This window comes from Lentimicrobiaceae bacterium (assembly GCA_020636745.1).
Taxonomy (GTDB): domain Bacteria; phylum Bacteroidota; class Bacteroidia; order Bacteroidales; family Lentimicrobiaceae; genus Lentimicrobium.
Genome location: JACJXH010000009.1, coordinates 115,343 through 157,324, shown reverse-complemented (window position 1 = coordinate 157,324; position 41,982 = coordinate 115,343). Strand labels below are relative to the sequence as shown.

At 43.0% G+C, this 41,982-nt stretch carries 36 protein-coding genes (1 of these 36 running past the window's edge); 7 read left to right on the top strand and 29 right to left on the bottom strand.

From position 1 onward, the window contains the following. Positions 1-349: 349 nt before the first annotated feature. Positions 350-1,150, bottom strand: a complete 801-nt coding sequence (locus H6541_13355; protein MCB9016769.1) for a lipid II flippase Amj family protein — start codon at positions 1,148-1,150, stop codon at positions 350-352. Positions 1,151-1,552: 402 nt separating this feature from the next. Then, complete coding sequence (locus H6541_13350; GenBank protein MCB9016768.1) at positions 1,553-3,490, bottom strand: DUF5036 family protein; 1,938 nt, start codon at positions 3,488-3,490, stop codon at positions 1,553-1,555. Positions 3,491-3,909: 419 nt separating this feature from the next. Between H6541_13350 and H6541_13345 the strand changes: the two genes are divergently transcribed. Together H6541_13345 and H6541_13340 are read left to right on the top strand one after the other, a co-directional pair. Next, on the top strand, positions 3,910-4,062 hold the full coding sequence (locus H6541_13345; protein MCB9016767.1) for a hypothetical protein: 153 nt from the start codon (positions 3,910-3,912) through the stop codon (positions 4,060-4,062). A gap of 66 nt (positions 4,063-4,128) precedes the next feature. Further along, the gene (locus tag H6541_13340) at positions 4,129-5,802 is read left to right on the top strand and encodes a nucleoside kinase (GenBank protein ID MCB9016766.1); all 1,674 of its coding nucleotides are present in this window, start codon (positions 4,129-4,131) and stop codon (positions 5,800-5,802) included. Positions 5,803-5,900: 98 nt separating this feature from the next. Here the strand turns inward: H6541_13340 and H6541_13335 are convergent, their stop codons facing one another. The 11 genes from H6541_13335 to H6541_13285 all read right to left on the bottom strand — a co-directional run bounded on the left by H6541_13335 (position 5,901) and on the right by H6541_13285 (position 15,308). Then, positions 5,901-6,686: a 2-oxo acid dehydrogenase subunit E2 gene (locus tag H6541_13335; protein MCB9016765.1), complete on the bottom strand. Its 786-nt coding sequence runs from the start codon at positions 6,684-6,686 to the stop codon at positions 5,901-5,903. 73 nt (positions 6,687-6,759) lie between these two features. Continuing rightward, a complete protein-coding gene (locus H6541_13330) occupies positions 6,760-7,170 on the bottom strand; it encodes a hypothetical protein (protein ID MCB9016764.1) in 411 nt (136 codons plus the stop codon). Between the two features lie 115 nt (positions 7,171-7,285). Further along, on the bottom strand, positions 7,286-7,690 hold the full coding sequence (locus tag H6541_13325) for a PAS domain-containing protein (protein MCB9016763.1): 405 nt from the start codon (positions 7,688-7,690) through the stop codon (positions 7,286-7,288). Further along, positions 7,680-9,035 (bottom strand): response regulator, encoded by a 1,356-nt coding sequence (locus H6541_13320; GenBank protein MCB9016762.1) that lies wholly within the window; start codon positions 9,033-9,035, stop codon positions 7,680-7,682. Before H6541_13320 ends, H6541_13325 begins: the two co-directional genes overlap by 11 nt. Positions 9,036-9,041: 6 nt before the next feature. Continuing rightward, complete coding sequence (locus tag H6541_13315) at positions 9,042-9,578, bottom strand: heme NO-binding domain-containing protein (protein MCB9016761.1); 537 nt, start codon at positions 9,576-9,578, stop codon at positions 9,042-9,044. A 101-nt stretch (positions 9,579-9,679) separates the two neighbouring features. Next, complete coding sequence (locus tag H6541_13310) at positions 9,680-10,168, bottom strand: GNAT family N-acetyltransferase (GenBank protein MCB9016760.1); 489 nt, start codon at positions 10,166-10,168, stop codon at positions 9,680-9,682. Between the two features lie 57 nt (positions 10,169-10,225). Next, the gene (locus tag H6541_13305) at positions 10,226-10,813 is read right to left on the bottom strand and encodes a class I SAM-dependent methyltransferase (protein ID MCB9016759.1); all 588 of its coding nucleotides are present in this window, start codon (positions 10,811-10,813) and stop codon (positions 10,226-10,228) included. Between the two features lie 237 nt (positions 10,814-11,050). Beyond that, positions 11,051-12,355, bottom strand: coding sequence for an aminotransferase class I/II-fold pyridoxal phosphate-dependent enzyme (locus H6541_13300; protein ID MCB9016758.1), 1,305 nt, complete (start codon positions 12,353-12,355; stop codon positions 11,051-11,053). 108 nt (positions 12,356-12,463) lie between these two features. Beyond that, entirely contained in the window at positions 12,464-13,615 is a 1,152-nt protein-coding gene (alr, locus tag H6541_13295) for an alanine racemase (GenBank protein MCB9016757.1), read from the bottom strand. 4 nt (positions 13,616-13,619) lie between these two features. Then, entirely contained in the window at positions 13,620-14,765 is a 1,146-nt protein-coding gene (locus tag H6541_13290; GenBank protein MCB9016756.1) for an amidohydrolase, read from the bottom strand. A gap of 99 nt (positions 14,766-14,864) precedes the next feature. After that, positions 14,865-15,308, bottom strand: a complete 444-nt coding sequence (locus tag H6541_13285; protein ID MCB9016755.1) for a GNAT family N-acetyltransferase — start codon at positions 15,306-15,308, stop codon at positions 14,865-14,867. Between the two features lie 172 nt (positions 15,309-15,480). On the opposite strand from H6541_13285, the gene H6541_13280 reads away from it, so the two are divergent. Continuing rightward, the gene (locus H6541_13280) at positions 15,481-15,654 is read left to right on the top strand and encodes a hypothetical protein (GenBank protein MCB9016754.1); all 174 of its coding nucleotides are present in this window, start codon (positions 15,481-15,483) and stop codon (positions 15,652-15,654) included. Positions 15,655-15,830: 176 nt separating this feature from the next. Here the strand turns inward: H6541_13280 and H6541_13275 are convergent, their stop codons facing one another. The 8 genes from H6541_13275 to H6541_13240 form a co-directional block, all read right to left on the bottom strand. Next, positions 15,831-16,712 carry a DMT family transporter gene (locus tag H6541_13275; GenBank protein MCB9016753.1) on the bottom strand — a complete coding sequence of 294 codons (882 nt, stop codon included), beginning with the start codon at positions 16,710-16,712 and terminating at the stop codon, positions 15,831-15,833. A gap of 197 nt (positions 16,713-16,909) precedes the next feature. Continuing rightward, complete coding sequence (locus tag H6541_13270) at positions 16,910-17,632, bottom strand: GNAT family N-acetyltransferase (protein MCB9016752.1); 723 nt, start codon at positions 17,630-17,632, stop codon at positions 16,910-16,912. Between the two features lie 55 nt (positions 17,633-17,687). Further along, entirely contained in the window at positions 17,688-18,440 is a 753-nt protein-coding gene (locus H6541_13265) for a response regulator transcription factor (protein MCB9016751.1), read from the bottom strand. A gap of 135 nt (positions 18,441-18,575) precedes the next feature. Continuing rightward, positions 18,576-22,514: a PAS domain S-box protein gene (locus H6541_13260; protein ID MCB9016750.1), complete on the bottom strand. Its 3,939-nt coding sequence runs from the start codon at positions 22,512-22,514 to the stop codon at positions 18,576-18,578. A gap of 187 nt (positions 22,515-22,701) precedes the next feature. Then, complete coding sequence (locus H6541_13255; protein ID MCB9016749.1) at positions 22,702-23,232, bottom strand: N-acetyltransferase; 531 nt, start codon at positions 23,230-23,232, stop codon at positions 22,702-22,704. A gap of 67 nt (positions 23,233-23,299) precedes the next feature. After that, positions 23,300-24,085, bottom strand: coding sequence for a methyltransferase domain-containing protein (locus H6541_13250; GenBank protein MCB9016748.1), 786 nt, complete (start codon positions 24,083-24,085; stop codon positions 23,300-23,302). A gap of 2 nt (positions 24,086-24,087) precedes the next feature. After that, positions 24,088-24,696, bottom strand: a complete 609-nt coding sequence (locus H6541_13245) for a hypothetical protein (protein MCB9016747.1) — start codon at positions 24,694-24,696, stop codon at positions 24,088-24,090. 87 nt (positions 24,697-24,783) lie between these two features. Then, the gene (locus H6541_13240) at positions 24,784-25,443 is read right to left on the bottom strand and encodes a hypothetical protein (GenBank protein ID MCB9016746.1); all 660 of its coding nucleotides are present in this window, start codon (positions 25,441-25,443) and stop codon (positions 24,784-24,786) included. A 349-nt stretch (positions 25,444-25,792) separates the two neighbouring features. Here H6541_13240 and H6541_13235 point away from each other — a divergent pair, with 349 nt between their 5' ends. Then, the gene (locus H6541_13235) at positions 25,793-26,953 is read left to right on the top strand and encodes an MFS transporter (GenBank protein ID MCB9016745.1); all 1,161 of its coding nucleotides are present in this window, start codon (positions 25,793-25,795) and stop codon (positions 26,951-26,953) included. Positions 26,954-27,016: 63 nt separating this feature from the next. Here H6541_13235 and H6541_13230 read toward each other — a convergent pair whose 3' ends face one another. Next, entirely contained in the window at positions 27,017-29,134 is a 2,118-nt protein-coding gene (locus tag H6541_13230; GenBank protein ID MCB9016744.1) for an Ig-like domain-containing protein, read from the bottom strand. A 261-nt stretch (positions 29,135-29,395) separates the two neighbouring features. On the opposite strand from H6541_13230, the gene H6541_13225 reads away from it, so the two are divergent. From H6541_13225 to H6541_13215, 3 genes are all read left to right on the top strand, one after another. Further along, positions 29,396-31,618 (top strand): copper-translocating P-type ATPase, encoded by a 2,223-nt coding sequence (locus tag H6541_13225; GenBank protein MCB9016743.1) that lies wholly within the window; start codon positions 29,396-29,398, stop codon positions 31,616-31,618. A gap of 1 nt (position 31,619) precedes the next feature. After that, positions 31,620-32,525: a cation transporter gene (locus tag H6541_13220; protein ID MCB9016742.1), complete on the top strand. Its 906-nt coding sequence runs from the start codon at positions 31,620-31,622 to the stop codon at positions 32,523-32,525. 120 nt (positions 32,526-32,645) lie between these two features. After that, the gene (locus H6541_13215; GenBank protein ID MCB9016741.1) at positions 32,646-32,867 is read left to right on the top strand and encodes a cation transporter; all 222 of its coding nucleotides are present in this window, start codon (positions 32,646-32,648) and stop codon (positions 32,865-32,867) included. 70 nt (positions 32,868-32,937) lie between these two features. Here the strand turns inward: H6541_13215 and H6541_13210 are convergent, their stop codons facing one another. The 7 genes from H6541_13210 to ffh all read right to left on the bottom strand — a co-directional run. Further along, positions 32,938-33,513, bottom strand: coding sequence for a superoxide dismutase (locus tag H6541_13210; protein MCB9016740.1), 576 nt, complete (start codon positions 33,511-33,513; stop codon positions 32,938-32,940). Positions 33,514-33,672: 159 nt separating this feature from the next. Further along, on the bottom strand, positions 33,673-34,383 hold the full coding sequence (gene pepE / locus H6541_13205; protein ID MCB9016739.1) for a dipeptidase PepE: 711 nt from the start codon (positions 34,381-34,383) through the stop codon (positions 33,673-33,675). A gap of 88 nt (positions 34,384-34,471) precedes the next feature. After that, complete coding sequence (locus tag H6541_13200) at positions 34,472-37,123, bottom strand: hypothetical protein (protein ID MCB9016738.1); 2,652 nt, start codon at positions 37,121-37,123, stop codon at positions 34,472-34,474. Between the two features lie 176 nt (positions 37,124-37,299). Next, positions 37,300-39,216, bottom strand: coding sequence for a PD40 domain-containing protein (locus H6541_13195; protein MCB9016737.1), 1,917 nt, complete (start codon positions 39,214-39,216; stop codon positions 37,300-37,302). 77 nt (positions 39,217-39,293) lie between these two features. After that, positions 39,294-40,556, bottom strand: a complete 1,263-nt coding sequence (locus H6541_13190) for a T9SS type A sorting domain-containing protein (GenBank protein MCB9016736.1) — start codon at positions 40,554-40,556, stop codon at positions 39,294-39,296. 70 nt (positions 40,557-40,626) lie between these two features. Then, a complete protein-coding gene (gene folD / locus H6541_13185) occupies positions 40,627-41,505 on the bottom strand; it encodes a bifunctional methylenetetrahydrofolate dehydrogenase/methenyltetrahydrofolate cyclohydrolase FolD (GenBank protein ID MCB9016735.1) in 879 nt (292 codons plus the stop codon). Positions 41,506-41,524: 19 nt separating this feature from the next. Beyond that, a protein-coding gene (gene ffh, locus H6541_13180; GenBank protein ID MCB9016734.1) for a signal recognition particle protein crosses the window boundary here: on the bottom strand, positions 41,525-41,982 show its 3' portion. Its footprint extends 898 nt past the window's final position; the window shows 458 of its 1,356 coding nt (coding positions 899-1,356); the start codon falls outside the window, past its right edge; its stop codon occupies positions 41,525-41,527.

The following is a 41,982-nucleotide window of genomic DNA, read 5'->3' as shown; positions in this document are numbered from 1 at the left end:
CAGAAGAAGAGATTTCTTCATAAAAATCAGGTTTATACAGAACAAACAAAACTGGCTGAAGAATAAAGGAGGAATAAAACACCTTAAATATTTTCAATGTAAAAATAAGAAAAGAATGATTCAGATGGCAACAAAGCATATCGAATTAAAATAAATAAAAACTAAAATTTAATACACCTCACAGGCAACTATATTCCTGTTTTTCTGACATTTATTTACCCTTCCAATCACAACCTGTTTATAACAACCATTCCATCCGGCACGACTGAATTACACCTGATAATTTCCATGCCGGCCATGCCGCTAACAAACGCAAGCAGGTTTGCGGATGCTTGAGGGTGAATGATGCTCAAATCGAGCCTGCAATCAACGCAATAAGATGCGCCGAGGGAAGAAAAATAAGCTGTGCCAGCAGAGTACCGAGCAGCCTGGCTATAACCATATACACAATGTATTGTCTGAAAAGGCTCTCTTTGGTTTTACCCAGCACCACATCATCGGTCATGACCGATAAAAAAGGGTCGATAAAAATAAACATGAGAATGGTGGCCAGCCCATTGATGATGGCCGACAGGTTGCTGGCTGTTGTGCGATAGCCGGGGTTAAGATAACCGGCATAAAGTGCCGACAACACCCCCACCGTTATAATTGCCACAGCCACCACATTCATGATAAAAACCCTCCAGGGGAAATCTCTTTTCAGGTTTATTCCTGTCATATTTTTGGCATCAGGTATGACCAGACAATCCTTTACCGAAGTAATGCCGCTTTTCGAAAAGCCATGCATCAGCAGAGCCGGAACAGATTTATACATGCTGAATTTTTCAACAGCAATAGAAAGCAATCGCTGAAAAGTGGGAATGAATAAACCTCCTGCAATGGTGGCCACCGAACTGGCCAGAATAATTAACCTGAAATCGGCAAGGTTGGCCCCTGCGCCGGAAAGGATGTTATTTTCAATCATCTTGGCCAGCAGGGGCGCCTGAAAACCATAAGCAGTGCGCGAAATAAGCACCAGCATATTAAACAGGGCAAATGAAACAGCAATGCGCCCGGTTCTGATGCCTACAATCCGTACCGAATAAGAAAGAGTGGTAATTAAATTGATTAAAAACACCAGAATAATGACCAAAATCATTTGTATAGCCATATGCTTATATATTAAATACCGTCTGCTGATGCAATGCTCAAATTTACTATAAAATCGCAGGGTTTCATCGTAACCACAAAGAAAGGGCATTCAGCGGGTAAAGCTGATAAAAGCACAGCATTATATCGTGATTATCAGAGCTTAACATTTGACAAAAGCCTGCAGAAAAAGGGCGGAAAGAGGTTATAAAAAATATTGACTTTCATATGGGTTTCAGAGTGTTAAAACTTAAATTAACTTACAACAAAGGCCAAATACCTTCAAACATAAATGAAAATGACTGCGCCCAAAGCGGATTTAATTAGAAAAAGCAACAGGACATATTCTCTTAAAACAATGAATAAGAAAAATATCCTGTTTTGCTTTTATATCGGGAAAATCAAAACTTATGCAGTGAACATACTACCTGAAGTAAGGATAAGAAACTCCTTCATTTATACTCCAGATAGTAACAAAATTCCATCCGTTAAAAGTTGATTGACGCTTCATCCGAGCAGTAGATTCAGCATTAATTGTATTTGAGAAAAAAGATGATTCATAGCCAAAACCTGAAGCTTGACCAGAATTATCCTTATCAAAGTAGCAATTACTAATATCAGTAGAATTAACGGCAGAAAGAAATCCAATAAAGCCTCCGGCGAAAGCATTACTTGAAATATTATCACCCTGTACACTACCGGCGGAGAAGCAATTTTCAAAATTCATGCCTCCATCTGTTTCAGCAAAACCAACCAGTCCGCCTGCATTATAATAAAAAACATCGAAACATTTGCCATAAACATTTGCTAAAGAGTAGCAATCAGTAATATCATTAAAATGCGCATAGCCAACCAGTCCTCCAGAATATTTTCCAGAAATATTACCTTCCGTAAAACATTCACTCATTCTTGCATATCCTGCATAGCCAGCAAGCCCACCAGCCCTGTTTGCGCCTGAAATGTTACCTATAACATAGCTATTCGTAATTGAAACATAATCGTTAAAATTATTAAAGGCATTGGCCATAAATCCACCTGCATCTCCATTGGCAGCTGTTACTGACTTTCCCAGCGATACAATTAATCCGAGATTAAGAATACCTCCTCCATGAAAGTTGTCAAACAAAGCGGCATTGCCCTGCGTTACCTTATTAACCCAAAAATTACGAATAACAAAACCTCCACCGTCAAGTGTTCCCCAGAAATCAGAGATAGGCGTCCATCCATCAACCGCATCCTGAAGAAATAAGGATAAGTCTATATCATTCATTAATTTAAAGAACTTGCCTATTGAGGCATCTTGCGCGCTGTATTTTCTCAGGTTATCAAGCTGAAGTGGTGTTTTTATCTGGAATGGGTTCACCTGAGTACCGGTTCCACCAGCAAAATCAGGTTTTGTTTGAGTAACAGTAACTTTAACTTGTAGAGTTTCATTGTTCGAATTGGTGGCATTAAAAGTTATTGTTGCAGTCCGGTCAACCTCTGATGTATTTTCTGAAGTACTGATTGTTAAATCAGTTGTACCGGCTCCGCCATTTAATGGTGAAACTGAGCACCATGCTGCATCACTTTGCGCTGTCCATGAAGAATTGCTGGTGAGTACTAAATTTTTTGATGAAGAAGCATTGTCAAATTGCAATGAATACGAATCCAACAACAAACTTGGCTGAAGACCAGGTTGAACATAAGTATAGGTAACAGGTTCTAATCCTTGACTGGTAAGTGTAATAACAGCCTGTCGGGCATTGAGCGTATTGTTGATTTCAGGGCTTACAACAAAAGAATTTTTTGAAGTTACATTTACATGACACCAGGGAGCATCGGCGCTAACCTGCCATGAGAGTAATGGCATAACTGAAAATAATTGAGATGTTTCACTTTCACGCGTTAGCGTTATTTTTTTTGAATCACCATTAAAGGGATATTGATATTTAATATTTGCTCCAATCACGCCTTCTGATATGCTACTCAGGATGTAATCAACCACATACATCCTGATATAGGTAACACCAGTATTACCTATGGATGCACATACATAACCTTCTCCGGGATTAACGGCAACTTTATTTGCCCAACCAGTTTCCGGAATATAAGTAACATTCCCAAGCCCCTTCATTGCTCCTAATGACGCGAACAAACCACCAGTAAAATTATCATCCTGAGCAATGAAAATATCCGAGCCGGAATTCTCAACATCTATAACAGTCCCTCCGTTTGAAGAATTTCGCATGGAAAGGGAAATTGTACCTGTTGGATCTGGCACAACAGCATTAGGATTATTTGCATCATCCTCCTTTTTGCATCCAGCAGCTAAAACAAATACTGCCAGGCAGAACAGTTTAAGCAATCTCATCGTTTTCATTTGTTTGTAGTTTTAAAATAAGTGTTTCACTTTTAGTATAATAACAGCTTAAGGACACAAATAAAATAACTAATAGCACAAATCACATTGATTTATTTTCCACATCCTGGATCAGTTTACAATTATTGTATAAAACTCTGATTTAACAATCATACAATAAAATAAAGCCAGATAATGACATATATTTCAAGTAATTTGCCATTCAATACATGTTTTTTTTAATCAAAAAACCGCTCTCATTTCTAATTTAAGCAACCCTTCAGGCATTTTATCATTTTGCTGCTAATATAATAATTAATCCGTTTTTAATAATTCCCAATATTTATTTTATACTTAACTTTATTAATTGTTTAATACATTAATTATGAACAAATTCCATCCACGTTATGCACAATTTATTGCATCTATAATATACAGACATGAAAAGGTGCAATCCACAAGCTCTTGACCCTGCAATTCTTCCCAAAAACCAGCTTCATCCATCACCATACATCAACGCTTTCGCCAAAACAGGTAAAACAAAAATGCTGATAGCCGGATTATCGCGCAAAAGATCTTTACTTTGCAAATAAAACCATCCATTTCACGTTTTTTACAACCAAAGAGCAACAACGCTTATAAGTGATTAAATACAACCAATGATGCGTACCTATTCCATTTATTGTGAAAACACCGGCATAGCCAAAGACTACCCTTTTGGCACCACGCTGGCCGAAATAATTGAAGACCAGAAGATTGATTTAGGATATCCTGTACTTGGCGCCATGGTCAACCATAGCCTGAAGGAGCTAAACTACATGGTTTATAAGCCTAAAACAGTTAACTTTATTGGCTATCCGCACATCGACGGGCAGCGCATGTACCTGCGATCCTTGTCGATGGTTTTGTTTAAGGCAGCCCATGATTTGTACCCCGACCATAAATTAAAAATCCAGCATTCGGTTTCAGGGGGTGTGTATTGCGAACTGGTAAATCATGTAAATCCGGGGCCGCTCGACGAAATCGTCAGCAAACTTAAAAAGCGGATGCAGGAAATTATTGCACATGATGCTCCCTTTCTCAGAGACGAAATACGCACCGAAGAGGCACTCGAAATTTTTGAGCAGTTCAAACTCGAGGACAAATGCACGCTGATGCGCACCAGAAAACAGTTTTACAGTTCGGTATACAGGCTTGAAGATGTTGTCAATTACTTTTATGGTTATCTGGTACCTTCAACAGGTTATCTTCAGCAGTTTGGGCTTGAAAAATACCACGAAGGAATGGTATTAATCCTGCCGCGTAAAGATAATCCGGCAGAGCTCAACAGGATAATGGAAATGCCCAAATTGTTTGAAATTTTCAGGGAATTTAAGGAGTGGGTGCAGATAATTGGTGTACCTCACGTGGGACAGCTCAACCAAATGGCCTTAAACGGGCAGATAAGTGACATTATCAAAATATCGGAAGCACTTCAGGAAAAAAAAGTAGCCTGCATTGCCGATATGGTAAACCAGAGAAAAAACGAGGTGAAAGCTGTATTTATATCGGGCCCGTCATCATCAGGCAAAACCACATTTGCCAAGCGCCTGTCGGTACAACTGAGCGTGATAGGGTTTAAACCGCAGGTAATTTCCATGGACAATTATTTTCTTGACCGGGAATTAACGCCACGCGACGAAAACGGCGAATACAATTTTGAAAGCCCTGATGCGATTGATGCACAGCTGTTAAACGATAATTTAAACGACCTCTTTGCAGGAAAAGAAGTTGAAATGCCCAAGTTTGCCTTTTCGAATGGCAAGCGTTTTTATGATGGGACTAAATTAAAACTGAACGACAATGGCATTTTGCTGATTGAAGGCATTCATGCACTTAATCCTGACATTTCAAGCCACATTTCTTCAAACAGAATGATGAAGGTTTATGTTTCGGCTTTAACCCCGCTGAGCATCGATTCAAACAACAGCATCCACACCAACGACAACCGTTTGCTCCGCCGGATTGTGCGCGACAGCAAATACCGCGGTTATTCGGCACTCGACACCATGCAGCGCTGGCCAAGTGTAAGGGCAGGTGAAGAAAAGTACATATTCCCTTACCAGGAAGAGGCAGATGTGATGTTTAATACAGCGCTGGTTTTCGAACTGGGTGTGCTGCGCCGTTGGGCCGAACCATTGCTGAAAGATGTTCCGCCAATAGCCCCGGAGTATTCAGAAGCCCGCAGGCTGTTAAAGTTTCTTTCTTATTTCCTGCCCATTTCCGACAAGGAAATTCCTCCTACATCCATCCTGCGCGAATTTTTAGACGGCAGCAGTTTCGATTATTCCTGATGACAGCAAATATGGTTTTATAAACCTTTACACAAAGCGGCATTTTCGCTAAACCGGATTACAGGCCTGTACTGTGGCGCATAAGCGTGCCCTGAAAATCAGAAACCATCCCCGTTTTCGATGTGCAAGGCAAGTGCACGGATAAAACGGGCCATGGAAGCACCGTCAATCACATCGTGATCAATAAGAACTGTAAGGTTGAGCATTTCGCGTATCTCAATTTTATCATCAACCACAACCGGCTTTTTAAGCACAGTGCTGATACCAAAACACAACGGGTGCAGCGAAACCGGAATAAACCAGGCATTCACCTTGCCTATTGCCCCAACAGAGGTGATGGCCACATTGCCCATTTTGCTATAGGCCAGACGAGGATGTTGCAGCAGATATCTCCAGAAGAGACGCCTCAGAAAACCGGGAAGCAGATAATACAAACGGCCTGCCCTTTCTGTTTTTTTCTGCAGAACAATTTCGCCGGCATCCAGCTCTTTTTGCTTTGCTTCCCTTATTTGCGCCGTAATTGACGTAAGGCTCCTTTCATTCGCTTTTTCAATCATCAGCGGTATAGGTACTTTTTGACCGTTCAGCTCTTTTTCAACAATAAAAGAAACATCAACATCCTCAAAAATCATCAGTTTACGCTTTCCGGCAAGATATGCGGCTACATTCTCATGTTCTTTTACCGTTAAGCTAATCACTTTGATGAGCCAGGCCGTAAATGAAACATGGGTTGATTCTTTCCGGCAGCTTTTTAGTTTTTCGCGCCCACGGGTTACATCCAGTTCAAGCAAAGCCGATACATGATGCTTCTGTTTCCCGATGGTGCATACATCCATGGTGGCTATCCTCGTGCGGGGAAATTTGTATGTTTTAAATGCGGTCATGCTTTTCTTGCTGTTGACTGATAAAGTGCCTGCCTGTGGGCGGGCTTACCGCCAAATCAGTTGCGATAACTGATTATTTACGAGAGGCCAGTTTTCCTGCCAGAAAAGCAACAGGCAGATAAGCTCCGGCCAAATCAACAATGCTAAACCAGAGAGGTGATGGCAGCATAAGCACATTGGCTATGCCACCTGCCATAAACAGCACGCCTATAGCCAGGGCAAATTTCATTTTGTGCGAAGCAGCCACCAGAGCAGCCACCAGCGCACCGGCAAAAGTACCCATGGCATGGGCAAGAAAAGGAAACAAAAAATGCCGAGGCTGAAATAAATGCATCGACTGTTTCAAGCCTTCCATCGTTGTATTGTCAGCACCAGCAGGAAGAGGAATCAAAGAGCCACTAATCATAATAATGCCCATATTAACAACGCTACCCAGCAGGGCTCCGGCTATCACAGCCAAAATATTCCGGACTACAATTTTCATAAATACAATCTTTACAGTGTATAAAAGTGATGCCATTGGTGAATAACGGCGCCAAAAAGGCATGTTGCAAATTAAGCCGGAAACAACGAAACCAGTATAATACCGGCTAGTTAGTTCAGTCAGTCAGCGGCATATCAGACGATTTATCGGTAACAAACACAACAATCTGCTTATCTTTTAATGGGAATACAGAAATTTCGAGTAAAAAGATTCCATTTTTCAGGCCTGACTGCTGCAGCACTATTTTTTGATGAAACACAGCTTGTCCGCTATTTCTGACTTGCCTGTAGATTTTAGAAAAGCTGCAATGCCTGCAGTGCACATCATTTGCTTCGGCACCGTTGGCCTCAAAGCCACAGGCGAGGGCCAGCCCTATGTATTGCCCGGCAGCCTCAGGTCCCGCACCAAAAAGCTTACTGAAGGCAGGATTAAAATACTGTAACCGGTTTTGGCTATCCAGCATATACACCGCAACAGGCAGCTCATTCAGTATATATTCGGGCATATTATTATTTGTCATGATGTAGCCATTTTTGAAGAATCAACAAAAACTGTTCGGGGTGAAAGGGTTTGGTGGCATAATCATTCATTCCTGCCATAAAAACTTTATCGCGTGCTTCGGTAAAAGCATCGGCCGAAAGGGCTATTACCGGAATGCCGGGTTGCTTCACGCCAAAACTGCCGTTGCGGATATTTATGGTAGTGGTGTAGCCATCCATTTCGGGCATATGCAAATCCATCAGCACAATATCATACAACCCATTGGCCAGATAATCAAGCGCTTCGAGCCCATGATTCGCCACATCCACTTTTAAATTATACTTTATCAGAAAATGCAGAGCTACATACTGGTTTATTTTATTGTCTTCGACCAGCAGCACTTTTTTACCGCCGAAGTCACAATTCAACACCTCATTTTCTTTCAATAGAACAGGCCTGAAGGGTTCACCCTTTTCATAAGGCACTTCAAACCAGAAAACAGATCCTTCTCCCTCCCTGCTCTGAAGACCAACCACCCCGCCCTGAAGTTCGATCAATTGCTTGCTGATAGTGAGTCCGAGTCCTGTGCCACCATATTTTCGTGTTGTTTCAGCTTCTGATTGGGCAAACTGCTCAAAAACCTTATCGAGCTTATCTTCAGGAATACCGATACCTGTATCGCGCACTTCGCCTCTCAGCCACACCTGCGATTCAGTTTCTCTGAGAATACGCAACGACACCTCTACACTTCCGGATTCGGTAAATTTGATGGCATTGCCAATCAGGTTATTGAGCACCTGCAGAAGTCTCAGCCTGTCGCCTTTGATATAATAGCTGATGCCAGCATCTGACAGAAACTGATAGCTCAGCGACTTTGCTTTAAAACGCTGCTCAAAAGTAGCTTCCACCATATCCAGCAGCTCCCTGGCAGAGAAAGGAATAGATTCAAATGAAATCTTGCCGGCTTCAATTTTTGAAAAGTCCAGTATATCATTGATAATGCCCATCAGGTTGTCAGCCGAAGCTTTCACCTTTTGCAGCATGCCCAGCATTTTTTCATCAGTACAACTTTCGAGCATCAGATTGGTAATGCCCACAATGCCATTGAGCGGGGTGCGGATTTCATGACTCATGCTTGAAAGGAAAAGCGATTTGGCATTGGTAGCCTTCTCGGCCAGTTCTTTAGCAAGCAGCAACTCCTGCCGCGAAGCCTCAATATCACTGGTTCGCTTTTTAATGCGGATTTCAAGCTCTTCATTCAGGGTGAGCAAATGCTGATTCATCTGGTATATCTCCAGAGACTTCTGCTCAATCACCTGTTCGGCAGCTTTACGGGCTTTCCGCTCGCGCTCCAGTATTTTCTTCAGAGCATTGACTTCATCCATAAACAATCAGTTTCTGACAAGTTCAAACTTCACCGCTGAACCATCGGCTTCAAGCAAGGAAGTATGTAGCACAATATTTTCACCATAATAAGCGGCACACTCCATTATCAGTCCCTCGGCCAGTTTATAAAGCTTCCGCTTTGAGCGATACACCATAACCAAGCGGTTTCCACTCGCTGTAGTTTCAATAAGGGGAAGCTCAGCGTCATGATATAATTTTTTTACTTCAACATGAATATACCCCTCAATCCTGGCAAGAAAGTCAAAGGTATTACTTTCCTTCTCAAAGAAATGGCTGTAATTATGAACAAAATAGCGAAACAGATGACGCCCGAAGGTTTCGATCAAATCTGCCACCGGAATCCGGGTTTTCTGATGCAGAATGCCAATCAATGTGACCAGTTCGTCCACAGGATAGGTGCCAATACCGGTGTAAACGCCTTCGGAGGCAGGGTTGCCTTCTTCAATCATCTCATTGGCCATGACAAAGCCAAATTTCTGCTCCACCATTTCCATAAATTCGGTGAATATAAATCCTTTCATCTGCCTCAGTTTTAGTTAAACCAACTTACCACCATTAACACAATATTTGAAAAAGAGTTCTTCAGCGGTAAAACTGAACAATTTTCATTTTATAAGAGCCATCATTTGCTGATTTCCATCACCATCCAGATATTGCAGGAGGTGTGTATGGATTTTCCGAGAGGCTGACTTAATCTTACAAAGCCCTGCTTTTCATAAATGCTTACCGCTTTTGCAAAATGAGGCAGGCTTTCAAGGTACAACCAGTTATACCCCATTTTTTTTGCCGAATCAATACTCTGCTGCATCAGCGCCAATCCAATGCCTTTGCCACGAGCCTCTTTCGACAAATAAAACTTAACCAGTTCGGCATATCCGGCATCTAAACCGGGCGAAGGAAAAATGCCGCAGCACCCCACCGGAATTCCTTTCCATTCGGCCACCCACAGAGCAGATTGTTCTGTTTGAAAGAGGGTAAACAAATCGTCGGTGGAAGGGTCGGAAAAAACGGTGCCTTGCTGTGGTGCATCATGCTCCAGAAAAACCTGCCTGATCATGTTAGCCAGCAAGCGGTTATCTTTTTCTTCAACAGGCCTGATGATGATTTCCATCTGATTCTCAGTAGATGTAGATTGTGAGGTCATAAAATCGTTTTTGTTTGCGGGGTGCTATTTCAGAAAGTTCACCGTGTAGTTTTTCTTATTTCCATAAAACCGATAAGCGCTGAAACCAGCAGCCTCAGCCAGTGCGGTTACCTCTTCCATGGTCATTTTATCAGGATCTCCGGCCAGTTCAGAAATTGAAAGCAAGCCGCCGGGTTTGAGCATCCTGTAAAATTCAGCCATATATGCCTCCCTGTTTTCAACCTCCCCTATGACGGTAATCAGGAAAATTCTGTCGAAAATCATATCCTGGAGATGAAATTTCAAGCCATCACAAAGGTAATAATCCACATTCTTCAGCCCTTTCCTGTTAAGCCGCTTGCGGGCATAGTCGAGCATTTCCTGCTGAATATCGGCCATTACCAGTTTTCCGCGGGTTAAAAACCTGGCTATCGGACGGCTAAAATATCCGGGGCCTGAGCCAACTTCAAGCACAACACAATGGCTCTTCAGTTCAAGCCGTCGAATGAGTTCCTTGGGCGAAAGAAAAATATTGCGCAATGGAATGAGTAAAGTAAAAGCCATTTGATAAGGAAAAACGCCTTTGGCAGCAAACCTTCGGGCTATTCCGGCAGAGGTTGGTTGTTTATCCATAAAAGCAGCCAATAATCATGAATTAGTGAACGGTAATCTGAAATTTTCATCCGCACACCTGTAATTTTTAATGCCTTTTATAACTCAGCATGAACACAGGATGCATGCAGCTAATATACATTTTTCTTTTTAAAGGTTTGGCTAAAAAATACGATTGAAAACAGGAATAAACAAGCGGTTAAATGGCATTTAAAACCGGGTAAAAAAGATTTTTCAACTAAACACAGCCTCAGCCTTTCAAAGTCCGGCCAGCCAGGCATTAAGTTTACCCACTCCCTCCACAACCCTGGCACAGTAAATCTTGTTAAAATCAGGCGGGAGCGGCTCATGAAGCGGCTGCGTTCGGGAAGCTGCCAGTGCACGGGCGCCATCGAAATCCACATATGCCATGCGTGCCGTAAATTCATCGTCAGGCCTGCTAAAAGCACTGCCCGGCAACATGGCTACGCCTGTATCTTCAAGTATTTGCCTGCACATTTCAGCGGATGTAAAAATGCCTTTGTCATGCAATCTTTTTTTAAATGCATGAAAATCAGGGAACAGATAAAACCCGCCAGCAGGTGGATTTACTTTAACATTGGCTTCAAGCAACAAAGCAGCACATGCCTGTCCGACATGAGCCAGAATTTTACGTACATGCCACAGATATTCTTCAATTAAGGTACCACCTTTGAAAGCTTCAACCGCTGCATACTGAATGGGTGCACTTACCGATGTATAGGTTTCACTGGCAACCACAGCCATCTTATCGCACAACCATTGCAGCTCAGGAGGAAAACTAAAAGTACCCAACCTCCAGCCGCCGGCGCCACACCATTTTGACAATCCTGAGCTTACAATGGTCCCTTCAGGATAGAACTTTGCAATTGACGTATGTTCTCCCTTGTGGTGAAGCATGCCGTATATTTCATCTGACAAAATAAAAATATGGTGAGCGCGGGCCAGTTTGCCAATCGCTTCAAGATCCTCATCCTTAAACGAAACCCCGTCAGGATTACCCGGATAATTCAGGATCATGAGCGCGGGTTTGGTGGTGTTGTTTCGTTTTTTAAGAAATGCTTCGAACAGGGCCGGTGTCAACTGCCATTTGTCTTTATAGGAGCTGTGAATCACCGAAATCTCCTTACCCAGTATTTTGGCCTGAGGAACATAAGAAACCCAGCAGGGGCTGATGATAATGATTTCGGCATTGAATACCAGTTGCAAAAGAAACACCAGCTCTTTGGAGCCAGGCCCTATCATCACACATCCGGCCTGTGCATTGAGGCCATCCTTTCGCCTGTGAAAACCGGCAACTGTTTCGCAAAGCAGCGGAAGCCCTTTCACCGGCAGATAGTCTTTTTGCGATGCATTCAAACGCAGGGCTTCCACCACAGGTTTGGGAACAGGAAATGGCGACTGACCCAGTCCGAAACGATATATGGTTTTGCCCTGTGCCATCAGCTCCTTTGAACGAGCATTAATGGCCAGTGTGGCTGAAACACCCAGTCCGTTGAGATGGGGATTGATAAACTCACTTGTGTGGTTACTGATTGAACCCATAGCTTGCTTTTATTTAAAGTTCCTGATTCAGAAATAAATATACAAAACAAAATGGACAAAACAGAGCCGGGAATGCCATTTCAGGCAGTGCCGGTAAAAGAAACACGGTCAATCAACAATGAAGCGGGGAATAGAAGAAGGCAGCCCGGTGAGTGTTTCATAATTCACCTGCGCACTTAGCTCGCTGAATGACGCTACTGAAATTTCAAGTTCGCCCTGACGGCCTATGATAACCACTTCGTCGCCTGTTTTCACACTGCCGGCAGAAGTAATATCAATGGTCATCACATTCATATTTACAATGCCAATTACTGACACTCTCATTCCGTTTACCAACACCCTGCCCACATTGCTCAAATTGCGCGAAAACCCAAGTGCATAACCGATTGGCACCGTTGCAATCACCTTATCAGTCTGTGCCAGGTAGGTTGTGCCATACCCAATAAACTCGCCGGTTTTAATCATTTTAACATTCATAACCCTTGATTTCCACGAAAGGATGCGTTTTAAAGGCAGCGAAGGCTCCCCGTTTTTGTGAATATACTGAATGTAAGTTTCGCGTGTAGGCCAGAATCCATATTGCAAAATACCCACCCTAACCATATCCATTTGTGTTTTGGGGTAAGTAATGGCGGCAGCAGAGCAGGCGGTGTGATACCGGCGAGGTTTAATGCCTTCCTTTTCAATAAATTTGCGAAACTGATTAAACTTTTTAATCTGAGACTGAACCCTCACATAATTGGCAATACTTTCGGCTCCGGCATAATGGGTGCACATTCCCTCAACAGTCAGGCAATCAGGGTTCTTTTTGATCAAGTCGAGGGCTAATTTCAGGTTTTTAAGATCGTAGCCGGTGCGGTTCATGCCTGTTTCCACTTCGAGATGAATGCGGGCCTTTTGGTTCAGTTTACGGGCAGCTGCAATGGCTGCTTTCAGCCGGCTGTTATCAAAAACATAAAACTCAACCTGATGATGGATGGCCCATTCCAATTCAGCATCATCAATAAAGCCCATAATCATCACACCGGTTTCTGTTTTGCAAATCTGTTTAACCCTGAAGGCTTCATCGGCACTAAAAACAGAAAAATGATCGACTCCGGCCTCCTCAGCAATGGGTATATATGTCTCAATTCCGTGTCCGTAAGCATTTCCCTTCACAACACAGCTCAGCTTCACTCCTTTATTCAGAAAGGCTTTAATAAAAACAATATTCTGTTGCAAAGCTGATTTACTGATTTCAATAACAGATGGCTGGAACATAAATTCAGGCAGTTAATTTTTGGATAAGTGAGTAAAACATGCGGGTTCCGGTGATGATTATCTCATCAGGAAAATCATAATCAGGATGATGAAGCTGTGGATGTGCCTGTCCAGCACCAACACCGAACAGAGCGCCTCTGAAGTTTTGTGTAAAATGGCCAAAATCTTCTGACCAGCGAAACGGGTGTTCAATTTCATGCAAATGAAGCTGCAGCTCGCCTGCACACTGGCGAATCAGGCGCACACAGGACTTGTAATTTTTAGTAGCCGGAAATTTTTCGACCCATTCAATCTCATGTTTCAGTTGGTGCTTTGCGGCAATTTTAGATGCCAGTTTTTCAGCATAATTGGTCATACTGCGCATATCGCGGTTATTGTATGAACGAATGGTAGCCATTACTTCAGCATTGCCGGGCGTAGTGCCGAATGCCCGTTCGCCAATACGGGTATGGACAATGGTAACCAGCGAAAAATCGCGCAGGAATGGCTGATGAGGTATGGCAAGTAATTCATGAATCAGTTCAGTAACAGCGAGTGTTGGTGTAACGCCTTTTTCCGGTTCTGCCGCATGCGAGCTTTTCCCTTTCAGCCTCACAATTAAACCCTGCGAAGCAGATGCAAACTCGTTATCTTTTACCACAATATCATGCAACGGAAATCCCGGCAGATTGTGCAGCGCAAAAACATAATCGGGAATAACAGAGGCAAACCTTGTATCAGAAATAACCCTGAAAGCCCCTTCACCGGTTTCTTCGGCAGGCTGAAACAACAACACTACCTTCCCTTTTTTGATTTTAGTCTCCGCCAAGGCAGGAATCAGCCCGGCAACAATGGCCATATGCCCGTCGTGCCCGCATTTATGCGACACAAGCTGGCGGGTGGACTGGTATTCAAACAGGTTTTCCTCCTGAATGGGCAGTGCATCCATATCGCAGCGAATGAGAACAACAGGCCCGGGAACATGACTTTCAAAAATTACAGCGAGGCCGGTTCCTCCAAGATCCCGGAGTACCTTGCCGGGGCTGTACTTTTCAGCAAATGCAGCAATACGCTGAGCTGTCTCAAATTCATGCCCCGAAAGTTCAGGAAAGCGGTGTAGCTCCTGCCTGAGCTGAATTAAATCAGTTTCTATTTTTTTCCAATCCTTCATCTGATGTTCATCTTACCAAAGCAGTTATCTGCCGGCATGAAACGCCATAAAAGACAAATTGGCATCCAGCCAGAGCTAACTGAAACGATGGTCATTGAATTATTTATTGAAGCGCATTTCGGCATATTTTGAAGTAAAGCCGATGCGTTCATAAAGTTTTTTGGCCGGATTTTCGTATTCAACATGCAATTTTACATTACCATCACATTCAGCCAGCGCAAACTCCACAATCTTGCGTCCCAGCCCCTGCCCTCTTAGCTGAGCATCAACCGCCACATACACCAGAATGTGTTCAGGAATATAACCTTTCATCCCGGTATTGTTCACCACCAGGGCACCTGCCAGTTTCCCATTGTACCAGGCCGACAAAAGAAACCCTCCGGGCAAACCGTTTTTGCCAAAGGCAAAATCAATACAGTTGTTAATAGCATCTTTGGGATCGCCAAACTGCCCCAGATGGGTATAAAGAAAATCCACAAATTGTTCGCGATGGAGATCCTGATCAAAATCAGATTCTCCTGTAATTTTTTTAATAGTCAGCATTGAATTCAAATTTGGTTAATAAATTACCCTCGGAAAAAGCCTCACGCTCCTTCGGGCAGCAATATGATGCAATGAATTGTAATTCATCATAGATATTTCACCCTGATACCAGGATAAAATCAGCTCAGACAACACCCGTTACGGGATACGCCCGATAAAAGCACTACTTGCCATGAACCGGAAAGGAACAAACATTATCAACAGCGGGAACATTCAGGCTGGCGGACAGAAGAAAAAAGAATGGCTGCAGGACAATAATAAACATCCTGAACCCGCAATAATGAATGACAGGCAGAATTGTAAGGAAGCTCAACCATATCTGCCGCCAGACAATATGATATGGTGAATGATGCTTCAGGATAAGCGCCTTAACTTATAAAAGCCCAAAATGAGGAAAAGCGTGGCGCAAACCCCAATGATTTTACAAATATAGCATTTTTTTACGAAACGGCAAGGAAAGCCTCAGACAAACCGGCTGTTTCCCGCAAAAAAGCGCAAAAAATAAAAACTCAGGCTTTCAGGTTACGGTCGTTCATTTTTCTTCATCATCAGCATAACGCCTGCAATAGCCAGCATCCCACCAATAATCTGGAGGTGAGCAGGCCACCGGCCAAATATCAGCAATGCGCCCAACATCACAAACAAGCCGGTAGTACTTTGCACGATAGCTGCTCTTGAGGCTTCAATATAACGCAGGGCCGAATATTGAAAGATAGAGGTAAGAAAAGGCCCCACAAATGAGCCGGCAGCAATCAGCAAAAGGGCAGACAATGGAATAACCAACGACTGATGGTTTACCACCATAAAAACCGATGCGGTAAGAAACAGGAACAAGGCCCTGTTGATGGCCAGCACCACCGGGCTTATGGCTCGAATATGAATTTTGGCCAGTATGGTTCTGACTGCATAAAAGGAAGTAGAGATCAGCATCAGTCCCGAGGCTCCTGTAAGAAAGCTACCGGCAGCCCCCGGCTTAAGGCTGATTATAAAAGCGCCTGTCAGGGTAAGGATAGCTCCGGCAATACCTGCTTTGCCAAATCGCTCGGAAAGCAATCCCATGCCCAGCAACGACACAAACAGATACTCCATATTGCGTAAAAATGAAGGAACAGCAGGATTATCGGAAATATAGATGGCTGCATAAAACGTTGAAGTTGCCACGATTTCAATCAAACCAACAACCAACAAAATTCGAAAATCTTTGCGTGTAAAAGTGCTGATTTGAAAGCCGCCTTTGGGATGCGCCGCCATCAGGCTGTTCCAGAATAACGCAATGACAAACCAGTAAAACCCGAACTGAGGCAGGCTAACCATATGGAGAGCCGCTTTGCTGAACAGATATACCAGTGAGCCGCAAATAGTGGCAATAAATGCATACAGATAACCGCGCCTGACGCCTGACATTTGCACTGAGCTTACTGTTAAAAACAACGACACCTGAAAAAAAGTGCCTGATAATTCAGGCAAAAGTACAAACAAAGTCCGGCAAGCGGTTGAGATATAATGAAAAGGTTAATGCTCCATTAAAACACAAAGAAAGCGTCACAAGCGGGGGCATTTACATAAATCACCTTTCGCAGGCTTAATGGCCCCGACGAAGGTCACGCTTTAATAAATTTTCTGACCAGGGCCCAGGTTACAGAAGCTTTCACGGCAAAGCCCATACTTGTAAAAAGCTGCAATGATGCTTCATTGGAAGGTTCGATGTGTGCAAACACCCTTCGCCCCTTTTGCCTTACCCTGGCCGACATAGCCTCAATGAGCCGGCGGGCATAGCCCCGGTGCCGGAATGCATCCAGCACATGCAACATGCCTACCGAACCGTCGTCATGCGTCATGATCCAGGCCACCGGCATCCCCGCATTGCAAATACAAAAACCGCCGCCCGATTCAAGGCGCTTTTGCAGATAATCCATTGACAAAAACTGCTGATACTTTGAATTATCATAAACCAACGGCAAATGTTCGGACAACAGAGGAACAACAAGAGTCCCGTCACCGGCAGGTATTTCGTTTTCCTGAAAAAGCCTGTAACAATTGATAGACCAGATAAGTTGGCAATGGAGCTTCAGCCAGCTGAAAGCACTGTCATCCGACACAACCACATATTGCCTGCCGGGATGCAGCTTCAGAAAGCCAGCCAGAAAAGCCGAAGTGCTGTTGTAACTAAAATGGCACCATTCTTCATCAGACTGAAACCGGCACATCAGCATGGGCCCTTCCTGCTGCACTTCCAGCAACGGGTACTCTTCATCCATGCACAGGATGGATATATTCTGATCGCTGTTGACCAGCAACAGTCCGGTTTGCGTTTGGGATAACATGTCTGACTATTTCAACAAGTACACTTGATTCATTGGCGAAGATTGCCTGAATATCCTAGCCGAGCCAATCTTTAAAACGGGTTACCTTATCTCTGCTCACAAAAATCTCCCTGTCAGAGGCCGGCATTAATTCTATTTTTAGACGGCTTTTCGGATAAATGTGCACATTTTTTATTGAGCTGAGTTTAATTAAAAACTGCCTGTTAACCCTGAAAAAGTCGTTGGGATTCAGCTGGTCAGCAAGTTCATCGAGGCTGAAGTCAACCGGATACTGGTGATTGTCATTCACCACCATAAAAGTGATACCTTCTTCAGAATAGAACCAGCAGATATCGTCGGTTGAGTAAGTTTTAATTTTTTGGCCAACAGTAACCGAAAATCTCTCCTTATAAACAACCTTTTCGGCAGTAATCAATTTAAAGAGCTGATCCATATCAGGCAACTGCCTGACCTGCGTGAAGTCGCGAAATTTCTGAAGGCTTGCTGCCAACTCTTCCTTTACAATTGGCTTAAGCAGATAATCGATACTCCGCATTTTAAAAGCTCTGATAGCATACTCATCATAAGCCGTGGTAAAAATAACCGGTGAGTTTATCTTGACTTTCTCAAAAATGGTAAAGCTGAGATCATCCTCCAGATGAATATCCAGGAAAATAAGGTCGGGTGCCGCGTTTTCGCGAAACCATTCAATGGCCTCGCTTACCGATTCGAGACGGGCAATCACTTCAGCATCCGAAGCACATTCATTGATGAGCATTTCAAGCCGCCGTGCAGCCAGTTCTTCATCCTCAATAATGACAACTTTCATCGTTTAGGCATATTAATAAGTTTATACTATCCATTACATTCGCCTGACATACAGGCTGATGTATGCTGTTTTCAGCAAAACCAGCAGTTGAAGTGCTGAAACTTCAAAAAGCATCTGCAGCCCTTGCCCGAAAGGTCAGAGCAAAGGTATTTTAACAATAAATTTCCCATCCTGTATACCCGAAACTGCCTTACGGTCAGTAAAATAAGCATATCTACTGGCAATATTGTTCAGGCCAACTCCGGTTGACTGAACATGAGATTCGCGCATTTGCAGATTATTTTCAACCACCAGAAAATCATCCTGGCTAAACACATCCACCCTGAGTGGCATTTTTTTGGAGAAAGTGTTGTGCTTGATGGCATTTTCGATAAGCAGTTGCAGGGCCAGTGGAACAACCTTAAGCTGCAGTTTTTCCGGAGGAATATTCACCACTACCTTCATCTTTCCCGAAAATCTGATATCGAGCAAAAAAGTATACGCTTTCAAAAAATCAAGTTCAGTTTCAAGGTTAACCAAATCTTTTTCCTTGTTTTCGAGCACATAACGATAAACCATTGAAAGCCTGATGGTAAATTGCTCGGCCAGCTCGGGCTCAATTTTAATGAGCGAAGTAAGCACATTCAGGCTGTTGAATAAAAAATGAGGATTTACCTGGCTGCGAAGGGTTTCGAACTGCGATTGCAGATTTTCCTTTTGCAACCGGAGCAATTCATTTTTGCGGGTTTCAAGCTCAAGGGAGTAAGTCTGGACTTTAATTTTGGTTTCGGAATAATTCTTCTCCAGCACCGTCACATACTTTTCAAGCTCGGCTTCCAGCTTTTTTTGCTCAGTTATATCCTGCACCAGCGATGCCAGGCCAATAATCTTGCCTGAAGGATCCTTCAGAGGTGTATTATACCAGTTGCAAATCAGAGCCTGTCCGCTTTTTGAGACATTTTCATTTGTATTTCGCTGCCCGCCCGATTGCCTGAGGATATCCTCTGACAGCCGGACAATTTCCGGCTGTACATGAGGCGGAACAATGTGGCTGAAAGCATGCTTGCCAAGCACTTCCGCCCGCGAATACCCAAAAATATCTTCAGCTGCCGGATTCCAGTCAGTTACTTCCAGAAATTCGTTCCATTCGATATAGGCAAGCGGAGTTTGCCTGAAATGCAGCATCAGCCTTTCATTCATGCGACGCAACTCTTCTTCAGCATTTTTACGGTCGGTAATGTCAATCACAATTCCCCGGTTTCCGGTCACCTGTCCGTTACGAAGCACTGCCGAGCCGTAAATAAGCATGGGAAAAGTACTTCCGTCGGCCCGCAAACCAGTGTATTCATTTTCCAACTCACCATAATTCAGGCTAAGCACAGCCGAAAAATTTTGCAAAAGCCGGGTTCTTTGCTCAGGTACAACCAGTGAAGTCGCATTCAGTCCTTCGCGAATGCGCGCTTCGGTTATGCCAAACATTTCTTTACCGGTACGATTAAGAAAAGTAACCATACCCTTATTGTCAAGCTCATAAATGAGCTGTGGCAGCAAATCGGTAATTTCGCGAAATTTGGTTTCGCTCTCTCGCAAGGCTTCTTCGGCTTTTTTACGCTGGGTTACATCATGCACCATGGCAATAACAAAAGGACGGCCCTCCATTTCAAAATAGCTTGATGAAATTTCGACCATCACCACTTCACCATCCTTTCGCTTTGAATTGCGCAGCGGAACATAATGAAACCGGTTATGCTCATTCAGCACTTCAAGGGTATCATCAGGCTCATCAGCCAGCTGTCCGATGTGCATGGTAAGCAATTCATCGGTGGTGTATCCGTAAATGCGGCTTGCCGGCTGGTTAACATCAATAATGTTCCCGTTTTTCTTGTCGATAAGAAAAATAGCATCAGCAGCTGTATTGAAAATACTTCTGTAACGTTCTTCGCTTTCGCGCAGACGCTCTTCTGATTTGCGCCTGTCAGTAATGTCCATATGCGAACCGGCCATCCGATAAGCTTTACCATCGGCATCGCGCAAACAAACACCCCGGGAAAGTATCCATCGGTATGTCCCGTTCTGATGCTTAAGCCTGTATTCGGGATGATAAACTGCACTTTTCCCTTCAATAAAGTCGCGGTTAGCCTTGATAACCATATCCTTATCGGCAGGATGAATCCTTGACTCCCATTCATGAAGGCTATTTTGCATTTCATCAGGTTCATAACCCAGAATTGCTTTGTAATTGTTGGAAAAATAAACTTCATTGGTATTCAGATCCCAATCGAAAATCCCCTCGTTTACGCCTTCAACGGCCAGGGCATAGCGCTGTTCGCTTTCAATCAAAGCCTTTTCAGCCACTTTACGCTCCGTTATATCACGGATATAAGTTTGTGTAGCTTCGGCACCGTTAAAGCTGATAATTCCATCATTGAGCTCAACAGGTTTGAGGGTGCCGTTTTTATGTACCAGCACTGTTTCATAAATCTGAGGCAAGGCATCGCCCTTCTGTCTTTTGTTGTAGAAGCTTATAATTTTTTCCTTTTCATCAGGAGCAATATAACTGATAAAGGATGTATTGATCATACTTTCAACTGAATATCCCAGAATATTGGCCATCATCTGGTTCATAAACTTCACCTGCCCGTTTTGCAGAATAACGATTCCGTCGTTGGCTCTTTCAACCAAAAACCGGTATTTTTCTTCGCTTTCGCGGATAAGGTTGGCCGACTTTACCTGTTCAGTACTATCGCGCATAATAACGAAGGAAGCCGGCTTACCGTCAAGCTGAATGCTGCTGCTGTTAAACTCAAGATTTACCCTGCGGCCTGACTTTGCAATACCAATGGTAGAATACATAGAGGGCACTTTTTCGCCGACCATGCGTTTACGGTGAATTTCGGCAAGCCTGTCTTTTTCTTCATCAGCAATCAATTCAATAAAAGGCTTGCCATAAAGCTCTTCAGAGGTATACTCAGTAATGTCGCAAAACGCCTGGTTGACAAACCTAAAAACGCCCTGCTGGGTGATAAAAATACCATCGTTTGCCTGATTGATCAGAGTGCGGTATTTCTCTTCCGATTCGCGCAATGCCTGTTCAGCCTGGCGCCGCGACGAAATATTTCTTGACACGCCAAGCATTTCAACCAGTTCGCCATTTTCACCGGTTATAAGCGTTGCAGCTACTTCAACCCAAATGGTTGAGCCATTACGGCAAATCTGCTCAAGTTCGCCCAACGAAACAGATGAAACATCTTTACCACCTTTATAATCCTTCACCACTCCTTCAAGTATTTGGTGCACCTGAGCTGTGCTTGCGGATGTAAAAGACCGGGCAAATGACATACGAAGCATTTCTTCTGAAGTAAATCCCAGCAGTTTTTCAACTGAAGGGCTTACAAATGAAAACCTGAAAGTTTTCAAATCCAAAGTCCAGACAACATCCTGCATATGTTCAGTCAGAATCCGGTATCTGTCATCGCTGGTACGCGCGGCTTTTCTTGCTAAAAAAACACCGGCAGCAGCCTGATTGGCCGAAAATGCCAGGAACACCCCAATGCCAAAGAACAGGGGCAGTAAAAATATGGTACCTGCAAATCTGAGTGGCTGAAAAGAACTGCCAGACAAAAACCAGAGAATGGCCGCGTAAAGAACCATAAAAGCAAAACCGTGAATCACTTGTCGCGAGAACCTGAACGGAATAAAGGCAAACCACACAATAAGAAGCAAAACAGGAGCACTCCAGTACCAACCTGACGCTGACCCGGTAAAGTGAGCAATAAGTGCACTCGCCCCCATGGCCATATAGAAGCCCGCAACAACAAAAAATTTTAAGCGGTAATGATAGCGGGTTGTAAGGGCAAGTATAAGATTAACAATGAGTAAAGCTGAAGCAAAAATCCTGATCCGGAATAAGGTCGAAGCTACCGGATTATCATTCAGTAAATCGATAAAATGAAACAACAGAAATGAGGTAACCCCTATAGCCGTGACCAGTGTAAAAATGCTACGTATATTACTTTCGCGGTAACGGATAAATTCCTTATCCTCGTTGAAAGTACCCAGGTCGCGTAAAAATTTTAATATTGGGTTAAGAACCATAAGATGTTGTGCATAAATCTTTACACCTCAAACCTACATGAATTTAGAGAAATTCACAAGTATCCGTATAAAATTAACAATACCATTCAATATACATCTTCTGTTGAGCCGGGGTTTTTAAAATTTACACAGATGTTAATTGAACGGCTGGCATTTGATATGCCGGATTTATTCAAAAAATAAAACTTCAAAAGGCAAAAAATTCGGGTGGAAATTCAATCTTGCCACTTACGTCCTTCAGACCGCCAGCAAACAATTCAACTGCAAAAAAAACATGACCGGGCACCTCAAAAGGGGGATAGATGTGATAATGAGAAGCTGGCACAAAGCCCAGTGCCGGATAATAATTGCGGGAGCCCCAGGCCACGACTGAACCAAATTTTCCCGATTTAGCCTCATCCAGTGCTGACACCACAAGTGCGGCTCCCACTCCATTTCGCTGAAATTCAGGCAACACTGAAAATGGTGAAAGTGCAAGACTTCGAAAAACCAACCCGGCATTCCTGACAAAAACAGGGAACAGCAGCAAATGTCCTACTATTAATTTATGAAGCACGGCAACCAGTGAAAATCCACTGATAAACTGTGGGTTATGGCGCAAATCTTCAACAAGATTACCCTCGTTTGACCGACCATAGGCGGCATGAATCAGGTGAGTAATAGCGGCATAATCACCCGGTAATTCGGGTCTTATTATCAAACCTTCAGGCGTTTTCATATACGATAACTTTTCATCATCCTGAGTTAGCTGTCTATCCTTATCATTAGCATAAGCTGTATACATATCATGGGTTTAGCGGCTTTCTGAAGGTCAGACAATAAATTTTCTGGTCGAAAAAGTACCGGACTTCAATTTCTTTCATCCCCGGGGGCAATAAGTGAACAGGCACCGAGAGATCCCGGTCGGCCAGTTGATAAAGATTTCTGGAAAACGGATTTCTTTGGTAAGTATTGATTACCATAGACTCTGTTTCATCAACAATAAGCAAACGCGAGCCCGGCATAGCCACCCGTATCATTTCGTGAAGTGCTTTTTGTTTATCGTTAAAAAAGTTAATGCCACCTACATGAAACACAACATCAAAACTTTGATCACGAAAAGGAAGGTGCTCAGCTTCTGCCTGAAAAAGTTCAGCTTTGATTTTAAGGCGCTTGATAAGCTTTCTGGCCATGGTGAGCATACCGAATGAAATATCGACTCCTGTATAACCTGCTTTGCGTTCAAGGTAAACCAGATTATCTGCCGAGCCAATGCCCACTTCCAGTACACGATCTCCTGGTTTAATCTCCAGCAAGTCAAGGTATAGTTTCTTCACTTTCTTCTCCGTAGTTCCTTTAATCCAGCAATAAACGATGGAAGAAACACGGTAAAACATACTTATTTTATCATAAAACCTGGAGTATTTCAGGTTGTCGCCCGTCATCTGATTTTCAGGTAAAAAAACAGGTATGCCGCTATTGATATAATACTTATCGCCGGTTGAGGGATTAAATAAAAAACCCTTCCCCATGGTCAGGGGTTCATGCGTTACAGGATCAATCAATCCGTCAATATCAAGGGAAGGATACATGCTTAATTGTTTTGTGATGAAGCGATGCAAAAGAAATTGGTGGCACCTGCCGGCCATGTGGCAATGTGGCTGAAGCCTGAACTTCTCAGCACCCTGCTTACAAATGAAGGAGAATAAATCCTGATTTCACCTTTTCGCCTATATGATTCCAAAAGGCTGGCCAGCATTGGGCCTGCTTTGCGAAACCATTGATCAGCAATGATTAGTCTTCCGTGCGGGTAAACCATTCCTGCTATTCTCTTCACTGCATCAGCCTGAAAAGCCAGTTGATTAAAAACACCCATCAGAATTACTGCATCAAATGATTCATCAGTTCCATTCAGCTTAACCTCTGCAATCTCACTTATCTCTTTCACCTCTGTACGGCTGAGTTCCACAAGCAAAGGCAGGCCTCCCAAAGGATTGGCATTGACAAGGTTAATACTGGCTAAAAAGCCCTGACCTGCACCAGAAAGAGCATTTAGTTCCAGCACGATTTCACCGGGCCTGAATTGCGCACTGTTCATAATCTGTCGGTACAATGAGTCGTTCCGCTTTTGATGGGTTACAGTTTCAAAAGAGTAGGCACTTGCAGGAGTGCACAAGCCTGAGATTTCGGAATTTCTTAACATCTTGTTCTGTTGATTGGCGTTGTAATTTTATCTAATAAATTTAATCATAGCATGAAACGGGCCATTGATCCGCTGTTGATGTCATGGTCAGAAAATTCCGGCTTTAACATTTATAAACACCGATGCCCCATTGAGCAAATGTTCATTGCGGCGATCAATCTCAACCATACTTGTAAACCGGTAATTTACTCCTGTACCCATACGGATAAAAGGCGAAAGGTTAAATTCAAGCTCAACTCCCGGCTCAATTACAAAAAATACATCCCTGTCAAGTACATAAAAATTAGCGTTGTCATCCCAGTTATCCCAGTTGTCATTCTCTTCGGTAAACACAACTCCGCCTACGCCAAAAACAATCGGAAAGGCCAGATGCACGGGAAATCGGGGGGCAAATACCGGCTCAATAAACAATCCGCCATAACCTCCCTGTATATTGTAACCATCGGGGCTCCAATCAGGCCTGTCTTCATTTACACCATAAATCCAGTCGGTAAAGCCAGCTCCGGCGATACCCAATGAAAGGCTGTGATCAAGCCTCACTGCCAGCCTCATTTGACCAAGCAACGCATTGTTGTCATTCAAGAGGGTATTCCCCAGCCCCAATGAAACATACCCTCCGAGAGCTCCTGAATGACGACCAAAAACTGTTTGAAAATCACCGTTTTCGCCATAAGGGCTTGTTTGGGCTGAACCTGTTGCGCCCATCAGAAATAACGCAACAATCAAAGATGTAATTTTCCGCTTCATAAACACATCATTTTCTTATGCAAAAGTATCATGTAAAAAACACCGGATAAATTAATAAACGGTGAAAGGCGTTAATCAACCGATGAACAGTAAAAATAACCGGATAATAAGTCCACCCGTTTGTTTTAAAATTACAGTTATCAGCATTATTCACTCTCTTATCAAAAATTTTGCCGGAAATCATGCCACTTATTCACAATAATCACATCGGCCTGTAAGTATAATATCTAATTTTGTCTGATAAAATCATATTTCGTTGAATGGACTTCATCATTTTTCCAGTGCATGGCCACTGAATACTATCAGGTCGCTGCGGCATAGAAATTACCGGCTTTATTTCTTTGGTCAGATGATTTCACTTCCGGGTAACTGGATTCAGAATATTGCGCTTGGATGGCTGGTATATAAACTTACCGGTTCAGCTCTTTTACTGGGCATAGTAGGCTTTGCAGGGCAGATACCCTCCCTGGTTATTACCCCGCTGGCCGGAGTATTTGCCGACAGGATTGACCGCCGCAAAGTGCTGATTACCACGCAAACAATATCAATGCTTATCGCCATTGGCGTATCGCTGTTAATTTTCAGCGGAAGAATACAGGTATGGCATATCATTCTGTCGGCTGTTATGAATGGCATTTCAGTTGCCTTTGATACACCTTTCAGGCATGCTTTTCTGGTGAATATGGTTACCGACAAAAAAGATCTGCAAAACGCCATTGCATTAAACTCAACACTTTTCAATACCGCCCGATTTGCGGGTCCACCAATTGGCGGTTTGCTTATTGCATTATCAGGTGAAGGCATTTGCTTTCTTGTAAACGGGCTCAGCTACCTGGCAGTAATCGCTTCGCTGCTGGCCATGAAGGTCGAATCTGCTACCAGTCAGGGTAAACATCAGGCTATCTGGAATGATTTAATGAGCGGCTTTGGTTATGCATTCAAGGTTTTACCTATCCGGTTTCTTTTGGTAATGGTATTTACTACCAGTTTCCTGGGATTGCCATTTCAGGTATTTATGCCGGTATTTGCCCGCGAAGTACTCAACGGAGATGCGCAAACGCTCGGATATCTAATCGGAGCTATCGGAGCCGGCGCCTTAACAGGAGCCTTGTTTCTGGCCACCCGCCGATCGCTCAGCGGCATCCCTCTGATTATCTTTATTTCAGCAGGAATGTTCAGCATTGGGTTAATTCTGTTCTCCGTTTCAGTGAATCTGACCTTCTCCCTGCTCATACTGGCAGTGGCCGGTTTTGGAATGGTAGTTGAGTTCGCCTCAAGCAACACTTTATTGCAAACCATGGTAAAAGATGACATGCGAGGAAGAATTGTAGCTTTATACAGCATGTCTTTTATGGGAATTACACCTTTGGGAAGCCTCACCATGGGTTGGCTGGCTGAAATAACAAGCGTTCAGGTGACGGTTGGCATTGCTGGAGTATTATGCCTGGTTGCCACTTTATTTTTCTATCGTAAACTTCCCGTCATTAAAATGGCGGTCAGCCAGCTTTAAAATCACAAAAAAAAGCCTGGCTTCTTTTTAAAACCAGGCTTTCCCTTATTTATCAAAATTTGATTATTTCACCACAAAGGCAGCAGAGGCTGAGCCTTCTGTTCCCACAACCTTCATCAGATAAAGCCCAGAAGAAAGTGAATTTACATCCACTTTTAAATTGCCTGAGCTCAGAACATCAAATTGAACAGCTGACATCACAGCTCCATTTGAGTTATAAACCAAGACAGACTGAATCTTTCCGAGTTCGGCATTCAGCATCACATGAAGCTGATCAACTGCCGGGTTAGGATAGATAGCCACTTTTGCCTTATCGGGTGATAGGACACCAACATTGGTTTGTGTAGAAAAGTGCGAAACAGCTTCGTAGGTAGCCAACCCATTGTAATTCTCAACAGGGCTAACGGTTAAAATGTAAGCAGTACTCATCTGCAGGTTCTCAACCGGAGTAATGGTGATGGCTGTTTTTGATTCATTGACTTCTGCAGTAAACGGAACAGCCACACCTTTGCTATCAGCCTCTTCAAGGGTTACAACTGTAGCGGCATTGTCATTGGTAAGTTCTTCACCACCAATCAATCTGACAGGAGCACTGAAACCAATATTTAAGGGCTGATCAATCAGAACTTCGGTAGTATTATTGGCAGGAGTCAGACTAATAAGTGCACCGGAAAGCGTTGCATAAGCTGCCTGAAAAATTTCCTGGGTTTCATTATCCTGCAAGAAAATAGCTACCTGAAGATCTTCCATTTCTTCAACATTCGTGCCTGTCATATCAACAACATGACTAATCGCCATGGGGACACCACTTTGAAGTTCAACCGTGCTTCCATTTCCATCAGGCAGAATCCGCATCATCACATGATGAAACTCAGTTTCACCATTGGTAGCATGATTTTCAGTAGTAATACCTTCAAAAATAACCACAAATAAGCTGGCATTGGTAATATTAGTGTAAGCAACCAAACTTGCATCAAGTGCCACTTCATTACCCGAAATGGTATAATAACCTGAAATTTCGGCAAAGGCAGGATTAGCCAGAGAATTATTAAAAGCCGTATTGACGCCGGTTGAATTGGTAGAAGTATTTTTACCATCAACAAATAGCTGTGGCACGGCATTTACACCATAATAGGTTCTTCGCTGTCCGCCTTCTGCTGTATAGTATGGGTCTCCGGCACCGGGCCAGTTCATCTGATACTTAACAAGTACAATCTCGTCGCCGTGAGCAGCCACAAATGGATTGAAAACGCCATTATTGAAAGAGGCACATGGAGCACAGGTTGAACTGGTAAACTCTTCGAATAAAGGCTTTCTGGCAACTGATTGGGTAGGAATTCCAATCGATTTTGACAATGTATCATTTTCAGGTACATCATCAGCCCCGGTAATACCATTTACATCAGTAACCCAGACTTTCAGCACATAACTACCCGGTTCGCCCGAAACCTGGGTTGTACTGGTAAAATTATAAGATCCACCAAGCACAAGATTCTGTCCCACAACAGAATTTTCATGAATTTCACCATCGCCCAATTGCCATGCAAACTTAAAAGAGTTAATAACTGTAGCACCTTTATTCGTTATTTTCCCTTTTACATCTTTACTACCCAAAAAATAAGTAGGTACATTGATCTCCGCAAGCGAAGCATCAAGTTCAGCCGGAATAGTGAGGATGATATCATCAAGATACCAGCTGTTGATATTATAACTGCTCCCACTAAAGAAAATACAGAACTGAAAATCAGAGCTATTAATGGCTGCATCAGCAATGGGAACATACACAAGTTCTGCCGGGATAGAAGTAGTAACTGTTTTGGTCCAGGCATTGGTCCAAGCACCTCCGTTTACGCGGTAGGCAACTCCAATCTGATAATTGCCAGAATAATGGTCAATCATGTGCCTGAACTGTAACAGAAGCAAATCCTGACCGGTCATGTCAATTGATGATGAAATCAAACGGGTAGTTGTATTAAATTGTGGCGACCAGGACATTTTTGCTTCGGGAGAGTGTCCACCGGCGTTGGCCGTTTGTGACACGCTCCAGTTTCCTGCCTGAGCATCAATTGACCAACCTGCAGGTGGCATCTGACCATTACTAAAATCTTCATGAAGAACCTCTTGTGAAAAAGCAACCAAGGTGCAGAATACCAATCCAAATAGAAAGTAAAGTTTTTTCATAATTTTAATTTTACGCCTTCCGGCATTAAGTGAATAAATAAGTTAAACCCAAATCCAGACCATTACATGCAGAATTTAGGCAATCACAAAAAAAAACTTAGAAAAAAGTACACTTATCCCAATAACTTTTTCAAAGTTACATGAAAGTTATATTCCTTTTCAAGTATCGTTTAAAGTTTTTATTTTTTTTAGTAAAGGCGATTTTTATGACAAGCCAGTATTAAATTTAGAAATGTTCTAAATTAGCAGCCGCAAAAATCCATGATGAAACCATTTATTATTGACATAACGCTTCCGGTAAGTGGAATGAGCTGTGCGGCTTGTGCCGTAAGTGCCGAAAGCATGCTCAAAGCACAAAACGGTGTAATTTCAGCAACAGTGAATTACGCCGCCAAATCGGTAAAGCTGGAATACCAGCCAGATATAGTCGGCCTGAATGAATTGCAGCTTAGTTTAAAAAGCATAGGCTATGATTTGGTAGCAGATTCGGCTGATAAGCTCATTACCTTTGAAAAACTTGAAAAAGCCAGATTAGACCTGCTACGCCGCAAATTAACAGTGGCCGCTATTTTTTCTTTTCCTGTATTTATAATGTCGATGCTGATTCACCATCCGCCATTCTGGCTGCAATTTCTGATGCTGGGTCTTACCATTCCGGTAATTTTTTATGCAGGGCGTTCATTCTATATTACGGCCTGGAATCTGGCTTTAAAGCGCCAAACGAGCATGGATACGCTTGTTGCAATGGGCACGGGAGCTGCCTTCCTGATAAGCCTTTGCAGCACATTTTTCCCCGATTGGTTTACCCGTAACGGACTATCATCACATATTTACTACGAATCAGCTGTTGTCATTATCACTTTGATTCTGCTGGGACGTTTTCTCGAAGACCGTAGCCGGAACAAAGCTTCTGCTGCCATTAAAAGCCTGATGAACCTTCAGCCTGAGACGGTTAACCTACTGATAGACGGGAAAGAACAAACCATAGCACTTAAAAATGTTGGCCCTGATGATTTATTGCTTGTAAAACCGGGAGACACTGTACCTGTTGACGGCATCATTACGGAAGGCAGTTCATGGATAGATGAAAGCATGATGAGCGGCGAGCCTCTGCCGGTTTTTAAGCAAGCAGGAGATAAAGTACTGGCCGGAACAGGAAACCAGCAGGGAGCCATCACCGTTAAAACATTCAAAACCGGCCACGACACAGTACTTTCAAAAATAATCGGAATGGTTGAAGAAGCGCAATCATCCAAACCACCCATACAAAAACTTGTTGATCGCATTTCGGCAGTTTTTGTGCCGGTTGTTATACTCATCTCGCTGATTACTTTCTTTTTGTGGTATTTTACTGGCCCCTCACCTTCACTCACTTATGCCATAGTAACATCAATAAGTGTATTGATAATTGCCTGCCCATGTGCGCTTGGGCTGGCAACACCCACTGCGCTGATTGTGGCCATTGGCCGGGGAGCCGCCAACGGCATTCTTTACCGCGATGCTTCAGGAATTGAGATAGCAGGCAAAACAGATACACTTGTGATTGACAAAACCGGAACCCTCACAACCGGCCGGCCTGTGGTTGAAAATATGTTTATCTTGAATGATAGTCTTCCATATATACCGGTATTTGCCGGCTTGTCAAGACTTTCATCCCATCCCTTATCGCAAGCTGTTAATGCCTATTTTCAGAAAGAAGGAATGGACCCGGTTAAAGTAAATGATTTTCAGGACATTCCCGGAAAGGGAGTGAGTGGGACATACAAGAACATCAGGTTTCTGGCGGGCAGCCCTTCACTGTTAGCCATGGAAGGAATCGAAATTTCAGAAAGTGAAGCCGCTACTATAAATATGCTCGAACAAGAAGCACTTTCACTTATTATTTTTGCATCCAGCGACAAGATAATGGCCATTGCAGCTACCAGCGACCCTCTTCGCGAAAGCTCAAAAACAGCGGTAGCAGCCCTAAAAGCATTGGGAATAAATGTTATAATGCTTACCGGGGATCATGCATCGGCTGCCGCCAGGGTTGCTGCTGCAACCGGAATTTCAACATACAAATCAGGCATGACCCCGCAGGGTAAAGCTGAATTCATCCAACAATTGCAGTTATCGGGCCATAAGGTTGCCATGGCCGGCGACGGTATCAATGATACTATTGCCCTTGCTTCGGCCGATGTGGGCATTGCCATGGGAAGCGGCTCAGATGCTTCTATTGAAACAGCTGCCATTACCATCACCGGCTCAAGCCTCCATCAGATTGTTGGAGCCATTCAGCTTTCAGCCCGAACCAATAAAATCATCAAACAAAATCTTTTCTGGGCCTTTTTCTACAATTTATTAATGTTACCAATAGCCGCAGGCTTGTTGTACCCATTTATCCATGAGCTACTAAATCCAATGATAGCCAGTGCAGCTATGGCGTTGAGCTCAGTTTCGGTTGTTGCCAACAGCCTGAGGCTGCGTAAAAATCAATCATACTAACATGTCCGATCATCATCACCTGCATCACCCAACCTCCCCTTCCAGTCAGGATGCGAAAGAAAATATAGCTATTGCATTTACGCTGAATGCTGTTTTCACCATCATTGAAATTGTCGGAGGGATTCTAACCAATTCAATCGCTATTATTTCTGACGCTGTTCACGATCTGGGCGACACCATTTCGCTTGGTCTGGCCTGGTATTCTGAAAAACTGGCCCAACGAAAACCTGACAGTCGCTATACTTATGGTTATAAAAGATTTCCGGTACTTGCCGCCTTGATCAATGCTGCATTTCTGTTGGCGGCATCTGTGTTTGTACTCACCCAGGCCATCCCTATGTTATTAAAACCTTCGCAGGTTAATGAAACAGGAATGATTGTGCTGGCATTACTTGGAATCATCTTTAACGGAGCGGCAGTTTTACGACTGAAAGGCGGCCAATCATTGAACCAGAGAGTTGTAAGACTTCACCTGATGGAGGATACTCTTGGCTGGATTGCCGTTCTGGCCGGTGCATTAATCATGAAATACACCGGTTTAAAATGGATAGACGCCGCCCTTGCCATTGGCATTGCCCTGTATATTATTTTTAATGCTTTACGCAATCTGCGCGATGCCTTACGCATATTTTTACAGGCTACACCCGAAAAAGCCAACGGAAACGAAATAGCAGCCGCCATCCTTGAAATCAATGGAATTGAAGGCATTCACGATGTAAGAACCTGGACCATTGATGGAATGATTCATGTGTACACCTTGCATATAGTCACTAAGTCAGACATTAAAGCTGAACAGTTCCCTGAAATCAAACAACAGGTACGCCGGTTTCTTTCAGAAAAAGGGTTTGAATTCGTTACGATTGAAATTGACACACATGACGAACATTGCCAACTGAACAATTGTTAATCATCTGAGAGAAATCAAACTTACAGACTGTTATTGAACGCTACATCAAGCAGCCACTATTCATCAATCGGCTGTTCAAATTCACTTTACTCACCCAAAATCAACTTAAATCAGACCAAAATGAAAATAGTTACCTTTAAAACCAATCTGAAATGCAATGGGTGCATTGCCGCAGTAAAACCAGCACTTGATGCCATTGAAACCATACACCATTGGGAAGTAGACCTTACGCATGCTGATAAGCTTATGCAGGTAGAATCAGATTCGGAGGAAGACACGATAAAAATTTCAAAGGCATTCAGCGAAGCCGGCTACCAGGCGATATTGATAGACCAACAATAATAAATGCGGGGCAAAGCTTAGCAGCTAATTGCCCCGCAAAATCATACCTTTAAGGCTGGACTCCATTCACTTAGCCCAATCTTTCCTCAATAACCGACCAGTTAACAAGGTCCCAGAAAGCTTTTACATAATCAGGCCGGCGGTTCTGAAAATCAAGATAATATGCGTGTTCCCAAACATCGCATGTAAACAGCGGTTTCAATCCATCACGCATAGGATTTCCGGCATTTGAAGTGGAGGTAACAGCCAGTTTCCCATCGGCACCCAACACCAGCCATGCCCAGCCCGAACCAAATTGCTTCACTGCTGCATCCGCAAAAATCTCTTTGAATTTTTCGAAAGAACCAAACGAATCGTCGATCATCTGCAACAGTTTTCCTGAAGGCGCAGTTCCTTTTCCTCCAAGGCCTTCCCAGTAAAAAGTATGATTCCACACCTGGGCGCCGTTGTTAAATATTCCGCCTTCAGCTTCCATAATAATCTGTTCAAGCGTGCTGTTTTCGAATCGTGTGCCCGGAATAAGGTTGTTCAGGTTATTGACATATGCCTGGTGGTGTTTGCCATAATGAAAACTGATGGTATGAGCACTTATCACAGGCTCAAGTGCTTCCGGTGCATAAGGTAATGGGGGCAATTCAAATTTCATGGTTGTTTTGTTTTGGATTAATATTGTTTAAAGTTACGGCATTTTTCAGAAAAAAAACATCAACAAAAAAACATCAACAAAAAAAATCCTCCTAAAAAAAAGGAGGATTTGCTTAAAGGTAAGCAACCTTTATAATTTGCATGGTTATCAAACGGACAATCAGAACATTAAGAAGTCAACATCTGACCCCGGTTCAATTTCGCGCGGTGCAATTCCATATCTGAACACACGCATGGGATGCTTTCCAATCAGTTTTAGATGACCATCTTCATAAACGAGAGAAGTTGCCTCACGCAATCCGGCAACATACATATGCTGATTGGCTGCCAAAAACTCTTCAATACGCTGCTCGCGCGTTTCACCACCATGGCCGGTTGGATGAGCATCAAGATAATGAGGATTAATTTGAAAAGGGATAAGACCCATACAATCAAAGCTGTCAGGCTGAACAATGGGCATATCATTGGTTGTACGCAATGACGGGCAGGCTACATTTGAACCGGCACTCCACCCCATATAAGGCACTCCGGCCTTTACACGCCCTCTGATGGCCTGCATAATGCCTGTACGCTGCATTTCACGAACAAGATGAAATGTATTTCCACCACCAACGGCAATGGCTTCAGCCTGAGCAACAGCCAACACCGGATCGGTTTCATGATGGATGGAATAAAGCTGGTAACCCAACAGTTCAAATACTGCTTTTACTTTTGCTTCGTAGGCATCGTAGCTCATGGTTACCCCGGCATAAGGAATAAACAGTACACGTTTTACACCAGTATTATTCAGAAAATTTTTAATATCGTTCCGGGGCCAACCCAAATACTCTTCACCGGGATTGGTTGAATTGCTTATCAATAATAGTTTCATAAAGAAATGGTTTTAGAAAAATTCCAGCATTAGAAATTTGTTTTGCAAACATAAAAAAACAAATCAGAATAGCAATCCCGGACTGAGCTTATTTGTTCTCTACATGATATTTGTAAACTTCGGTAAACCTGCGATACCATTTATCTCCATTGGTATAAAACCTGAGCATATTTTTAAGGTTAAGCGCATCGGTTGCAGCCAAATCGCGCTGCGCCAGGCCACGGGCAATACTTTCCTGCAAATCATTGGTCACATCAGCGTTGATGCCGGTTTTGAAAAGCTGCCCCAACAATTGAAAAGCTTCATCAAATTTATTACGTGCAACATAATAGCCTGCTGCATAAGTTATGAGCGGCAGATGGCTTGATTTCATGGCCATCTCATACAAGCCAGTATTCATAAGGCCCAGGGTATCGAGGCGATAATAATTATACAGCGCGCCGGACTGTTGTATCAACTCAATGCCCTGCAAATAATCACCGTTATCGATAAACCGTCCGGCCTCTTTTACCATGGCATTCCAGCGCATTGGAAACTGATACTTTGAGGTGAGTTTATTCAATTCAACTGTATTTAATCCGCATGAAGCCTTCGAATAAATCAGTTCGCGCGCCTCTAAAACCAGATGCTCAGCCACTTCAAATTTATTCTGGGCAAAATTCTCATCAGCCCTTCTGATAAGTGAACTCAATTCACCTTTCACCCGGTTGCACAGCAACTCATCTGCGAATTCCATCAGGGCATTGTATTGTTGCCTGAGCTCCTCTCTCGCACTCAAACCCAAGGCCGTTTCAAGTTGTTTAGCCTGTGCGGCAAGCATAAGCGCATTTTCAGGTTCACCTGCCCATAGCTTCAAACGCCCATCAGAAAGAAGTGATTGAATACTGAACACACCTGAAAAATTCGCAATTGAGTCAAACAGCGCCGAATGAGACAAGTGATGTTCGATACTCAGCTCGTTTGCTTTCAACAAAAATTCAACAGCCCGCATATGATTATGCACCAATGAAAAATCAGCAGCTTGTGTCACCAGCGAGGTATAACTGAATAATGCAATACTTTTTTCGAGGCTGTCAGCAGCTACCGGATCTGCCTGATAATCTGAATATCCTGATGCAAAATCAATCGCCTCTTTTAATTTTGAGGCAGCTTCGTCAGCATTGCCCTGCCTTAAAGCTTCTTCTGATTTTCTGTATTTATGCCTGTAGATGCCATTCACAGCCAGCAGTTGACCCTTTTCAGCCTGTTTAATAATATCAGGAAGATTAAACTGATTTCCCGTTATCAAAGCCTTGTTATATACGGCAAGCGCTTCGCTATACTTTCCATCGGCCAGCAAACGGTTACCAGCTTGTATATTTTTGCCCGACAAAACACCATATAAACCAGCAAACCCTGCAGAATCAGAGGTTGACAAATTGTTGTATTTAGCCGTAAGCTGCATGGCTTCTGCCAGATATTTATCAGCCAATGAAGGCAAATTATTATCCAAGGCCTTTTGGACAATACGGATATAAGAAGCGGTAAGGCCACTTCTGGCTTGCATAAGTGTAGCGGTAAGCTGTTCTGTTCGTTCTGCAGTTGGATTAACCGCGCAAAATCTTTCGGCTGAGGTTAGCATATCTACTGCTTCTGCATACCGGGCTTCACTCATCAGGTTGTCGGCCAGCCTCAGATACTCATCCATAATTCTGCGCGATAACAACGCTAAATTTAAAGTTGGTAATCCTCTTTTTTGTGTAAAAAGTCGAATCCCCCTCATTGCTGACCACATTTGAGATACTGTGGTGCTGTTTGAGTACAGCCGATAATAAAACGGACTACTGTAATAATCAACTTTTTGTGAAAGTTTCAAGGCATCGGAGAGTGCCTTTCCATAAGCCGAAGCCATGTTAAGATACACATTCCCGGCCAGTTCATGCCCACTCCCTTCATCAATCAAAAATTTGGTTAAATCCTGAAACTGGTAATTGACAACTGAAACTTTGCCAAGCAATTTGCGGGGATCGTCACCGGGAACAATCACAGTTTGGGTTTGAGCAGCTTCACTCAATAAGTAATTACTCTTGCTGGCAAAAACATAAATACCAAAGGCCTCCTGAGGCGTATGCAAACTAACACGGGCAACCCTTATTTTCTTCTCAAGCGTATCGCACAGCGTAGCTGCCGCATCGTAATCCCTAATCGCAAATAACTCGTTTTCAATGCGCTTAAAAGATTCCTCATCAAAATGAAAACCTTTAAATTCAACTTCAACCCTGCTTCCTGCCATCCACAATGAATCAGGGAAAGAAGCCGGACTATAACCCAACATTAAATCAAAAAGCCTTACATTCTCATGCACTGAAGAGAACACTTCTCCTTTATATGGATGAATAACCGCCAGTCTGAAAGAACACAGTGCCGGAAATAACAACTTTTGAAGATCAAAATCCCTCACTTTAATATCGCCTGAGCAGAAGGAAGGAGTGAGCGAAACCGAGATATCGAGAAGGTTACCCTGCTGAAAACTTACCGAAGCGCCATAATTATAATGAAAAATAAAGGAGGTATGTTCAGGTATTTTTAAATATGCCAGCCCTAACTGCTTTAAAACCATATTGGTATAATAATCAGTCTTTCGTGCGTCTGCGTAACGCATTTCCCAGCTTGCATCATGTTGGATGCTGTAAACAGACTGACCATGAGTAACATGCAGACAAACAGTAAGCAGAAAAGCCAATAATAACCAACGACGCATAGGAGAATCTGAGCAGAATTACATTTGCAAAGTTAGCATTAAGTATGATAAGATAAAGTTCAGGGACTGTTCAATATGGAATGTTATTGATAACCAATAACGCTTTGATTATGTTACCTCATGCAACATCAACATCTCCAATGAATCAAAAGCTAAGGAATCAGAAAAAGTCAGACTTATTGAATACCAAGCACTTTAAACTCAGTGCGGCGATTGAGGGCCTTACCTTCAGGAGTTGAGTTATCAGCTACAGGTTGCATTGCGCCACACCCCTTATAACTAAGCCTTGAAACATCTATCCCTTTCTTTATCAAATAATTATACACCTCAAATGCCCTCTTTTCTGATAAATTACGATTGTATGTCTCACTGCCGGTATTGTCAGTATGGCCACTTATTTCGATGCGCAGGCCTGAATTGTGCACAAGTAACTGATAAAGACGGTTAAGCTCTGTTTCTGATACAGGCAGAAGTCTTGATGAATCGGTTTCGAAAAAGATATTTCTTAAAACAATAGATTCGCCTTCCCTCACAGGTTTCAGTAAAACATTTTTAACAATAGGATCATAAAGGCTTCCATCACTATCAGGTTCAAAATGAGCTGAATAAAACAAATAGCCAGATTTTTCGACTGAAAGTGCATACTTCTTGCCAGCCGGAATACATAACAAAAATGAGCCGTTGACCGGATCGGATTGAGATTGAACCATTACACGGCCGGTTGCGATATCAGATAACACAAAAGAAGCTGATAATAAACGGCCACTCAGGCTATCAGAAACCACACCTTTCATATAGGTTACAGGCCATGGTTTTACCTTTTCAGGAACAAGTACCCGGTAAATATCCTGTAAGCCAAATCCATTTTCTGTTTCAGAAGATACATACGCATATTTCCCCTGGTTATCCACAATAAAGGTAACTTCGTCAGCTTCGGTATTGAGTGGAAATCCAACATTTACAGGTTCAGTCCAGTGTCCTGTGTTATCAGGAGTTGTCATAAATATATCGCCTTCGCCCATTCCCGGATGACCTTTTGAAGAAAAATAAAGGGATTGTCCATCAGGATGAATAAAAGGCCCCCTTTCTGATTCAGCTGTATTCACCACGTTGCCCAGGTTTTCAGGAAGCGACCAACTGCCTGCTGAATCAAGCCTGCTCACCCATATATCGCTGCTGCCAAAACCACCCGGACGATTGCTTACAAAATAAAGGCTTTTACCATCAGAAGAAAAGCTGGGTTGAGTTTCCCAATACGAAGTATTCACATTTTTCCCAAGATTCTGCGGTTGTCCCCAATGCTTGCCTTCGCGTTTGGAAGCATAAATATCGCAGCTTCCGTAACCATCAGGCCGGTTACAAGCCGAAAAAAACAACCATTGTCCGTCAGGTGAAATGCACATTGCACCTTCATCGCCGGGCGTATTTACAGGATCGCCCAATGAAACCGCCGCTTGCCAGGTTGAATCGGTAAGTTTTTCGGCAAAATAAAAATCCTCATCTCGTTTTTCACCAGTGGTCATCCGTCTGGTAAAATAAAGAAATACGGCATCAGGGCTGATATAATTTACGAATTCGTATCCTGAAGTGTTCACATTTTCGCCAAGATTTACAGGATGCAGATCTTCAGGGTGCTGCATGGCATCCAGCCGGAAACGTGCCAGTGCCAGGTTCTTAATACTTTTGTTCTTCTCCGTTTGTCTGGCTTTGGGATACTGAAGATACCACTCATAGTTACTGATACAGTCAGCATATAACTTTTCCTGAAACTGAAGATTGGCCAGAATGTAAACGGCAGGAGGAAAAAATTGATGATCTATTTCAACTGCTGTTTGATAACATCTGATGGCTTCTCGGGCATTTCCTTTAATGGCATAAATATCTCCGGCCAAAAGCCATGATTCGATATATTTATCATTGATTTTAAACACTTTACCAATTTCGTCAAGTGCTTTATCATAAGCAGAAGCATTGTAATAATCCAGCGCTTTCTGATGAAACCGGGCCTCTTTTCCTTCCGGTTTATTTTGAGCAGAAAGTTGAAAAGTAAAAGCCAGGATGGCAAGAAACAGTAAAAATCGTTGATACATCATCAGTAAGTTTACGCAGCTGTTATTCAAAAATATAACGCCACTTATTGTATCATATTTTGTTCAGCTAACAGCTGACTTTATTCAGCAATCAGAAACCAGCCCGAGGCAGATGCATCGTGCGAAAAGCATCTGAGGAAATAAAGTCCGTTGCTCAACAACTGCAGATTCACTTCAGCAGTACAATCGGAAAAAGTTAAAGGAAATTGGTCAACTATTTTCTTTCCCTGACAATTAAACACATCGGCACTGTAGTTCCCGTTATCACAAAAGCTGCCTGCATTCAGCCAAAAGCTACCATTGCTGGGATTGGGATACACCAATAGCCCTTGCTCATCGTGTTTCTTCCCCTGATGTTGATTTTCAATTCCAACGGAAGAAGGTTGAACCCATGGAGTTGTATTTATCCTGAATAACCTGGGTGGCGAAAGGCTTGTTTTTTCAGAAGATATATAAACATTACGGCCAAAGGTATAAGCAACTCCTTCGGTTTGCGTGCCCAGCATTCCTGAAAAGTTAATGCGCCGTTTATTACCGCCAAAAAAATCAGTATGATTGAAATCAAACAATAACCAGATAAACGGACTGTAATTCTTATAACCACATAAAACCACTTCGCCACTGCCTTCAATCATATCAGCGCCTGTAATTAGTCCATCGGTATCAAATTGGGCTGAAGGAAAAACAGTGTAAGTTCCGGGTTCTTTGGGCAGAACATAAATACGCGACTGTTCATTTACCCAGTTTTTGGTAAACAAAAACAAACTATCTCCGGCCGAAAGCATCGATTCGCAATCATAATCATTGTTGCGGTTGGCTTTTTTAAATGATTGTTGGTCGCCATAACTAAACTCTATTTCAGTAGCTAAAACCTCTGCATTTCCCGATGCAGGAATGGATGATTTTTCGACCACATAAATTTTCAAATCGGTACGATTACCCAGATTGTTTCCGAAATCACCAATAAAAATACGTGTTTCATCCTGAGCCAAATCTTCCCAGTCAACATTTTGGGCTCCCGAGATAGCAATAGTTTGGGAAATCTGACCGGTGAGGGTGTCAAATTTATACAATTCAGGCTCATTTCCACTATCGTTGAGTGTCCACAAGCCGCCACTCCAATATATCAATGCGGAGGTTTCCATAATGGTTTCCGGCAAAGCATTCACGACAGTGGCGGGTGTTACGGCTGTGGAAGGGTAAAGACAACTGCCATCATTAACAGTGGCGTCGGGATTGTAATTAATAGCCTGAGGGTCGGTACATCCATTTACCTGGCTAAAACCATGCAGGGACAAAAAGAGCATCGCAACCAAAGAAAGAAGAAACTTATGGTTCATCATACCAATTGATTAAAGATACGTGTATCTGTGAATCAGTATAAACAGCTCCAACTCCGGGATGTTAGACAAATCAGAAATAAATTTCCTTGTTATAGGATTTAAAAGTATTCAAGAGCAGGCTGACAATTGTCATTGGGCCAACACCTCCGGGTACAGGGGTGATATAACTGCATTTAGGAGCCACCAAATCATAATCAACATCCCCGGTGATATGATATCCCTTTTCACTGCTGTCATCCACTCTGTGAATACCCACATCAATCACAACAGCGCCAGGTTTTACCATATCGGCCTTAACAAATTCAGGTTGCCCGATGGCAGCGATCAAAATATCAGCCTGACGTGTGATGTCAGCCAGATTTTCAGTACGGCTGTGACAGATTGTAACAGTACTGTTTCCGGGCGAAGCCTTACGAGACATAAGCAATGCAACAGGCGTGCCTACAATATTGCTTCGGCCCAGCACCACACAATGCTTTCCACTGGTTTCAATTCCATATTTTTCAAGCAATAGCATAATACCGGCCGGAGTTGCGGGTAAATATGAAGGGAGTCCCAGCGCCATGCGCCCAACATTCACCGGATGAAAACCATCAACATCCTTGGCAGGATCAATGCGTTGAAGAACTTTATCTGCATCAATATGAGCGGGCAGTGGAAGTTGTACAATAAACCCGTTGATTTCTTCGTCATTGTTTAAAAAATCAACCACATCGAGCAACTCCTGTTCAGTAATACTGGCAGGATACCGATAAATACTGGAAGTAAAACCAATTGCTTTACAAGCCCGTTCCTTACTGGCTACATATGTTTGGCTGGCAGCATCCTCTCCTACCAACACGGCAGCTAAATGAGGTGCATTTCCTCCCGAATCAATGATAGCAGCTACCTTAGCAGCGATGTCCTTTTTAACTTCTTCCGCAATTTTTTTCCCGTCAATCAATTTCATCTCTAAAAAAATTCAGTAATTATTTACGCTTACGACCTGATGACATTTTCGACATATTCCGCATGGCATGCATAGCATTTTTGCCGCCGCCACCTGAAACCAGTTTCATCATTTTGCGGGTATCTTCAAACTGTTTAATCAGCCGGTTAACTTCAGCTATATCAGTACCGCTTCCCATAGCGATACGTTTGCGGCGGCTACCGTTGAGCAGAGCGGGGTTTTCGCGTTCAGCCGGAGTCATGGATGAAATCATGGCTTCAATCCCCTTAAATGCATTTTCATCTATCTCAACATCCTTCAGGGCTTTGCCCATACCGGGAATCATGCCAAGCAAATCCTTAACATTACCCATCTTCTTAATCTGCTTTACCTGGCTGATAAAGTCATTGAAGTTAAAGGTATCCTTTGCAAGTTTTATCTGAAGTTTTTTAGCTTCTTCTTCATCAAACTGTTCCTGAGCACGTTCAACAAGCGAAA

Excerpts from the sequence above, each read along its gene's own strand:
- H6541_13285 (MCB9016755.1), bottom strand. The coding sequence starts at position 15,308 with ATGCTGACTATTAAAAAAATTACAGGAGAATCTGATTTTGATCAGGAT.
- H6541_13255 (MCB9016749.1), bottom strand. The coding sequence starts at position 23,232 with ATGAAAACGCCTGAAGGTTTGATAATAAGACCCGAATTACCGGGTGAT.
- H6541_13195 (MCB9016737.1), bottom strand. The coding sequence starts at position 39,216 with ATGATGTATCAACGATTTTTACTGTTTCTTGCCATCCTGGCTTTTACT.
- H6541_13230 (MCB9016744.1), bottom strand. The coding sequence starts at position 29,134 with ATGAAAAAACTTTACTTTCTATTTGGATTGGTATTCTGCACCTTGGTT.
- H6541_13345 (MCB9016767.1), top strand. The coding sequence starts at position 3,910 with ATGAAAAGGTGCAATCCACAAGCTCTTGACCCTGCAATTCTTCCCAAA.
- H6541_13325 (MCB9016763.1), bottom strand. The coding sequence starts at position 7,690 with ATGACAAATAATAATATGCCCGAATATATACTGAATGAGCTGCCTGTT.
- H6541_13305 (MCB9016759.1), bottom strand. The coding sequence starts at position 10,813 with ATGGATAAACAACCAACCTCTGCCGGAATAGCCCGAAGGTTTGCTGCC.
- H6541_13245 (MCB9016747.1), bottom strand. The coding sequence starts at position 24,696 with ATGTTAAGAAATTCCGAAATCTCAGGCTTGTGCACTCCTGCAAGTGCC.
- pepE (MCB9016739.1), bottom strand. The coding sequence starts at position 34,383 with ATGAAACTATTATTGATAAGCAATTCAACCAATCCCGGTGAAGAGTAT.
- H6541_13260 (MCB9016750.1), bottom strand. The coding sequence starts at position 22,514 with ATGGTTCTTAACCCAATATTAAAATTTTTACGCGACCTGGGTACTTTC.
- H6541_13340 (MCB9016766.1), top strand. The coding sequence starts at position 4,129 with ATGATGCGTACCTATTCCATTTATTGTGAAAACACCGGCATAGCCAAA.
- H6541_13330 (MCB9016764.1), bottom strand. The coding sequence starts at position 7,170 with ATGAAAATTGTAGTCCGGAATATTTTGGCTGTGATAGCCGGAGCCCTG.
- H6541_13200 (MCB9016738.1), bottom strand. The coding sequence starts at position 37,123 with ATGCGTCGTTGGTTATTATTGGCTTTTCTGCTTACTGTTTGTCTGCAT.
- H6541_13190 (MCB9016736.1), bottom strand. The coding sequence starts at position 40,556 with ATGATGAACCATAAGTTTCTTCTTTCTTTGGTTGCGATGCTCTTTTTG.
- H6541_13235 (MCB9016745.1), top strand. The coding sequence starts at position 25,793 with ATGATTTCACTTCCGGGTAACTGGATTCAGAATATTGCGCTTGGATGG.
- H6541_13275 (MCB9016753.1), bottom strand. The coding sequence starts at position 16,712 with ATGTCAGGCGTCAGGCGCGGTTATCTGTATGCATTTATTGCCACTATT.
- H6541_13310 (MCB9016760.1), bottom strand. The coding sequence starts at position 10,168 with ATGGAAATCATCATCAGGCCTGTTGAAGAAAAAGATAACCGCTTGCTG.
- alr (MCB9016757.1), bottom strand. The coding sequence starts at position 13,615 with ATGTTCCAGCCATCTGTTATTGAAATCAGTAAATCAGCTTTGCAACAG.
- H6541_13220 (MCB9016742.1), top strand. The coding sequence starts at position 31,620 with ATGTCCGATCATCATCACCTGCATCACCCAACCTCCCCTTCCAGTCAG.
- H6541_13300 (MCB9016758.1), bottom strand. The coding sequence starts at position 12,355 with ATGGGTTCAATCAGTAACCACACAAGTGAGTTTATCAATCCCCATCTC.
- H6541_13335 (MCB9016765.1), bottom strand. The coding sequence starts at position 6,686 with ATGACCGCATTTAAAACATACAAATTTCCCCGCACGAGGATAGCCACC.
- H6541_13265 (MCB9016751.1), bottom strand. The coding sequence starts at position 18,440 with ATGAAAGTTGTCATTATTGAGGATGAAGAACTGGCTGCACGGCGGCTT.
- H6541_13240 (MCB9016746.1), bottom strand. The coding sequence starts at position 25,443 with ATGAAGCGGAAAATTACATCTTTGATTGTTGCGTTATTTCTGATGGGC.
- H6541_13355 (MCB9016769.1), bottom strand. The coding sequence starts at position 1,150 with ATGGCTATACAAATGATTTTGGTCATTATTCTGGTGTTTTTAATCAAT.
- H6541_13225 (MCB9016743.1), top strand. The coding sequence starts at position 29,396 with ATGATGAAACCATTTATTATTGACATAACGCTTCCGGTAAGTGGAATG.
- H6541_13350 (MCB9016768.1), bottom strand. The coding sequence starts at position 3,490 with ATGAAAACGATGAGATTGCTTAAACTGTTCTGCCTGGCAGTATTTGTT.
- H6541_13215 (MCB9016741.1), top strand. The coding sequence starts at position 32,646 with ATGAAAATAGTTACCTTTAAAACCAATCTGAAATGCAATGGGTGCATT.
- H6541_13315 (MCB9016761.1), bottom strand. The coding sequence starts at position 9,578 with ATGAAAGGATTTATATTCACCGAATTTATGGAAATGGTGGAGCAGAAA.
- H6541_13320 (MCB9016762.1), bottom strand. The coding sequence starts at position 9,035 with ATGGATGAAGTCAATGCTCTGAAGAAAATACTGGAGCGCGAGCGGAAA.
- folD (MCB9016735.1), bottom strand. The coding sequence starts at position 41,505 with ATGAAATTGATTGACGGGAAAAAAATTGCGGAAGAAGTTAAAAAGGAC.
- H6541_13280 (MCB9016754.1), top strand. The coding sequence starts at position 15,481 with ATGAACCGGAAAGGAACAAACATTATCAACAGCGGGAACATTCAGGCT.
- H6541_13270 (MCB9016752.1), bottom strand. The coding sequence starts at position 17,632 with ATGTTATCCCAAACGCAAACCGGACTGTTGCTGGTCAACAGCGATCAG.
- H6541_13250 (MCB9016748.1), bottom strand. The coding sequence starts at position 24,085 with ATGTATCCTTCCCTTGATATTGACGGATTGATTGATCCTGTAACGCAT.
- H6541_13210 (MCB9016740.1), bottom strand. The coding sequence starts at position 33,513 with ATGAAATTTGAATTGCCCCCATTACCTTATGCACCGGAAGCACTTGAG.
- H6541_13290 (MCB9016756.1), bottom strand. The coding sequence starts at position 14,765 with ATGAAGGATTGGAAAAAAATAGAAACTGATTTAATTCAGCTCAGGCAG.